This window comes from Winogradskyella psychrotolerans, from assembly GCF_018860545.1.
GTDB lineage: Bacteria > Bacteroidota > Bacteroidia > Flavobacteriales > Flavobacteriaceae > Winogradskyella > Winogradskyella psychrotolerans_A.
The window spans coordinates 57,672-111,838 of the sequence record NZ_JAHKPN010000042.1 but is presented as its reverse complement, the minus strand read 5'-3'; the positions used below and the strand labels follow the sequence as shown (position 1 = coordinate 111,838).

General features: G+C 33.2%; 43 protein-coding genes (1 of these 43 only partly in view). 11 read left to right on the top strand and 32 right to left on the bottom strand.

Annotation, left to right across the window (positions count from 1 at the left end):
• Positions 1-556: 556 nt before the first annotated feature.
• A complete protein-coding gene (locus KO515_RS14530) occupies positions 557-919 on the bottom strand; it encodes a hypothetical protein (RefSeq protein WP_215937064.1) in 363 nt (120 codons plus the stop codon).
• A 294-nt stretch (positions 920-1,213) separates the two neighbouring features.
• Entirely contained in the window at positions 1,214-1,351 is a 138-nt protein-coding gene (locus KO515_RS14525; RefSeq protein ID WP_215937063.1) for a hypothetical protein, read from the bottom strand.
• Between the two features lie 217 nt (positions 1,352-1,568).
• On the opposite strand from KO515_RS14525, the gene KO515_RS14520 reads away from it, so the two are divergent.
• Both KO515_RS14520 and KO515_RS14515 read left to right on the top strand, forming a co-directional pair.
• Positions 1,569-2,612, top strand: coding sequence for a hypothetical protein (locus KO515_RS14520; RefSeq protein WP_215937062.1), 1,044 nt, complete (start codon positions 1,569-1,571; stop codon positions 2,610-2,612).
• The gene (locus KO515_RS14515) at positions 2,609-3,364 is read left to right on the top strand and encodes a LytR/AlgR family response regulator transcription factor (protein WP_215937061.1); all 756 of its coding nucleotides are present in this window, start codon (positions 2,609-2,611) and stop codon (positions 3,362-3,364) included. The genes KO515_RS14520 and KO515_RS14515 overlap by 4 nt, the downstream gene beginning before the upstream one ends.
• 23 nt (positions 3,365-3,387) lie before the next feature.
• Here the strand turns inward: KO515_RS14515 and KO515_RS14510 are convergent, their stop codons facing one another.
• The 15 genes from KO515_RS14510 to KO515_RS14440 form a co-directional block, all read right to left on the bottom strand.
• Positions 3,388-4,746 (bottom strand): McrC family protein, encoded by a 1,359-nt coding sequence (locus KO515_RS14510; protein ID WP_215937060.1) that lies wholly within the window; start codon positions 4,744-4,746, stop codon positions 3,388-3,390.
• Complete coding sequence (locus KO515_RS14505; protein ID WP_215937059.1) at positions 4,739-7,621, bottom strand: McrB family protein; 2,883 nt, start codon at positions 7,619-7,621, stop codon at positions 4,739-4,741. Before KO515_RS14505 ends, KO515_RS14510 begins: the two co-directional genes overlap by 8 nt.
• Before the next feature lie 140 nt (positions 7,622-7,761).
• Positions 7,762-10,749 (bottom strand): DEAD/DEAH box helicase, encoded by a 2,988-nt coding sequence (locus tag KO515_RS14500; RefSeq protein ID WP_215937058.1) that lies wholly within the window; start codon positions 10,747-10,749, stop codon positions 7,762-7,764.
• Positions 10,750-10,798: 49 nt separating this feature from the next.
• Positions 10,799-11,503 (bottom strand): ribonuclease HI, encoded by a 705-nt coding sequence (gene rnhA / locus KO515_RS14495; RefSeq protein WP_252723885.1) that lies wholly within the window; start codon positions 11,501-11,503, stop codon positions 10,799-10,801.
• 35 nt (positions 11,504-11,538) lie between these two features.
• The gene (locus KO515_RS14490; RefSeq protein ID WP_215937057.1) at positions 11,539-11,715 is read right to left on the bottom strand and encodes a hypothetical protein; all 177 of its coding nucleotides are present in this window, start codon (positions 11,713-11,715) and stop codon (positions 11,539-11,541) included.
• A gap of 14 nt (positions 11,716-11,729) precedes the next feature.
• Complete coding sequence (locus KO515_RS14485) at positions 11,730-12,734, bottom strand: hypothetical protein (RefSeq protein WP_215937056.1); 1,005 nt, start codon at positions 12,732-12,734, stop codon at positions 11,730-11,732.
• The gene (locus tag KO515_RS14480) at positions 12,721-14,880 is read right to left on the bottom strand and encodes an AAA family ATPase (protein WP_215937055.1); all 2,160 of its coding nucleotides are present in this window, start codon (positions 14,878-14,880) and stop codon (positions 12,721-12,723) included. Before KO515_RS14480 ends, KO515_RS14485 begins: the two co-directional genes overlap by 14 nt.
• A 127-nt stretch (positions 14,881-15,007) precedes the next feature.
• Positions 15,008-15,637, bottom strand: coding sequence for a hypothetical protein (locus tag KO515_RS14475; protein ID WP_215937054.1), 630 nt, complete (start codon positions 15,635-15,637; stop codon positions 15,008-15,010).
• 61 nt (positions 15,638-15,698) lie between these two features.
• Complete coding sequence (locus tag KO515_RS14470; protein ID WP_215937053.1) at positions 15,699-17,012, bottom strand: restriction endonuclease subunit S; 1,314 nt, start codon at positions 17,010-17,012, stop codon at positions 15,699-15,701.
• Positions 17,005-18,630: an HsdM family class I SAM-dependent methyltransferase gene (locus tag KO515_RS14465; RefSeq protein ID WP_215937052.1), complete on the bottom strand. Its 1,626-nt coding sequence runs from the start codon at positions 18,628-18,630 to the stop codon at positions 17,005-17,007. Before KO515_RS14465 ends, KO515_RS14470 begins: the two co-directional genes overlap by 8 nt.
• Positions 18,631-18,638: 8 nt before the next feature.
• Positions 18,639-21,707 carry a type I restriction endonuclease subunit R gene (locus KO515_RS14460; protein WP_215937051.1) on the bottom strand — a complete coding sequence of 1,023 codons (3,069 nt, stop codon included), beginning with the start codon at positions 21,705-21,707 and terminating at the stop codon, positions 18,639-18,641.
• A 191-nt stretch (positions 21,708-21,898) separates the two neighbouring features.
• Positions 21,899-23,215 (bottom strand): DUF4831 family protein, encoded by a 1,317-nt coding sequence (locus tag KO515_RS14455; protein WP_215937050.1) that lies wholly within the window; start codon positions 23,213-23,215, stop codon positions 21,899-21,901.
• A 6-nt stretch (positions 23,216-23,221) separates the two neighbouring features.
• On the bottom strand, positions 23,222-24,031 hold the full coding sequence (locus tag KO515_RS14450; RefSeq protein WP_215937049.1) for a caspase family protein: 810 nt from the start codon (positions 24,029-24,031) through the stop codon (positions 23,222-23,224).
• A gap of 74 nt (positions 24,032-24,105) precedes the next feature.
• Complete coding sequence (locus tag KO515_RS14445; protein ID WP_215937048.1) at positions 24,106-25,167, bottom strand: hypothetical protein; 1,062 nt, start codon at positions 25,165-25,167, stop codon at positions 24,106-24,108.
• 425 nt (positions 25,168-25,592) lie between these two features.
• Positions 25,593-26,393 (bottom strand): hypothetical protein, encoded by an 801-nt coding sequence (locus KO515_RS14440; protein ID WP_215937047.1) that lies wholly within the window; start codon positions 26,391-26,393, stop codon positions 25,593-25,595.
• 712 nt (positions 26,394-27,105) lie between these two features.
• On the opposite strand from KO515_RS14440, the gene KO515_RS14435 reads away from it, so the two are divergent.
• Positions 27,106-27,276 carry a hypothetical protein gene (locus KO515_RS14435; protein ID WP_215937046.1) on the top strand — a complete coding sequence of 57 codons (171 nt, stop codon included), beginning with the start codon at positions 27,106-27,108 and terminating at the stop codon, positions 27,274-27,276.
• 239 nt (positions 27,277-27,515) lie between these two features.
• On the opposite strand, the gene KO515_RS14430 is transcribed toward KO515_RS14435, so the two are convergent.
• Positions 27,516-29,819 (bottom strand): T9SS type A sorting domain-containing protein, encoded by a 2,304-nt coding sequence (locus tag KO515_RS14430; protein ID WP_215937045.1) that lies wholly within the window; start codon positions 29,817-29,819, stop codon positions 27,516-27,518.
• A 106-nt stretch (positions 29,820-29,925) separates the two neighbouring features.
• On the bottom strand, positions 29,926-31,563 hold the full coding sequence (locus KO515_RS14425) for a tetratricopeptide repeat protein (protein ID WP_215937044.1): 1,638 nt from the start codon (positions 31,561-31,563) through the stop codon (positions 29,926-29,928).
• Between the two features lie 339 nt (positions 31,564-31,902).
• Between KO515_RS14425 and KO515_RS14420 the strand changes: the two genes are divergently transcribed.
• Positions 31,903-32,346 carry a hypothetical protein gene (locus tag KO515_RS14420; protein WP_215937043.1) on the top strand — a complete coding sequence of 148 codons (444 nt, stop codon included), beginning with the start codon at positions 31,903-31,905 and terminating at the stop codon, positions 32,344-32,346.
• A gap of 38 nt (positions 32,347-32,384) precedes the next feature.
• Positions 32,385-32,645 (top strand): SemiSWEET family sugar transporter, encoded by a 261-nt coding sequence (locus KO515_RS14415; protein ID WP_215937042.1) that lies wholly within the window; start codon positions 32,385-32,387, stop codon positions 32,643-32,645.
• Between the two features lie 18 nt (positions 32,646-32,663).
• On the opposite strand, the gene KO515_RS14410 is transcribed toward KO515_RS14415, so the two are convergent.
• Both KO515_RS14410 and KO515_RS14405 read right to left on the bottom strand, forming a co-directional pair.
• Positions 32,664-33,221 (bottom strand): hypothetical protein, encoded by a 558-nt coding sequence (locus KO515_RS14410; RefSeq protein ID WP_215937041.1) that lies wholly within the window; start codon positions 33,219-33,221, stop codon positions 32,664-32,666.
• On the bottom strand, positions 33,214-33,732 hold the full coding sequence (locus tag KO515_RS14405) for a DUF421 domain-containing protein (RefSeq protein ID WP_215937040.1): 519 nt from the start codon (positions 33,730-33,732) through the stop codon (positions 33,214-33,216). The genes KO515_RS14410 and KO515_RS14405 overlap by 8 nt, the downstream gene beginning before the upstream one ends.
• A gap of 209 nt (positions 33,733-33,941) precedes the next feature.
• On the opposite strand from KO515_RS14405, the gene gntA reads away from it, so the two are divergent.
• From gntA to KO515_RS14390, 3 genes are read left to right on the top strand one after another with little or no spacing between them, the layout of a single operon-like run.
• Complete coding sequence (gntA, locus tag KO515_RS14400; RefSeq protein ID WP_215937039.1) at positions 33,942-34,625, top strand: guanitoxin biosynthesis heme-dependent pre-guanitoxin N-hydroxylase GntA; 684 nt, start codon at positions 33,942-33,944, stop codon at positions 34,623-34,625.
• Positions 34,622-35,239 carry a DUF1989 domain-containing protein gene (locus KO515_RS14395; RefSeq protein WP_215937038.1) on the top strand — a complete coding sequence of 206 codons (618 nt, stop codon included), beginning with the start codon at positions 34,622-34,624 and terminating at the stop codon, positions 35,237-35,239. Before gntA ends, KO515_RS14395 begins: the two co-directional genes overlap by 4 nt.
• A 50-nt stretch (positions 35,240-35,289) precedes the next feature.
• On the top strand, positions 35,290-35,451 hold the full coding sequence (locus KO515_RS14390; RefSeq protein WP_215937037.1) for a hypothetical protein: 162 nt from the start codon (positions 35,290-35,292) through the stop codon (positions 35,449-35,451).
• 85 nt (positions 35,452-35,536) lie between these two features.
• Here KO515_RS14390 and KO515_RS14385 read toward each other — a convergent pair whose 3' ends face one another.
• From KO515_RS14385 to KO515_RS14370, 4 genes are all read right to left on the bottom strand, one after another.
• Positions 35,537-35,878 (bottom strand): hypothetical protein, encoded by a 342-nt coding sequence (locus KO515_RS14385; RefSeq protein WP_215937036.1) that lies wholly within the window; start codon positions 35,876-35,878, stop codon positions 35,537-35,539.
• Between the two features lie 150 nt (positions 35,879-36,028).
• The gene (locus KO515_RS14380; protein ID WP_215937035.1) at positions 36,029-36,175 is read right to left on the bottom strand and encodes a hypothetical protein; all 147 of its coding nucleotides are present in this window, start codon (positions 36,173-36,175) and stop codon (positions 36,029-36,031) included.
• A 380-nt stretch (positions 36,176-36,555) separates the two neighbouring features.
• The gene (locus KO515_RS14375; protein WP_215937034.1) at positions 36,556-37,221 is read right to left on the bottom strand and encodes a DNA-binding response regulator; all 666 of its coding nucleotides are present in this window, start codon (positions 37,219-37,221) and stop codon (positions 36,556-36,558) included.
• Between the two features lie 2 nt (positions 37,222-37,223).
• Positions 37,224-38,885, bottom strand: a complete 1,662-nt coding sequence (locus KO515_RS14370) for a tetratricopeptide repeat-containing sensor histidine kinase (protein ID WP_215937033.1) — start codon at positions 38,883-38,885, stop codon at positions 37,224-37,226.
• Between the two features lie 163 nt (positions 38,886-39,048).
• Here KO515_RS14370 and KO515_RS14365 point away from each other — a divergent pair, with 163 nt between their 5' ends.
• Positions 39,049-40,491 carry an SLC13 family permease gene (locus KO515_RS14365; RefSeq protein WP_215937032.1) on the top strand — a complete coding sequence of 481 codons (1,443 nt, stop codon included), beginning with the start codon at positions 39,049-39,051 and terminating at the stop codon, positions 40,489-40,491.
• A 3-nt stretch (positions 40,492-40,494) separates the two neighbouring features.
• Here the strand turns inward: KO515_RS14365 and KO515_RS14360 are convergent, their stop codons facing one another.
• The 5 genes from KO515_RS14360 to KO515_RS14340 all read right to left on the bottom strand — a co-directional run bounded on the left by KO515_RS14360 (position 40,495) and on the right by KO515_RS14340 (position 44,678).
• On the bottom strand, positions 40,495-41,223 hold the full coding sequence (locus tag KO515_RS14360) for a LytR/AlgR family response regulator transcription factor (protein WP_215937031.1): 729 nt from the start codon (positions 41,221-41,223) through the stop codon (positions 40,495-40,497).
• A complete protein-coding gene (locus tag KO515_RS14355; protein WP_215937030.1) occupies positions 41,204-42,256 on the bottom strand; it encodes a sensor histidine kinase in 1,053 nt (350 codons plus the stop codon). The genes KO515_RS14360 and KO515_RS14355 overlap by 20 nt, the downstream gene beginning before the upstream one ends.
• A gap of 20 nt (positions 42,257-42,276) precedes the next feature.
• Positions 42,277-42,630 (bottom strand): DUF4907 domain-containing protein, encoded by a 354-nt coding sequence (locus KO515_RS14350; protein WP_215937029.1) that lies wholly within the window; start codon positions 42,628-42,630, stop codon positions 42,277-42,279.
• 139 nt (positions 42,631-42,769) lie between these two features.
• The gene (locus KO515_RS14345) at positions 42,770-43,768 is read right to left on the bottom strand and encodes a Kelch repeat-containing protein (protein WP_252723884.1); all 999 of its coding nucleotides are present in this window, start codon (positions 43,766-43,768) and stop codon (positions 42,770-42,772) included.
• 10 nt (positions 43,769-43,778) lie between these two features.
• Positions 43,779-44,678, bottom strand: a complete 900-nt coding sequence (locus tag KO515_RS14340) for a DUF6268 family outer membrane beta-barrel protein (protein WP_215937027.1) — start codon at positions 44,676-44,678, stop codon at positions 43,779-43,781.
• Positions 44,679-44,892: 214 nt separating this feature from the next.
• Between KO515_RS14340 and KO515_RS14335 the strand changes: the two genes are divergently transcribed.
• Together KO515_RS14335 and KO515_RS14330 are read left to right on the top strand one after the other, a co-directional pair.
• Positions 44,893-46,191, top strand: coding sequence for a DUF4270 family protein (locus KO515_RS14335; protein ID WP_215937026.1), 1,299 nt, complete (start codon positions 44,893-44,895; stop codon positions 46,189-46,191).
• Positions 46,184-47,419 carry a hypothetical protein gene (locus KO515_RS14330; protein ID WP_215937025.1) on the top strand — a complete coding sequence of 412 codons (1,236 nt, stop codon included), beginning with the start codon at positions 46,184-46,186 and terminating at the stop codon, positions 47,417-47,419. The genes KO515_RS14335 and KO515_RS14330 overlap by 8 nt, the downstream gene beginning before the upstream one ends.
• A 1-nt stretch (position 47,420) precedes the next feature.
• Here the strand turns inward: KO515_RS14330 and KO515_RS14325 are convergent, their stop codons facing one another.
• Positions 47,421-48,422 (bottom strand): PorP/SprF family type IX secretion system membrane protein, encoded by a 1,002-nt coding sequence (locus KO515_RS14325; protein WP_215937024.1) that lies wholly within the window; start codon positions 48,420-48,422, stop codon positions 47,421-47,423.
• Between the two features lie 7 nt (positions 48,423-48,429).
• Positions 48,430-54,167, bottom strand: partial view of a PKD domain-containing protein gene (locus KO515_RS14320; RefSeq protein WP_215937023.1) — the 3' portion only. Its footprint extends 319 nt past the window's final position; 5,738 of the gene's 6,057 nt are visible here — the last part of the coding sequence; the start codon falls outside the window, past its right edge; its stop codon occupies positions 48,430-48,432.

The window sequence follows — 54,167 nt, the reverse complement described above, 5'->3', positions numbered from 1 at the left end:
ATCGTTAAAGCATAAAAAAGTTCAAAACAATGCGCTAGCATTGTGGACGTTTACTAATGTGCAGCTCACCTTGCGAAGATTCAATGAAAGTAAATCATATATAAATAGTTAATGCATAAATTTTGTGCTCTTGTAAGAGGTTGTTTTTCTTCAATGCTCATTTTTATTATGTTTTAACACGTGTAGTTATTCAATTTTGTCATTCCTGCGAAGGCAGGAATCTACTTATTTACCCTTAATAAATTCATTTCAACCTGTGACTTATTGGTAAAAAGTTATCGATACTAACGCATTTGATTAGGAATAACAACGTTAAATTATTACAATTGCCTCCTTGAGCAAATCTTAAGCAATACAATAATTAATTCGGTGTGTTGCTTATTTTATTATGGCGTTCAATTACACTTATATGTTTATTATTTAGGGTTGTCCCCTTCAGGGGACTTGAGGGGTGTTGGCCCTATGATTTTTTTGTAAACGTTTACCTCTCTCACGAAAAATTGTTTCGCTGGACTTGCCATGACCTAAAAAACACCTGAGACCTCAACTGTAGTGGTCAATTAATAAGTTCTTGTTGTTGTGTGTTTACTCTATAGCAACGTTCCTCACCAAGATACAACGGATTCCCATGCTTCTCAGACCAAAAACCATCTAGCAAATCCTTAGTAATACATTTATAAACTGCGACCCCTTTATACATATGAGCATCATCTCCTTTGTAGTTAAAATTAATAACCAAGATATTATCCTTAAAAAACCCAGTACCCAACTGCTCTTGATTAGTATTAATCAGCCACCTCGCCTCTATCCTGTTGTGCGCATCTAAAGCCAATTCTAAGGTACCTTTGTAAGCGATGCCGTTTTCATCTTGGTTGCTGCCTATAATGTTATAGGTGCCTGGTAGTTGGGTTATGGTCATTTTGTTGAGTAATTATTTCTTTAGCTTATAATTATCATTTTAATGTAGAAAAATGATTCTAAAAATACTTAATAAACAAATCTCGTCAAACAAAATTTGCTTAACGAGATTCTAATAAAAAAATTATCATCCTAATTACCCTCTCTGGAATGATGGTACTCATCATTATTAGGATTTAATTGATTTGCATGGTTGTCATTGTTTGCTTGTGTGTGTTCGTCGTCTTTATAAGATTTCATAATAATTGAATTTAAAAATTAATACTAAAATTGTTTTACTATAATAGCTATCACACTATTTTGATTTTGCGGAAGCACTTTGTGCTCTTGCTGCGAAACTTCCTTTTACAACACCTCCTGATTTAGAAGATTTAGCAGATGCACTCATAATTCTTGCTGCTGCTTTACCAGACATTGGTTTTGATTTACTCATAATTTTTGGTTTTAAATTAATATTATAGAAGCTTAGCACTCTGCTAAAATTCCCGTTCTTTCTTCAAAGATGAAGATCAATTCAATAATTTTTTCTAATTTGTGACAGACAGCTTATATTTGGGAAATCAACCTTTATTTTTGGGATATCATAGAAAGTTTCCCTTATACAAAGCCTTAGTCTAAAACTAACAGCTTATAATACTTACGCTCCGTTAATGAATTCATATTCAGAATATGCAGACCTAATTGAACAAATAGAACTATTTAGAATAGCATTTAAAATAGTACTCGGCTTACTGGCATTAGTGATTATTAGAAATTGGTATAATCTTTATAAAAAGCGATCTTTTAGAAAAAAGAATAAAAAGTTAACAGCAAAGTTAGAAGCGAGCCAACTAGGGATTACTAACTTGGATAAGGAATTGCAAAAAATAAAAAAGCTTGAAGATACACTTGCCAACAAACACAGTGAGATTTTTCAATTACAACAAGAAATCGAAGACTATAAAGAAAAATTCTTTGCCACTTTAAGTGAAAAAGATAAGGAAATAGCAAAACAGAAAGAAACGAATAACCACCAACAAAAGGCATACGAACGTTATGTAAATTACAAAAATGTGGAAGCCAATAACACGAGACTTGGTGCGCATTTTATTAAAAATGTAATGACCAGAATTTATAAAGATTTGGAAGATGCAGAAAAAGGATATAAATCAATTTTCGGCATTCATTATAAAAAAGGGGAACCACAAAAGAAAATACTTTCCATTAAGGCTCTAAGAAATATTTTTAAGCTTTTGGACTATAATGTTTCCGCATTAAATAAAGAAAGCACAACTATTGAGGATGAGTTGGCACACATCAATATGTTCTTAGAACTCATCAATTATCTAAAACCCAATGCTAAGACAGAACTTAAGAATTCACTTAATTCAGAACAAAGGACATCTATAAAAATCAAGCCTACACTCTTTTTTCCTTTTGTTGAAAACGCCTTAAAACATGGAAATTTAAACGATGATAATTCCTTCATTAGTATTGATCTTAAGGAAAACGAACAGCACCAATTAAGTTATTGTTTGGTTAATAGTGCAGAACAAGCGTCAGAGGCCAAACTGACAAAAAGTGCTACTAGCAAATTTGGACTACACGCTTTAAAGCAACTTATTGACGCCTATTATCCTGGTAGTAAATTAGAACATAACAATTTGCCAAATAGTCAATACATGGCGCAACTAACTTTAAGATTAAATAAATGATTCGTTATATATTAGTTGATGACGACCCTGAAATTTTAAAATGGGCTAAAGCCGATTTAGATACCATTGCCAAGGATTATGAACTAAAGCACGTTGCGAGCTATTCTAGTTCTAAGAAAGCCTACGAAAACATACAGAAAGATGATTTTGACTTATTAATTGTGGATTTTGAAATGCCTGTTTATAATGGTATTGAGCTAGCCAAAAAAATTGCAGCACATAAAAAAATTGTGTTTTTGACTTCCACTACAAACAATGAAAAAAAAGTAATTAATAATCTTGATATTTCTGGCTTTTTAAGTAAGCCTTTTGATGTTCAAGAGTTCGAAAGTATATTAAAAAACAAAGTTATAAATAAGATAAATACTGTTTCTAAAAACCAAACGAACCTCATAAACTTACTTATTGGCAGTAATAGAGACATACAATTTAACCCTACACTCGCTTATTATATAAGTTCTTCAAAATTTAATAATGAAGCAGCACCTGTTAAAAACTGTGTACATATCTATGGCAAAAATGATAAAATCTTATACAAGAATGTACGCTTAACGATTAATGAACTTTATAAAAAATTAGAATCTTATAATTTCAATAAAGTCAGTCAGAGTACAATCATTAATATGGCTCATCTCAAAGAAAGAGACAACATACATATTAATTTATTTAATACTGAACAAACCTTTGAAGTCACGGCAAAAGAAAAAATGGGTTTAGTTGCTAAACTGAGAAGTAAATTTAAAGGGTTTTAATGCTATACTATTTGTCCAAAGTACTAAATTTCTAACGCCTTTTCTATCTGCTCTACCAGACTCCTTTTCACAGCCTCAAATTCAAAACTCAAAGATTTATCACTTTCATATCCCTCTCTAAACATCTCAAAGTTTATAATGGGTAATTGAAATGAACTGATTATCACTTTCTCATTATCCGCTAATTCATCTACTATCGTAAATTCTGAATTATTTGTTACTTCTGTTTTTATAGTATTAGGATAAAACAATACAATTTCATTAACCTTAAAACGGACTGCATAAGATAACATTTGGTACAAATCGGATTGAGTAATACCGTTTTTAGTATCAGTTTCGTCTGCGTACACAACTTTGTATTTGGTGTCTGCAATGATTCTTTTTTCGTTAAACTCTAACAATAAATCTGGTTTTAACTGAAACCTGTTGCCTTCTGCAAGATATTTTGACATATCCTGTGCTTTTGCTGTTATAGCATCAATTTCTTTATCAATAAAACCAAAGATAAAATCCTCAAACACGTATTCCATTGGTAATAAAAAAGCGAATAACTTTAAGTCGTTTTTATAATTAAATGATACACTATTGTCTAAAAACAAAATACAATAATCCCTAATTGTTTCAAAATCCGAAAACATAGGATTAAACGACATGCGTTTCATTTGGTCTGAAGACATTGAAACATCTTTAACCTCATCTAGGATAAATAAAATATCATTTAAAAATCGTCTACTCTGATTTTCTTTAGTCGTTGATAATAATAATTTAGATACAAACTTTACGCATCTATTAAAATCGTTATCCATTTCAAAAGCATCAAACGAACAACTAATTTTATGATGTCGTCCTCTAGAAAGATTATGGGCTATATAGCTATCAAAATCAATACGTCCTTTTACAAAAGACAACTCTTTATTGACTTCGGTGTATTGCTGATAAATAGAAGAATTTAAAAGTTCTCTTGTGTATTTACTAAACAGGTAAATAAGAATTTCGAAGAAGTCGGCTTTTTCACTGTTTAAACCTGAGAGGTAATTTGGGAATTTTAATTTCCTACAATAACTCAACCACCAAAGGATATGCTTGTTTATGGCATTAACATCTTGTTTTGTGGCGTCTTCATTCTTATAAAATATCTTAGGTAATAAATTGATGGTTTCACCTTCAAAATGAATAACACCTACATATTTATTAGATTTTAAAGTTTTGGTTTTATGCAAAAACTGAATAAAGCGTTGCTGCTCTACCCTATTATCTTCCTCATTAAAATAGTAACTAGATTTCTCTCTTTTAGCCCAAATAGCATCCAAGAAGATTTCCAAATCATCCAAATGATGCTTTGAAAACTCAGCACTATTTTGATATTCGAAGAGATTAGTCATTTGATATATATTGCATTGGCCAACCTTCTACAACCAACTGTGCTGCACCAAGTATTTGTTTCACTTCTTTATCATCGTTCATAAAATACTCCAAGAGCAAAGGAATCACTTTATTATCTATTGTATGTTTTAGGTTGTAATCATCTCCCATAAAATAAGAATGACCAATAGTAAAGTCATAGCCTTTTCTAGAAATAATCTCTTTATTTATAGCCTCTAAAATATCACCATCATGTACAATTTTATCTTCTGTAGATTCAGAATTAGGGTACATAGGTACAAATTCAAAACGACGTCGTAATGCAATATCCAATAAGGCAATGGACTTATCAGCTGTATTCATCGTTCCAATAATAAATAAATTAGAGGGCACTATAAATTGTTCTCCAGAAGGCAATGTTGCCGTTAATGGTATATTACCATGAGAACGTTTATCTTTTTCAATTAAAGTAATCAACTCTCCGAAAACTCGAGAAATATTAGCACGATTAATTTCGTCTATGATAATTACATACCGAGGAACTTTATGTTCTGGGACTGTGCGAATATCATCTAAACTTATAGTAGAAAGTAATTCCTTTTTTCTGTTATAAGTGATATTCTCATAGTCAATACCCTCTTCTTCGTCTTCAAATTCAATTAAGGTGGATTCATATATTTCTAAGAAATCAATAAATTCTCTTAATGCCACATAGTAAATGGTAGCATTGCAACCTCCAATAACATTTACGATATCTTCATGAACACGTCTTATTTTTTTGATATCATTAAAAGAGTCATACAGTTTCAGTAATCTATTGCCAGATACCAAATAGGATTTTATACCATTCATGGGTTTAAATTCAATATTTTGGCGATCCGTAAAATTATCTACTTTTATCTTAGAACCTGTTTTTGTTTCAAATTCCTGACCTTCTTCTAAGGAATTCATAAACTCTATAAAAGCATCATTTAAATCTATTTTAGTCGTCGTGTCGTGTGAAGGATTCTTTTGAGATTTTTGATATACTTTATAATATTCAAACAATGCCTTAGTGACCATTTTAGTGAATACCCCATCGGTTCTATTAAAGCTTAGTTCTTTTTGTTTTACATCTGGCCTCAACCCTTGTATAAAATCTTCGTAACTGTAGTTTTGATGGAAAGTAATAAACTCAATCTGACTCCCTAAGTTTTTATTAAGTACAGCTTGTGCTTCGTTATAACTTAAATCGTCTTGTCGTGTAATAATTTTAGCCGCTTCTAAAATGGTATTATAGGTTTTTCCAGTTCCTGGTGGACCGTAGAAAATTTGGTTGAGTGAAGGTGTATATATATCGTTTGTATAAATATCCTCATCCTTGTTAGTAAATCTCTGTTCTAAAAATTGGTAATAATTCGTTTTCCCTAAAATAGCTCGTGGCCTATGAGAACTTTCGCCAGAACTAAACTTAAAAAAGGCACTAGTTTCATTTTGATAAGCAACCTTATCAATAGTTTCTATTATATGCTTATAATTCGATTTAGACACGTCAAACAAATTAATATCAAAATATGTATCATAATTATCTAGATAACGATTTAATGTCTCTTTATCATTATTAAAGTATTTAGATTTAGGCTTTTTTATTAACCAAGTAATAAATTCAGCTTTCACGTTATCCATATGCTCATTTTTAGATATCATTTGTATTCCTAATTGTCCTAAAACTTTTGCTCTATAATCACTATCAAAAAATGCCTTTCTAAAAGCACTATTGTCATAAAATTTTGCAAGAGCATGATTATCTCGTTCTATTTCGTTTTCTATTGCAGATTTAATATCATCGTAATTATTTAAGACATCTTTATGAGTACGTTCTTTATACAAATAAGTGCTACCAGTACCAGAAAAGGTTTCTCTTTGTCCTGTGTCATCATTAATATCAGCATTTGAAATAAAATCAAAATGCGTTTTATTTAAATTTAAGCAGTAGCGTTTACCAACCTGAAAACTTAAACGATTTTTAGCAATACTAAATACTAATTTCTCTTCATCTTGAATATCTAAATCGGTCTTAAAACGTCCAAGAGTATTAAAATAATCCGATACAGAAGCACGATCGACTTTCTTTAAGGTTTTAATAAATGCTTTTTCATCATTCATAAATATAAAATTGATATCTGCATTTAATTCTAACCACTGAGGGTTAGTTTGCTTCGTATGCTCTAAATAGTCTTCCCAAGAATTAAAGTGTAATTCTTGACTATCAACAGCCTGTTTTTTTAAATTATGACCTTTATATAAGCCCCCAATAATACCATCACTATCTATTCTGAAAAATATTTGATAGGCATACTGAACACTAGGAGCAGATTCTGGAATAATAGCCAACCATATAAAGTCCGTACCATAGTTCTGTGAACCTTGAAAACCAACAATATGCTTTTGAACATCCTTCAATTGATTAGCGCTTATAATCTCATCTGCAAATTGATTTAGGGCAGTGTTCACTTGGTCATTGTCCGCAACGCTATAAATAAAAGGAAACAAAATTTTAAAAGCGTGTCGCCAGTTAGGAAACATCCCAATTCTACTATCCTTATAATTTGCTAAACTCTGTTTTACTATATCATTGAGCTCGTAATAAACAGACACATCTCTAGCTTCAATGGTTTGTTTTAACTCCTCAATTAAACTTTTAGTAATTACCGTTCCTTTTCTAAGCTCATTAGCTATTAAAAATCGTAGGGTATTTACAGGCCTAAATTCATGCTGTGGCTGATATAATTGTAGCACTTCATCTACATTCGATTTAGAACTGTTGATATAATCAAAAAGCGCTTGTTCGTTATTGCTTAAGTCGTTAAGAAAAACGGCTTTTTCCTTTATCTCTTCTATACTTATTTTGGTCATATTTATTGCCCCCTTTTAATTTCTACGGTTTTCACTAAAAAAATCCTCATAGTCTTTTATTCCTTTTAAGATGTGCTCTCGTTTTACTTTATCGAATAACATATATTACTTTTAATAGGTTTAATTAACAGATTATTTTATTAGCCAAATAAAGTTTTTTGATAAATATCTCCTTCGAATTTATTAATTAACTCTCGAATAAATTCATAATGCTTTACATATTGGTTTGGAATAAAGATCAGTTCGATATTTTTAGATTTTAATAAGTCCATCTTAATTTTATCTGACTCGATTCTATTTTTGTTGGTATAATGTTCTTTTCCGTTTAGCTCAAATACAACTTTAGGCTGATTTCTGTGATAAAATACGCCATCAAATTCTTTTTTGTTGACGTATCTATTATCTCTTTCTTTAGGAAATAAATCTATAATTTTCACATTTCTCTTAAACCTGCCACCACGTATTGAACAATGATGACGCATTGTTGTGTAAAACTCATCTTCAAATTTTGAATTATTAGAGAATCCTATTGTTAGTTTATTTACAATACTTTGAGAAACCTCACTGGTTCCGTTTTGTTCAACATAATCAATCAACGCATATAGGTCGTCATCTTTTTTTGATAACATATCAATGGCTTTTCTATCTGCAACAACAATTAAATTCTCCTTGGCTCTAGTCACGCCAACATTTAATAATTGACTGTTATTTTTAATCCAATCGTAGGTTCTTGAAGTTGTATTTCTTGAAATTGCTGTAGACATTATAATGGTTTTATTCTCCTGTCCTTGTACCTTATGAATGGTCCCACAACTCACCGAAGCATCTAATTTACCACTAGCAATTCCAACTTTAATATAACGATTTAGAACCTCTTCCTGATTTCTAAATGGGGTAATAATAAAGACATCTGATAAGCTGTTTTCCTGTATGTAATTAACTATTTCGACAGCTTCTTCTATCTGTGAATTTTTATTTTTATGATTGACATTATTTACATCTATCAATTTTAAATTACCAGGTCTTTTGATTCCTGAAAGATTTAACTTGCTCTCATAAAACCTCTTATTAGAATAATTGATAATCTTTTCACCACAGCGATAATGATATCGTAATAGAATAGCTCTTGAAATCGTATCAACCTGTTTATATACTGATAGAATTGAATTATGAAAATAATTGTACTCTTCATCAATTCCAAACTGCTTCATTAACTCGTCATTTCTCGCCTCATCAAAAACAATAATCGGTTTTAATTGGTTGGTATCTCCTATTAAAACCATGTTTTCACATTTTGAAATGGGTATCAAACTTGTAGCAATATCACATTGGCCAGCTTCATCCATTGTTAATAAATCAAATTTAAACTTGTCTCCTAATCTGCGACTTGAGATATTTGTTGTAAGAATAATAGGAAATACTTTTGTGAATTTTTTTAAATTCTCGTCTTGAGCAATCCATGTATTAAATTGCTTTACTTGTGCTTTTTCTTCTTCGATATAAAGTATTTCAACGAGGTCGCTATATTTTTTTGTTTTTAAGCGTTTTATATATCTTAAAGATTCAAAATAAAAGAATTGCTGTAATTGATAATTTCCTTTAATGATTTCAAATATGCCTTTTACATTATCATCGGTCGTAATTGGAATGTCTTTTAATTGCTCCTCTTGTTTCTTTTTTTCTTCTTCTAATTTCCAGTAACTATCTTTTCCATTTTTTATTAAGCCATTAATAAACTCTAAATTTTGTTCTATATCTATACGCTTTTCATAATTTTCTAATCTACTTTGTAATGTTCTGTTATTTTCTTTAGACTTTGCTTTTAACTTAGCCAATAGGTTCTCGTTAGGCCTATCTCTAGTTTCAAACTCATAAAGTTTTTTTATTTTTTTTAAAGCCTCTACAGTGCGTTTGTTATTTCCTAGTCTAATAACAGGAAACAGAATCTCTTTATTTCTATACGTACCTAGGGACAATTTATCTTTTATCCCATCTATAGGAATATTATTATTTGAAGCAATTAATAAGGTTTTATTGTTAGTTAAACAGTTCACCACAATATTTAAGATGGTTTGCGTTTTCCCAGTTCCTGGCGGTCCCTGTACATAAGTAACCGGATATTTTAATGAATTATAAATAGTGCGAAGTTGGTCTTTATTGATATTATTATCATAAAGGACAATATGAGGTTCTTTTCTGTTCTTCCGATCTCGTAAGGAAAGATTTTGAAATAATGCTTTTAAAGGTTTTGTTAATTCTCCTTTGGTATGTTCTGAGTGTATTTGATCATAAATATTTGAAATATCAATTTGAGCATAACCTAAAACAACAATTTCTGGTCGCGTATTAGGTAATTCCCCAGATCTAAAATTACCCATCAATCGTTCTATGGTGCCATTTTTATCATTTAGGTATAAGGCTTCAAAATCTGTTCGGCTTAAATCTGTGTAATAAGACAATGAAAATTTAGTTCCCTTGATGTAGAAATTGGGATTGAAAAGTATTTTAGAACCTATTTTAAGTTGTTTCTCTACAGGATCAAAAGACAGTATTCTGTATGCGACTACAAATTTTCCTCTGGATTCTAGATCTATAGAAAATTCGCATAAGGCCAGTTCATAATCGTAAAATGTATTATAATCATTATTATAAATTTCTTTTATGATGTGCTGTTGCTGTTTATCTGATAGCTGATAAGGGTTTTGATTTATTAATTCGTGACTATCGACGTTCGGAATTAAGTGCTTTTTGTGTAAGAATGGATCATTATTTGCCTTGTAGCATTCTAAATAATAGTTTAATACATTATGGTTATACCTATCAAATTCATATTTCTGCAAACCCTCATCTTCATCAATCTTTTTTATCAGTTTGTCAGTAACATCGTAGTGTGAAAATTTTAAGATTTCAGCTGTCTGAATGCTCGCTATAAAAATCTTTGCATTTAAAATTGGTTCATCTTTAGTTACATTGAATATGTTAACATAAAGTTCTCCTTTTACGTTAATATCTAATATCGCTATCCAAAATCGGGTATTATCCCCATCTTTGTTTTTATACGTGATATTAAGATACTTACCTTCTCGAATGGCCTTACCTATTGCTAAAGTTATATTTCTGTCATTCATTTAATAGGATATTTGCTCTAATAGGTCATTGAGTTGTTATACAAATTATTTATTCAAATAAATTATTTCCTTCAGGTATAATTCTTTTAGCATCTTCCACCATATACATAGCCCTACAATTAGGACAATACAGATAATACTCAAAATAGAATGATTGGTTTGGTTTAATTTTGCGTTTTTTAGGTGTTTTTTTTATGAGTGATGTATTACACTTTCTGCATAAATCACCTTCTTTTTCTATTGTTTTCTCTTGGTATAATTCTATATGTTCAAGGTATTCCAAGTAACCTTCATCCTTAATTCTATCTTCTGAGTTTATCCCCTTGTTAGCCAAAAAATCACAGCGTTCATTCTCTAGATGGCCAGCATGCCCTTTTACCCAATAAAATGTAACATCATGCTTTTTTACAACCGTTAATAAGCGTTCCCATAAATCCTTATTGAGAACTAGATTACCTTTTTTACGAACCCAATGGTTCTTTTCCCAATTTGCTGCCCAACCTTTTTCAATACCATCTACTACATATTTAGAATCTGAATAAACAGTCACCTTAGCCTTAGTCTTTATTTTTTCTAAACCGTAAATCACCGCCATTAACTCCATGCGGTTATTAGTGGTAAGCTCATAACCTCCAAAAAATTCTTTTTGTCTGCCTTTATATTTTAGTATGGTGCCAAAACCTCCTTTGCCTGGATTGGGTTCTGCGCCACCATCCGTAAACAAGTCTATGTCTGGTATCGCTTTTGTTTCCAATATTATTTAAATATTTTATATAAACATATTAATTTTTAAGCACTCCAATCACTATACTGACCTTCGGCTTGTTGCATAATCTCCTCTATTATAATCACTTTAGCTCTAGCCTCATTATATTTTAAACCAATATGAGGTAAATATGCAGAATGCAATTTTAAATGGTTTAATTTAGATTGTAATTGTTTATCGTAAGTTTTGATAAAGTTCATAAAATTAAACCTCTTTACTTTATAATTTTCAGTTGTCTAGCAATATCTTGAGTATACTTTGCCATTGGACGCTTAAATGTTTCTTCTGGCTTACTATAATTGCCAATTATCATTCTATCAATTAAAGATGGGTCTGGAAAAATTTTATGAAATGACTTATTAAGTAAACTTCTATAGACACTGGGATTAGATTTATATTTCCACACTAACTCTTCCCCTATATCTTTTTGAGCATCATAAATCTTTTGAATTTGAAATAATTCATTATGATTTTGAAGGAGCTCTGCATCCCCATCCAATGTATCTAAATAAATTTTGAGGCCTTTCAAGTCAAGGCTTATCCAATAATCCAAAATAGATTCATCATCAATCCAAAAATGAAAAGGATCTAGATCATTACCTAAAGTGTACAATTCAAATTTAGCATCCTCTTTGCCTTTGGCTAAATTACAATTAGCACAAGTTGGATAAAGATTAAAAAAACTTGTACATAGAAAAGGATACTTTGATTTTGGATAAAAATGATCAAGTTGTAATTTTGACAATATCTTTTTTCTGTCTTTCTTTTTCTTTTTGTTGTAATAAACTGGCTCGATAGTAATGGCTGATTGCGCATTACAATATACACAAGTACGTAAATCTGAATTTATGAGGTACTCAGGAAACTCTTTATCTCTTAAATCTTCATAACGCATTGCTTCTACTACTTTTTCATGAAAACTATATTTCTTACTAGTTATTTTTCTACCTAATTGTGAACTGTGCACAATAGCATCAAATTCATCAATTAATGTTTTCATTTTTGTTGGATCTGCATTTAAAATAGAGTCATATTCATCTATAATTTTCTCTACATATAGCCTATATTCTTTATGTTTTCTAGGTTTTATTTCCAATAAAAGTTTTCCCAATTTATTGATAGGACATACAAACCCATTTGTTCTTGTTTTAGTAAACAAGTTATCATTAAAATCCTTTACGAAATCACGAAGATTCTTTGAAATCTTAATCTTCCTCATTATCAAGTTTTTTTAATTGATTGTTTAATTGCTTAATCTTTAGACGAAGCAATTCTTTATCATAATAAAGCACTTTTTTATTATAAAGAGATTGAACTCGTTCTTTAATTAGAGGTTCATCTATAATATTAATTACTTTTTCGGCTAATTGATTATCCCATTCCTTTTTTGGTCTTTGATTTGATTCTGAAATATTATCGTCTTTATCGTATGTGAGATAATTAATTAGATCAGTGATTAATCCTTCAGCAAATTCACCCATAAAACCATTTTCTAAAAAGAAACTATGAGCCAAAAGGTCATGAACATTTGCTCCAAATGTTGCTAAATCAATATCTTCATTATGATTTACAATGAATGATTTATTTGTATCGGCATTTCTGTCAATGAAAGTGACATTATCAATAGGTATGTCTGATAAAGTCAAAGGGTCATGAGTTGTAAAAATAATCTGTGTTTTTAAATCACTAAACTCTTTTGATTCAGTGTCAAATAAATTTCTATTTGGATTAAGCTTACTAAATAAAACAGGAATTGATTTAGTAATAGCATCAATAAATTTTCTTTTCCAAACTGGATGATATCCTAATTCAGGTTCATCAAGTAAAAGTAAATAATAATTGAAAGTTGGATGGTTTGAGCTATTTTGCTTATTGATTCTATTATTTATTCTTGCAAAAAAATTAAGCAATGCTTTCTCTCCTGAAGATAAAGGATATACTGATCTTATTGTAAGTAAATCTAGAGTGTAAACAAAATTATTAGCCTCACTTAAAACCTTATTATAGAGATCTATTAAATCATAAAAATCTTTCTTATTATGATTTTCTAGTTTGTAAATTAATGAATCTTCTTTTATTTCAAATTTATTCTCTGAAATTAATTTGTTTAGATAAGTGTATAAGTCAAAAAAAGCTTTAAACCTATCTAAATATCTCAACATTAACTCTACAGCATCTGAAGATTTGAATCCTGATTGAGTCCACTTTTTATGCCTATCGTCATTTATAATTTCTTTTATTTTATGATAATCTTTAATCGAAACCCTTTCTAGTTTACTTTCAATTTCATCTCTAACAATTCCATATATACTCAGCATATACAAATCAAAGAAAGCATCAAAAATTGCTTCAAATGAGTCTTTATCAATAATACTTTGAAAATTACCTGTTGTACCTTGGAAAGGCGTTTGTGGAAATGTTGCATCTAAAATGAAATACGTAAATAATGTAACTTCAAAATTTTGCATAAAATCACTAGCTCCATGCAATTTATCATTACCATCATCATGACTATATTTCTTTTGAGCCCAGAGTTGATCAAACATGCTATTCAATCCAGAACTATTAATTATATTGATGTATCTCTCTAAGATATTACCCTTAATAAAGTCACTTCCAATTAACCCTTTCCATTTCCCTTCTTCTAAGTCTCTCAGATCAGATTCGATATAAGTCTTTAATACAGTTACTCTATCTTGACTACCTAAATTTGCAGTTGCATATACATTTTTAAAATCAAACTTACGATGCTGTGTAATTTTTATTGCAAGCTCTGTATATTCAGGAAAATCAGGATAAACAGTTTTTAGTGTGTTTTTTACAGGATCATTTAATAAAATTACATCCTGTAGCAGTTGCTTATTATAAAGCTGACCAAGATTTTCTTCACCAGTAGAGACAATACCTAATTGTGATAGTGCATTAATTTGTTCAATATCAACAATTGGTGTGTAGTATTGCCTAACAGAACTTAGAGCTTCTGAATTAATTTTTTTTATTTCAAATTCTGCTGTTACATTTTTATTTTTTAACTCATTATAGTAATACCAAGATTCTTCAGTTTCTTCAAACAAATAAAAGACGTCCTTCTTTTTTTTATCTCCTATAGAATGTAATGCCCTTAAAATACTTGTTTTACCGATTCCATTTCTACCAACGATTGCTGAGATATTAGATATACCTTCCCCCCAAAAATTAGGAATAAAATTTTCGTTAACTGATGCTACTCTTACTTCAATAGCTTCGCTATTTTCTATGATATCATAATTATTTATTCCACCAAAATTTAAGGTAAGACCTTTATGATTCTCTCCGAACAAATGAGGTAAAACATCCTTTGGTAAGTAAACAGCAGCTAACCTCATGCCTTATCATATTTAGCATTATCCTTTGCAACCATACCCAGCTCACTCTCTACCTCACCAACAGTAACTTGCCCATTTATAAGCATGAGTAACAAACAACCTTGTAAAAAAGTAATTATCATATTTATTACTGAATATTAATTCCATCAAAGTCAAATGTTGTAGTGCCGACATCTATAAGTTCTAACATATTTCTTGTTTTGAAAACAACACTAGAATTTTCCATTCCTATGTAATTCGTTAATGTATTGAAAATAAATACTAATTGGCCATAATTAGGAACTCTGGCTTTGATGTATTCATCGATTGCCTCATGGTAAATCATCCTATAACTTACGCTATCTTCTTCAACATCGACCAATCCTAAAAAATTAGTAATAAATTCATCTGAACGAACAAGTTGAACTAATGTTCTAATGCTATCTGTTAGTTCATTAACCAAATAATAAAATAACATATATGAAATTTCCAAATGTACACCGACATGTGTATCATTAGTTATTGAACAGTTTCCTTCAAGAAAAGGTGAACCAATAGGAAAAGTCTCTCGATGGTTATTAGTAAATATTGAAGCGAAGGGAACGTCACTTAATTGATTAATTACATCTAATACATCTTGCCTAATTTCAAATCTGTCTTTTAAATAAGCCTTGTAATAACGGGGTTCATAATGGCCATAGTCTCTTGGCGCATTTCCGAAGTGATTACTTAAAAAAGTAATTGCATGTTGTATTTTATTAAATAAATTTTCTTCCATTCTAAATTGTTTTTAATTAATATAACTTCAAAACCAAAAAAGTAAATAGTTTATATATAAATTATTTATAATTCGCTCTCTCCTCAGCAACCATACCCAACTCCTGCGCTACCTCACCAAGATTCCCATCTGCTTGGGAATGCGCTACGCGCACCTGCCCATTCATTAACATAGGCAATAACCAATCTCTAAGCTCTGAAAGCTTTTGGTTTTCGTTCATTAAATTCACTTGTTTTTTATACATTGGAATTGTTTTTTCAGAAAACTCCTCCATCAAATTTGAATTTGTTTCAAAAACATGAATGTTATTTAACATCCCAATTGTTAGAAATTTTGTTTGTGAACCATTCCCTCTAGTTTTTAATACTTTCATTTGCCTAAACACAACTTGGTACAAGTAATCGAGATATTTCAGTTCATTTGCTGTAACCACATAAGTTCTTTGGTATGCATTAAATTTGCCTGTAAAGCGATTGACATGAAAGTTACCAGCAGCATTATTACCAGCAATTAAAATCACGGAATCATCAAAAGAGTAACTATCAGTTTTAGTTGGATTTGCTGCGCACGTATAAAAATAATATTCGCCATTCTTAACTTCAGCATTACTATCTAGTCTTCCTGTAGTAATATTAGCAACACTCAAAAAGTCATCAACCTCCCAACCCTCAGGAATCTCACGTTTCAACACCTCATTAAAAACCATTTCACCACCAGACGATTTATAAGGTTTACCATTAGCATCTGGAAAATCGAACTGTACAAACCAATAATCGTAAAGCGTTTTTGCCATCGCTTCTAATTCTTGGTTAATTTTGTTGTTGACTTCTATTTTAGCGTCTAAATCGGAAAGGACTTTGGCTATTTGTTTTTGGCGAAATAGGCTTGGATACTTAATATAAAGATTCTTTTGAGCAGTTATACCAATATAAGCTCTTGTGGAACCAGAACCTGACATCAACTTTATCAGCTCTTGAAATGTGGAATTATCAAAATAATATTTTAAAAACTCATTACTTAATACTTTTTCATCTTTAACTCTATAATAGGTAACCTGAGGTGTTAACATTATATAATCAATACTGAGCTTAGAAACTAATGCTGTCCTACCAATAGTAGCTTTGTGAGTCAAAAGGACGTCTCCTTCAATAGAAAAACCTTTTCTTAATTTTTCTGCTTGTTCTTTAGAAATATATTTACATTTAGAATAATTTATTTTACCATTCTCTATATCTGAGGCCATGACAAAAGGAATACCGCTCTCTATAAAATCATTTCCTTTAGGGTGAGTCTCTCCATGGTTACCATCCATAGGTGGATAGATAATATTTAGATCTACCAATTCTTTAATTGTTTTTCTCCTCCAATTACTCATATTTCAACCCTTTCAAATTATTCTGAATTTCCTTTTCTAAACTTTTAGATTCAGCAAAAAGCGTTTCTAAATTACTTTCAAACCCATTCATTTTAGCAGTAAACTCTTCCGAAGTAATATCTGTATATTCAATCTTTACTTCAAAATACTGTCCTGCACTTAGGCTGTAGTTTTTAGCTTTTATATCCTCATAACTTACCACAACAGATAAATCATCTTTGGCTTCCTTCGCATTAAACACATTTATAATTTGTTGTTCTTCGGCTTCGCTTAAAACTGTTTTTTGGTTTTTACCTTCTTTTACTTTGGTTCCTAAATTAGAAGCATCTACTAACACTACATCTTTAGTATTGGTTTTATCTAAGAACAAAATGCTTACGTTGGTTCCTGTGGTGGCGAAAATATTAGATGGCATAGACACTACACCTGCTAGCATTTTACTTTCAACCAGTTTTTGTCTAATTTTTTTATCAATACCAGATTGTGCGGTTATAAAACCTGTTGGTACTACAATGGCTGCTTTTCCTTTGGCTGTTAAGCTGTGCATAATGTGTTGTATAAACAGCAAGTAAATAGCCATAGAATCTTTCTTTTTTGTTGGCACTTTTGGGATGCCTGCAAAAAAGCGCTCTTTGTTTGCTTTACTGTCTAAATCTGCACTATAATCACTAAAATCGAGCTTAAATGGTGGATTAGATACGATATAATCGAACTGTTCTAATTGTCCATTCTCTTGTTTATGATACGGACTTAAAATGGTATTGCCTTGTATAATGTTTTGTATGGAATGCACCAAATTGTTTAAAATAAGATTTAAACGCAATAAGGCAGACGATTTTTGTGAGATGTCTTGTGAGTAAATGGTACACTTATCTTCGCCAATGGCGTGTGCAATATTCATTAACAAGGTTCCCGATCCTGCACTTGGGTCGTAACAGGTGACGTTGTTTACATCGTCTCCAGTGACCAAACAAGCAGCCATAATTTTAGCTACAGCGTGTGGTGTAAAATACTCAGCATATTTACCTCCAGAATTGGTGTTATAATCTTTTATTAAATACTCGAAAATAGTCGCGAAAAAATCGAATTTCTGAGTGAATATATGTTCAAAACTAAAACCAACTAATTTGTTTACTAAGGCTTTACAGAAGTCATCCTTTTTATCAGTAACGTATTTACTTAGGTTTTCAAACAGGACTACTTTTTCTCCTCCTTGTGTCAATACCGAGAAAATATCGATATTATCTTTGGCTACGCTTACTAAGGTTTCATCAAAAATATCTGCAAATTGATCTTTATTTTGTTGTTCAAATAAACGCGACAATAAGTTTTTAGGTGCAATGCGCGCCGTATTTTCACTTATTTGCATGGTTAGCATTTCTAAATCGTCTTCAGAATACGTTTTAAGTGCCTCGTCAAAGTTTTCGGCCCTTGCTAAATCGGGTTCTAATTGTTTCAACTCGTAAACGTATTTATCGTTTAAGAATTTATATAGAAATACTTGCGTGATTATTTTAAATTCGTTTCCGTCATTTCCTAAACCGTAATTGGCACAAACGCTTTTAAGGTCGTCAATAAGTGCTTTGGTTTGGGTTTCAAATTGTGCTGTGTTGGTCATGTTTTATTTTAAGCAACGTTTCCGTTGTATTCGTTCATATATTCTCTTACTATAAGACTATTAATCCGTCTTACATCCGTAGTATTAATATCAATCTTTTGTTCTTTTTTAAATTGGCTAACAACTAAACGCATCATCATTTTCTCTACATAACTCTCGTTTTCTAATAACTTAGAGTTTTGTAAAATCTCTTTATCTACTGCTGTTTTTAATCCTTTTAAGGCTTCAAACAATTTGCGTTCGCTATCTGTTAAAGGGTCTTTTTCCATTAAGCGTTTATGAATACGTGCATATTTAGCATCATAATCGTATTTCGCTTTCAGCAATTGGTTTTCACGTTCTAGCTTTTTTGCTTTATCATAAATAGCATTTAAGGCTTTTATGTTAGCTTCCATTTCTTCTTTAGTGACTTCACTTAAATTCTTCTTTTTAAATAAACGCTCTAGTTCTTCACGTAATGAAATAAATATAGGGTCTTTCTGGTCGAAGTTACCTGCTAACATTTCTCTTGTTTTACCTAAGGTGTTTTTCAGTTCGTCTGCCAATACCATTTCCTCTTCTTTCACTTTGGTAAAAGCAAAAATGACATCTTCTAAAGCGGTGTTTAAAATGTTATTGGTATCTACATTATTTTCTAAAGCAATTTTTGTATTTATTAAGGCTAATCTATCGTTAGTCAATCGTGCTAAAACCGATAGTTTTCTAAAGTCTAATTTTTCGAGTAATTCAAAATTACCAGACAAACGAATAAGGTTATATAATTCTTTTGAATTGTTTAAGACTTTAGCTATTTGACGAATTTCGGAACGTTCATTTATTTCTGAAATTTGTTCACCAAAAACAGTTGCGTTAGTCGTATCGTATTTAAATAGAACATCTTTAATTTCTTCAATCTCTTCCTTTATCTCTTCTGGTTTTTTAAATAGGTTAGAGTAATGTTGCATCTCATCGCCTAACTCGCTTTGTAACTCATTAAAGTAATCTTGATTGGTTTTATCAAACTCTTTCTGTATATCTGCAAAATCTACTACATAACCATATTTATGGGTTTTATAGGTTCTATTGACACGAGTCAATGTTTGCAGTAAATTATGCGATTTAATCTTTCTACCGATGTATAATTTTTTTAATCGTTTGGCATCAAAACCAGTCAATAACATATTGTAAACAAATAGTAAATCGAGCTTACCAACTTTAAAATCGGACACCCACTCTCTACGATCTTGTTTGGTGCCAATATCATGTAGAATAACCTGAGCTTTGTTTACTTTACTTTCTTCTTTTTTCTTGTAGCCATAACTAGCAGGTTCCTCTGCTGCTTCATTAAAAAGGAATGCCGGGTTTTCAGCATATTTAGTATCGAAAATCTCTTGCATCATTTTAGCCTGATCGGAAGAATCACAAACCACCATTCCTCCAATACTATAATCGTTCATAGAGATTCTAGCTTGTTCCATATCTTTAACAATATAGTCTAACATCGGCTCCACAAAGCGATGGTCTGCATAGAGTTTCTTTTTATCAATATTACCTTGTAATACCTTAATATTTTCCAATGCTTCTTGTAAAACCATCTTGTAATTGGTTTCAATCTCTTCACGAATTAATCGTAAAGTATACCCATCTTTTATAGATAGATTGTAATAATATTTATGAATATAATCGCCAAATAAGGTTTTAGAATTATACTCTGAACCTAACAATGGTGTTCCTGTTAAACCAATTTTAATGGAATGTTTATCTGCTAATTCTAAATTGGCTAAAAAACTACCTTTAGGGTTATAACTACGATGTACTTCGTCTAAAAAGAAAACGCGTTGTACACTTAAATTATAATCGTTGTTTTTTATAACATCAGGATCGTCTTTAAATTTCTGAATATTTACAACTGTAATTTCTGCTTTTCCAGAACTGTTGTGTATTACATTGGTCGATTTAATATCGCGACTAAATGCTTCTCTAGAATCTACTTTATGTACTACCAAACCACGTGCAGTAAACTCCTTTGCAGCTTGGGTTAATAAATCTAAACGATCTACAATAAAATAGAACTTAGGAATGATATTATGCTTCTGGAAATAATGAGTGAGGTGCTTTACATTAAAATACGCCAAAGCCGTTTTACCAGAACCTTGAGTATGCCAAATGATACCTTTTTTAATGCCGTTTTCCAACTTGTTCTCTATCGCTTTAGTTGCAAACAGTTGTGGATAACGCATAATGTGTTTTTCTAAGCCTTTCTCCTCTTCTACATAGGCAAAAGCATAACGTAGAATGAATTTTAAACGCTCTCTCTGAAATAAAGACGTAGAAATAGAATTGGTCGCTGTATTTGGGCTTTTATTAGATTGGTATTCTTTATTACTTTTTATACTGAGAAGATTCGTGTCTTTTAAGACAAAATTTTCACCCTCCTCAGGAAGTGGTTGAAGTAGCTTGTTTAAATCAAAGGTTTCTTCTTCTCTAAAATAATTGAAGATTGGTTTCTTATAATTTGTTGTGCTGTAAAAAGCACCTTCTAACATTTGCGTATCTTCATCACTATACTTCATGTTGTTTGAAAACACCATAAGTTGCGTTAGGTTGATAAACTTTCGGAATTTCTTATTCTGAAAACGGCGTTGCATACGTTTATGTTCATCTTGAACACCATTTCTATTGTTCGGTTTTTTAACTTCAATAAAAACCAAAGGCATTCCGTTTATTAAGAGAATAATATCTGGTCTAAAGCTTTCGTCGTCTTTATTATATGGTAATTCGGTAACAACGTGAAATGAATTATTATCAAAATTTTCAAAGTCAATAAGTTTTACTCCTGATTGATCGATGAGCTTATTATAGAAAGCACGTCCTAAGTCTTCATTTTCTAAGGATATAGAAATATCATCATATACTTTTTGAATGTCCTTTTCGGATAAATTGGAATTTATCTTTTCAATGCGCTCTTTAAAAATAGAAGTAAATATATTCGTATTTTCATCCCAATTACTATCCTTCAAAGAAAGGTATGTGTACCCTAATTGAATTAAATGTAGTATAGAAGGTATTTTAACTCTGGAATCTTCGTTGAATATCATACACAGTAAAGCCTATGTTTCAGACATAAGCAAATTGATTATTAATTTAGCTATCAACTAGGAGGTATTCTTAGGGATCATAAATATAACAAAATGAATCACTATACAAAATGAAAAACACAGTATTTACTAGAAGTTTAAAAAATTAAAAAAGCCCTTAGATTGGTTAGGGCTTTTTTTTAAATAAGATTTTAATTTTCTTCCTCTTCTGCAGGAGTACTTACCGCTCCATTTTCCAATTGTTCTTTTAAATCTCGTATTTTAATTTTGTTCTCTAATTCTTTAATAGTTTTTTCATTTTTATCTGTAAGAAGTGTTTTTCTTAAAGAATCTATAGCACCGAAATTAGCATCTCCTGATTTACCACTAACTGAATAAATACTTCCAAGTCCAGGATGCAGCTTAAATGTCATATTTCTTAAATTTGAAGGTGCTGGTAAAGTTATGCCTTCTTGTGGTATAGGTAAAGTAGCTTCACCAATGTTATTACCGGCAACCATGATCTTAAATTTTGCTCTCGCAGGTATGCGATAATAAAAACTGCCAATCGCATCATTTTTGCTTTTAGGGTTTTGAGAAATTGTATAATCAACAAGTTTGTCCAAGTAAACCAAATGTAATTCAACAGCAGCATCTATAGCACTAACACTATCATCATGAAAAGCCAATTTATCTGTAATAGTGATATCACTATTATGTGGATTAACCGTATAACTCCTTTTAAAACCTTTATCTTTCTTAAAGTTTAATAGTATAATTGGATTTTTTGGTTTAATTGTACTTGGATCCACTTCAAAATTGACAACTACAGCTTTAGAGACCACCGTTTTAGTAAACTTAGAAATGAGTGCATCTCGTGTAGACTTTAATTCTTTTATTCTATACTCTAACTGCGCTTGATTTATACCATCTGGTCCTTTTTCTAAAAGCGTATTAATTGATGTGTGAATATCTTTTATTCGTTTTAAATCAAGTCCTACATAATCAGGTAAATTACTACAAGGCTTTATGGTTCCACCTTTATTATAAGAACCTAAAAAAGAAACATTTCCAGCAATATCTTTTACAATGTTAGCGGTTGTGATAATGGCCGGAATAATTTGATCCTCATGAGTTATATCAGTTGATGATAATTCCCCATTCGCGGCATATTCAATAGAAAATTGACTTCTATTTAAAAACTTTTGATTAACATCTAATCGATAAATCTTTGATTCATCCAAATAAACATTATTGGTAATCACTGCACTTTTCACTTTGTAATTTTTGCCCTCCTTTATTTTATCCATATATGATTGAGGTATTCCCACACATGCTGCAAATTCAGAATAAACTCCTTTAGTAGTAGTTATCCTTTCAAGTGTTATTGCTACATTCAAATAGGTTTTTGGTAAAGCATAATAAAAACCAGCAGATGAAATAGTATTATTATCGACTGGATATGACTTAATTTGAGCACAAGAGGCTACGAAAATTAAAATAAAAAAAGAATAGAATAAATGTTTCATAATATATTAATTTAAAGGTGGTTGGTTAATAAAATCTTGTGATGCCATTGTAAAACCTACTGATATAGCAACTTCTTCTTTCAGCATTTGCTTCGCAAGTTCTTTTAAGAAATCTTTATAAGAGTCGTAAGTCTCTTCTTCAAATGTTTCAATAAAAACTTTATTAAATAGATTTGATGGTACAGATGTTCCATCACTTGTTGCTCCTACATAGATAATATCTAATACTGGCTTTTGCTTAAATTCTAAAACTATATCATGTGTTGTTATAATTCCATCTTCAAAATCTTTAGATAATTTTATCGAACTTCCAGAATTGCAACTTTCTATTATAAACAAAACTCTAGCTTTAACTTTTTGCGACAATAGAATATCATATATTTCGTCATCCAATACGATGTCGTCGTACATAATTAAAGTTTCATCTTCATTATCATTTGGGTTGTCAACTATTTCATCTCCACTGATATCATATAATTGACCTCCATGACCATAAAAATAAAAGACCATAAAATCATTTTCTTTTAAAGATTTTAATTCATTTTCAAATTTTGTAAGAAACTCTACTTTTGTTGGATTACTTATTTTTTTAATATCATTTCTATCAAAATCATTATCAATTAGTAAATCTTCAATGTTATCTATAAAACGATCTCCACCTTGAGTGTCATTACTATCATAATCTGGCACAATAGTGTCTTCAACACTAACTAAAAACGCATTTTTCCTTTCGCTTAAGTCATCATCATTACTTAAACACATAGTAAGGTCTGATAAAAATAAAAATACAGAAAGGTAGCTTATGAAAATTTTCATAATATGGTTGGTTTTGGTTAATACTCAAAATTAACAGTAAAATCCACACCAAACCATACCCAATAAAGGGTATATTACACCACAACAAACTCATTATCAGACAACACCACAGACACAGGCCTATGGTCACTAGAAATCGTCTTACTGTTAGAATCGGCATTCACCCGCTCAAAAATCTCATGTTCTACCTTGCCTGCTTTGGCATTCACTTGTAACGGAAAACTACCATTGCACAAAGGTTGGCTCACTAAAATATGATCGATAAGCAATGGGTTTTTACTGGCTGGAATTTTAAGAATAGGATCTCTATAGCGCGCGGTCCATCTCAGATCTTTAGCCACATCAAACAACACATGGTTAAAATACTTTTCAGCCATCAGGACTTCACCTTGCAGATTCTGTATCAAATCAAAAAACAGATAATTAGACTCAAAATAATCCTGCCCAGGACCATCATTACAATCTCCTAAAATCACTAAAGCAGGAGCTTCTAATTGTCTAAACTTCGCATCTACATAATGCCTAATATTTCGAGCTTCAGTAGCAAGTTTTACGCGGGCTTTTAAAGCAGTGTTCACATAAGCTCCAGTGAGGTTCTGCTCAGCATCGTAAGTAATGGGTTCTTTATTAATCTTAGATTTAAGATGCACTCCGATGCATTCAATTTCTTTACCATTATCTAATTTATAAATCAACACTTGCGGCTGACGGTAATGCTCATGATTATCGCGTTCAAACTGGCCCCAATAATTTACCTGCCAATTATCACCCCCAATAAAAGAGTGCCAAACTGCAGCGGCTTGTATACGGCATTGCGATAATAAAGAAGGCTTTACCAAATACCACACCCATTGCGTACCGCGCATATCGTAACCATAATCCCGATCCCGATCGCCAACCTCATCATCCGACCCCTTTAAAAGCACAGGCACCCAAGTATTATCTAAGACCTTATCGCAAAAGTCAATAATCTTAGCTTCCCCTTTTGGACCTTCAACAACCAATAGGATATCGGCATTAATTAGAGTTATAGTGTCTTTAACACGCCCCATCCGTTCTAAGAGATCTGCAGAGGGATCGTCTTCAATAAGTTGCTGACTGTGTTTAACATTCCAAGTTGAAATTTTTAATGACATAATGTGCTGATATGATGTTAACTAGTGGTAAAAATAATTATTATATATACAGCAAACCATACCCAGTACTGGGTAATCTTGCTAGCGTTTGTCAACAACGAATTATATAAATTCATACGGCTAAGGATACCGTATGTAAGGGATGTAATAAAACTACTAATAATAGTTAAGTCACTAATAATAAACAAGATAAAACACCAAATTCATCTTTATAATGCATTTTTCACATCATAAGAGGAAATAAAAGCCTCAACACCAAATCCCCCAATCCCCTAATCCCTAATCCCTATTCCCTAATCCCTAATCCCTAATCCCTAATCCCTACTTCCCCACAAAAAATCCCGCAAAGGAAACCAATGCGGGATTCAATCAAAACCTAAAGCCTATAAGCCAAAGGCCAAAAGCTAAAGGCGAATAGCCAAAACCTAGCCACCAACAGCGACTTTCATACTATGGCCTTGCGCAAGCTCATAAAGCTCACCATTCACCATCTGAAAAAAGACAATAGCCGTAGCGCCAAATAGAGCGGTCGTTACAGGAACTGGAGCAAACGCCGTTAAATCCGTCGTTAAACTCGTTGCAGCACCAACCATACCGCCAATGGCAATAGCATTGCTGTAAGACACAACACCAACACCATTAGGCTCATCTTCTACAGGCACATAGCCCTTAGTAGCATCATCCCACTCGTAATTACTCATATAACCAGCCGCTAAGGCGAGTTTAAAATGCGTAGCACCTGTGGGCATATTAACATAAGTATCAGTGTTAAAATCAGGAATGTCCCAAGTAACACTATCTCTACTCGCATTAATTATAGGGCCATCAGTAGGGGCGTTAAAATTAGCATCAAAAGGTTTAGAAATATTAAAATCCAGACCAATAAATTGCGTCACGTTATCAACAACATTATAAAGACGCTGACCACGCAAACCAACTCCACTGCCTACGATACCTCTAAACTTTCCTGTAACACGAGAACTGATATAAGAATCAGCAACCAATCGTGAAATAGATGCAAATGCAGATCTAAAAGCTTTACCACACTTGGCAGCTCCTCCAAATTCTTGCATGTTCTCGCGAGTTCTAATGTACTCAGGATCATTCATGATACGATTTCTACTAACACGGTTTTTCGTCTTTACAAAAGACTCACCGTTCTTTCTGTAAAAGGTCAACCCATCCAGGGTACCTTCTAATCTAATAAAAGAATTATTTCGTGCCATATGATTACGATTTATGATAGGTTGAGCTTTATGGCATTTAAGCCCAACCAATCTGGTTAACGCTGTTCAAACCATTTGAACATACGATAGATGAGGGAGTACAGTTGCAAACAATACCGGTAATTATTAGTAAGCAAATCCACAATTCACTAACCAACTGTTTTTCAAACATATATAAAATATTTTAAATCATAACTAACTCATTTTAAAGTATTTACAATAAAATCCTAAATTTTCAGAAAATTATCTAATACAACACCATTTTTTGAAACCTTTTTTGAAAAATTATCACCCACACCCGAATACCCCTTAAAAATATCATAAAAATGCATCCCCACCTTCTCAACCAACCCACAAACCTCTCAATAACAACAACTTAACCATCCCAAAACAGCACGCATCAAACTCCACACTTCACACTTTACACTTCAAACTCCCTCATCCCCACATCACAAGCATATCACAAGCATATCATAAGCGGGTCATAAGCGGGTCATAAGCGGGTAAGCTATAGTTTTTTCCTACAAGCCAAATACAAACGGTCCTTCACATGGCAGCTATTGAAATTACAATACCGCTATAGAATTAAAATTCACCAACCAAATTACAATTAAGGCTGACGTTAATTCTAACGCAAATGAAAGGAGATCAGTTGGGGAACAATGGAAAGGTTCAAAAAGTTTATGAACAAGAAATCACATAATAAATTCAAGTGATTGTCTTAATTTTACAACACAACCATTTTACAGCTATACATAGAGATTTACTGAAAGCCACTTTTCAAAAAGCTAAAACAGAAACACGATCTGATATCGTTACCCACCAATCAAAACACCTTTCAGATTTTATAGTTGAAGATTGTAAAGAACCGTATGGAGAATGAATACGACGAGACAACTACAATAAAACAATGAAATCGTCTGAAGAAAAAATTAAGATAAGAGCACACGTCGCAGATGCACTAAGTCATTATGTGGAATATGAAAATTATTTGGAATTTGTACATAAAAATAAATCCCAAAATCCCGTAAAAGAACTGAAGCCTAAAAACCTAGAAAACCCTCATAAAATAATTATGAGGGCTCTTACTGCGCAATTAATAATAAGGGAATATATTAGTAATTACTGCTTTACAATACGTTTAAAACCTACAACATTGTTAGAGTCTTGTATACGTAACACATAGATTCCTGAGGCTAGATTAGAAAGATCAAGTGTTTCTGTTCCGTTAAAGGTCATTACTTTAGCGCCAGACACATTATATACCGCCACCTGAGTCACTGCCGCATCTTTTAAGTCAACGTGAAGTAATCCTGATGTTGGGTTCGGATAGACAGCCATCGCCTGATCATCTTCTGTATAGTCAGGTGTTCCTAACACTTCAAGATCTATAGTATACTCCATCAATCCTAAGTCATAGGTTCCAACATATACGGTAACAGCATCATCCTCAAATTTGTATGATGCAGACGTAGATCCGATACTTAACAATTGTTCATTGTATATTGTATCCCAAGTCTCCCCATAATCTGTAGACGAAAACAATTCAAAAACAGTGAATTCGCCCGTATACTTCGTAGCCACCATCGCTCCTACGGTTTCTGTTGAAAAGGCTATTTTATGCACTGGCTTCGTTGATTTTTGAGTCCAAGTCACCCCAGAGTCCTCAGACATAAAGATACCTATTGATGTCGCAGCAGTAAATGTTCCTGGAGTCAATGGATCCTCTTGTAGATCGAAAATCATATCAGAATCCCCTAAGACCTCTAAACCTGTAGTTGAAGCTTCCCATGTACTACCATCATCCGTAGAACGGTAAACCTCAGTTCCTATAGGTAGTGTAATTGTCCCACTAGCATCGATAATAATACTATTAATATAATCTAGAGTCGGTAAACTGACATCAGTTATAACGACAGCATCTAAATCACTAAAATCAATTTTTTTAAATTGCGTTTCACCGGGATCATAACCTGCAAAAGCCACAAGTATTGTTTCGGTATTAGAAGGATAAGTTGCTAAAGCTGAGACTCTATTGGAATATACACTTAGTAATTGTGTACTGGTTAAACCATTATCTGTACTAATGTTAAAACTGCTTCCTATAAAACTAGACGAAAAACTATACATTCGGTTGGCGACATAGCTATCAATAAAATAAGAAGTCCCACCAGTAGAAAACGAATTTAAAGGCATTAAATTGATAGGTGTATCGTCTCCTGTAGACAAGTCTCTATGTACCATACCGTGCTGTACACCGTAGTATAAACTAGAATTGGCTCCATCCGAAAAAATAGCATTTGTCCCTGTACTTGCAAAGTAAGGACTAACAATAGCACTGACCGTCTCACCACCATCATTGGAGAACAACGGAATATAATTAGAACTAATCACAATCTCATCAGAGTTATTAGGGTTATAACTAGCATTTAAACCGTAATAATAACTATCGGTGTTATCATATGGATAAACATAGTTGACAAACGTAGTACCTCCATCTTCGGAAATCACGATTTCATTTTCTTCTAACACAATGATTTGCAACGGATTATTTTCGTTAAATTTAATAGCTACAATATTTTCTAATATCCCTGCGGTCCAAGGCATAGGCACGGCACTAAACGTTGCACCTCCATCTGTAGATTTAAATACATTTTCTGGTGTCTCACCAAAACTAATACCGGTACCTACATAGATGGTTTGATCATCTGATGGATCAAAGGCTATAGTACTCAACACATTCCCAGACAAGGCTACGGTATACGTGAGCCCTGCATCTGCAGAGACAAATAAACCACCATCAATATCGGTACTTCCATTACCTCTGACTAAATATACAGTATCGGGATCTGAAGGACTTATAGCGACGTCATTTAAAAAAACAGTATCATAATCATTGGTATAATAGATCATATCCCAAGTGATTCCTCCATCAGCTGTATAGAATACTTTCGATTCTCTATCCCAACCTACAGGAAAATTAGTATCTATAATAAGCACATCCATATTGCCATCATAAAAATCATAAGAAGACACATGTGCGAAGTCATCTTGATTTGGCACAGGAAACATTTTTACTACAGTTTCTGAAGTTAAATCATAAACCAAAACAGCATTTTCTGTCGAGTTTGGCGCATAAAGTAAAAAGGTTAAAGCCGTGCCATCTGCAGACAACTTTAATTGACTTACAAGTGCGTTATCCACTAAATCTAAGGTATAGAAAATAGACCAGGTGGCTCCATTATCTTCCGAAACCACAATATGGTTTCCTATGGTAATGCCGTAAATCTTGTTGGGTATATTGGCATCATAGGTAAGGTCGAATATTCTACCGTAGTCTGTAGACCCTGTAATTTCAACTTGAGCAAAAGTGTACTGCACTGCAACTACGAGTACCAATAATAAGCGTGTAATGTTTTGTATCATAATGAATCGTTTTAGTGAACTTCAATATTCTCCAATACTAATTACAATTACTAAATTTTTCAAACAATTAGTGCGACAGTAAAAATAAAAAGTGTGACATTAATACTTAAATATCTGATAAATAACGATATAAGTCCGAACTCTCTGAGAGTCCCATTTTCTGACTTATGCGCTCTTTGCGCTTTCTAGAAGCGACTGCGGTGATATTAAAGAGCGACGAAATCTCTTTATTGGTAAGATCCATATACAAATAACTGATGTAACGAATATCATTTGCCGTTAATTCTGGGTGGCGTCGTTTGAGTTCGGAAATAAAATTTTGGTTGACCTCTTCAAAATGCTTTAAGAAGCTTTCCCATTCATTATCATTTTTTAATAGACTTTTTAACTCTTTTATTTTGCGGGTAAGAAAGACGTTTTTAGAAATTTCAGTTTGACTAGACAAGGAATTAATCACCTCCTTTAGCAATTCATTTCTACTAGAGATCTGTAAGGCTTTGGCAGCTAATTTTTGATTTTGCGTCTCAATTTCATTTTTAAGCTTTTCTTGTTCTAATAGTAAAAAGGCTTCTTTAGCATGCAATTGCTTTTCTAGCACCAGATTATCACTCTTTTCTTTTTCAAGTTCTAAGGCTATAATTTCCTGACTTCTATCGTGTAGTATTTTGCGTTGTTTGTTTTTAATGAAACTATTCCGTAAGGCCCAAGATATTAACACAATAACCAACGCACAAAAGCCCAACAAGGTATAGAGTCTTGCACGTTCTTCGCGCTGCTCGGCACTGCTTTGCTGCAATTCACGACGGTAGTTAGCAATTTCAAATTTTACTTTATTGGCTTCAAAAACACGGCCATTCTTTATGGTAAACAAGGAGTCATTAAGTGCAATAATAGAGTCTTTGGCCACAAGCGCTGCATCCATTAGTCCTTGCGCTTTATACAATTTGGCCAACTGCTCATAGGTTGAGATTTTAAGGTCTGGATTTAGCGCTGCTTCACGCGCTTCTTCTGCATAGGTAATGGCTGATGTCAGCTCTCCCTTTTCCTGAGACACATCAGACAATACTTTAAGTGTCGAAATCTTTTCTTCTGTAAATTCAATAGCATCTAAACTCGGCAATACTGTTTTAGCCAAGGTTTCGGCCCCCTCTAAATCCCCACGCTTATAATAGTTTTCAGCTAAGGCTATATCTACTAAAAGGATTAAATTGGCACGACCTTTAAGACGTTCTTTGGCCTCTTCCAAATATGCCACAGCTTCATCTAACTTGTTGAGCTCATTTGCCGCAAGCCCTAAATTAACAGCATACAGTCCTATTTTAACCGTATCATCGTGTTCTTTTGCCATGAGATAAGCCTTATAAAAATAAGCTTCCGCTTTTTCAGGCTCTCCCTCTTTACTGTATAGAATGGCAATATTGTTTAAAACGGTCATTTCCTCATTTTCATCGAGGTGCTTAAGAGCAATGGTATAGGCTTCTAAGTAATAGTCTAACGCCTCACCATAATCTAACATGGAATAGTAATTGGCTCCAATATTGTTTAAGGCTAAGAACTGTTGTTTGTACCAATGGTTATCTTCGGCAACGGTACGTACTTCAGTTAATAGTTCAAGAGACGTCCCGTAATCCTTGTTGCTTCGGGCGGCAATACCTTCAATTAACAAACTGTCTAATCGTTCTGTTTGCTGTGCACTGAGCACCATACTAAAAAGAATAACAACTCCCGTTACAATTCGCTTCATACTTTGTATACCTGTAGGTTTTGGGCTTATAGCTAAAGCGATAAATATAGTTTTTTTTTAGTTCAAGAAAAAACGAGACTCTAGCTTCAGCCCCCTTTTTCTATAAGGCAATATAATTGTACCCATTTAAAAAAGTGTTAATTCTACACCTCTTATCCCTTCAGTTTGCATGACGTTCTAATAAATTTTCTTCAGGTTGAGATGGTCACTGAACAACAAGCCAATGCCACACCTAAGTCAACTCACCTCTACACGTAAATGACTAACATTTAAACCTTTTAAGTTAAAGCACTAACAACTAAACGGCTAAATTTATAGTGAACTTTAAAAAACAATCTTATGAAAACGACATATCACATCATAGCTTTAGCGCTTTTGACAGCTTCTTTTTCATGTAAAAATGAAACCTCAAAAGAAAGTACAGAAACTAGAAATCCGATGAATGAAGAACTCACCGATACTCGTAATTACCAGAAAGATGGAAATTTTGAAGAAGACGTTTATACTTACGAGGAAAAAACTGGTGACATAGACCAAAACTGGAATCTTAACGATCCTGAACGCCAAATGCGTTTATTTGCACAATTTGAATTCAGTAACGATCAACAACAACGTTATGAAATGGCACTTGACAATTGGATGACTTCGGATACCGAGAATCCTTATGAAAAACTTTCGGCTAACGATCGTATAGATGCTGAAGCTGATATTCTAAAGGATATTTTAAGTGACGACCAGTTTGATCATTATAAGGAATGGGCTAATGCTAATGATAAGCGTTAATCACTAATCCATAATCGTATTGGGTTTAATAATTAATTATGGATATCGAAAAATTAATAGGCATTTTAGCCGGATTATTTACCACCATTGCTGTTTTACCACAAATCCTGAAAGCCGTAAAAACAAAACAGGTTAATGATGTTAGTCCTTGGATGTTTGTTATTCTTTGTCTGGGAGTTGGTTTGTGGACCGTTTATGGCATTTTAAAAACCGATTGGCCTATTATCATTACCAACGGCTTATCTTTTATTTTAAACGGTATCATGCTCAAAATTGTATGGTTTCAAGAGTCCAAATGAGTTGAAACTATATTTAGATTACATCTCTTCTTTTTCTTTCTCAATCTCTTCATCTAATGCTTCATTAGACAACATAGGGTGGTCTTTACCTAAACCTATAATAGCAATGAGATTAGTAATGGCACGGTATAACATGAGTATAACTGTGATCATCATACCGCTTATGATAGAAGTCGATGCTAAGGTTATCCAGTAAATTACCGAATACCAGTTCATAGGAACATTGTCTGATTCTATAATAGGAATATTAAAAAATTGAAATAATATCAGAGCTGCAATAAATAATATGACATTGAATTTTGCAATATTAAGCACCTGCTGATAATGCAGTTTTTTTAAGGTCATATCAGAACCAAAACTTACACTTAGTAATGTTAGCAATAAAGCCATAATCGTTGCAGAAGCCAATACGATGGTATTACACAACATATTGAGTCCATTTAAAGACTCTTTCAATAAATGTTTCGCTTCGTAGCCAGAGACATTGCCCAACATAAAAATACCAGTACCGGTAAATATCGTAGCGATGAGCCCTCCATAAATGGCATTCTTATTTTCTTTAAAAAAATCAAACATATAATTCTTGGGTATTCACGTCACTCAATAAGCGTGGTTCAACCTCTTTATTACTGTCGTTGTGAATGACAGATACATCTCCTGTGCTTTCAAAAATAACAGCTTTCACTTCCTTAAAATCGTGAACATTTGCCTCTCTTAATTTTGCAATGAGATCGTCTTCACCCACATTACAAGCTTTAAGGCGTTTGTATAATATTTTGCCATTCCACATAATGATTTGTGGCTTATTGGTAAACCAACGTTGAAAAAATGAATTGGTCCGCACCAAGTAAGAAAACAAAGTTTGGAATCCTATAATAGCGGTTAATACGATTCCACCTTTTAATAATGAATAGTCTGAATTTAGAATAATAGACGCCAATACCGAACCGACTGCAATAGTGGAGGCAAAATCGAAACTGGACATTTTCGCAAATGTACGTAGTCCAAAAACACGCGTAATTATAATAATAATTGTGAATATGCCGAGTACTGAGGCAATCAACCATAAAGAGTCTTCAAAAGTCATAATAAAAGTGTTTAGTTAAGTGATAAAATTACATGGATTGCAGCATTTTCATTAATCCTATTCATTTAAAAAATAACTGCATTCCTACTTCTAAAACCATAACGATGTTTGACTTACGAATTGAGGCAATGATTTTTTTTATTGAGGAAAACCGTTCTTATCGTCTCAATTATATTTGAGTCTATTGAAATAATTAATAGCATTTAATTATGAAAACAATCGCAAAACAACTACCATTATTTAAAACCGTAGATGAGGCGTATAAAGATTTTATTTTAACCCAAAAGCACCCTTGTGTGATGGCGAAGACCTTATTTATGACTAATAATTATCACCTAAATGTCTATCGCTCTTCAACTAAGACAGAAGACTTGGGTGACCTATTAAAGGATTTGGAAGCGTTTATTGATCAGTATGACTTTGATTCGAATTCATTTGAATCCTTTTTAGCGGTCTTTCCATCTGAACATTACGACTCTGAGCTGGATTTTGAGAACCAACTATGGCAAACGTTACAACAGTTGCATGAATTAGATGATTGTGAGTGGGATGCGTCGGTGAGCGATGACCCTGAAGATCCTACGTTTAGTTTTAGTTTAAAAGGCCATGCTTTTTACATTGTAGGCCTTCATCCTAATAGTTCTCGACTCGCCCGTCAGAGTCCATATCCCACCATAGTTTTTAATTTGCACACGCAGTTTGAACAATTAAGAGCCATGGGAAGCTATAAAAAAGTTAAAAAACGCATTAGAAAACGGGATAAAAAACTGCAAGGACATATTAATCCTGTGCTTAAAGATTTTGGAAAAGATTCAGAAACCAAACAATATTCGGGCAGAGCTGTTGATAGCCGTTGGAAATGCCCTTTTCATAAAACCACTAAAGTCGTATGACACCAACAATAAATATTATACATAAACAATCTGGAGCCGCTTTTATGCTCAAAAAGAATGACATCCTCACTGTCATAGACCCTATGGGAGGCCAAGTGAGTGATATGGTTGTCTTTAATGCCGAAGATTATAAAGAAAAACTATCGTCAGGAAAATCTTTGGATTTTGAAGAATGTATATTACTGACTAAAGGCCACTTTCTGTGGTCTAATCGTTCACAGAAATTGATGAAAATTTTAGAAGACACTAATGGTCGCAACGACTTCCTCTTAGCCCCGTGTAGTCCTGAAACCTTTAAAATTATGTACAATTATGAAGGAGAGCATCCCAGCTGTCTCGGTAATTTACAGCACCACTTACAACCGTATGGTATTGAAGTTGATGATATACCCACGGCCTTTAATATTTTTATGAATGTGCAGTTTGATTCCGATGGGCAGCTCTTTGTAAAACCACCGACTTCAAAGGCTGGAGATTATATTCAGTTTCAAGCACAAATGGATGTTTTAGTTGGACTTACCGCTTGCTCTGCAGAAGACAGTAATGGTGGCACGTTTAAACCCATTCACTATTATATTGAAACACAACCCAAACACATAAAACGACCACGTTAAAATTTACAGCTCAGGCTTTATAAATCAATTATTAATTTAAATTCTATAAGATGACAAAAGATAAAAAAGACCATCCAGAAACAGAACATGAAAAACGCTTACATCAAAATGCAACAGATGAGAAAGGCGTTTTAAAAGATGACCACTATAACCAGTATGGTAAACAAAATGAAACACGACGCGAACGCGTCGAAAAATTAAAGGATGATTAATCGCATTATTTATGACTATTAAAAAAGTCCAATCTTTTAAGGATTGGACTTTTTCATGCGATTTATACGCTCAATAATGTTGTGATTAATCGTCTAGATTTATGTTGGCTTTATCTGAAATTTGAGTTTCTGGGATGGAATTAAAAAATTCAGATAATTCTAAATTGGCACTTGGACCATAGCCTATAAGCATGGTTCCTTTTTCTCCTTTATTGGTTTCAATAATGTATAAAATTGACATGTCTGATGGATTACTCATCCCTTCGTAGCGGTGTTCGGCTACAATGTGAATATCTTTAGGTGTATAAGTATGTGAGGAATCGTTCCCAATCAATGTACCATCTTTAAAATGAAATCCTGCTGTATACCCTTTAGATTCATAAATGTCTAGATAGTCTTCTTCGTGTTTTGCAAATTCATTTTCCATAATTGTATGATTTTAGGTTTCTTACAAGGTATTTGTAATTTACTTTAAAGACTAACCATATCAATTTTCTTATTGACTGAAATGCATCAAAATCCATTTATAATCACTAAAACGATCTACTTTTGACTTCTGCAGCTATTTCACAACGATTTAAATAAACATAAAGGTATCTTCATCTTTATTAAAGGCTCTAGTAATCATTGTTTTCGGTATCGTATCACTATTTAATTTGTTGGTAGTGAGGTTTTGATTTTTTCTTCGAAAGAATAAATTCTTTAATACTTGTAGTCGTTTCATAGCACATGCAATTTGGTGTTTATAAAGATACGAATCAAATTGCTATTTTAGATGTCTTATTCAAACATAAACCACCGATAACTAAAGATTTAGCACTAGCTTAACATTGTCTTAGAATTAAGTTAAAATTTAGAGGCATAATTTTATTTTAATTCCAAAAGCATCAAATTTTGTTAGCAATAATGCTTTTACCTAAAACGTCTTATACAGTTGCACCTCTATTTGCTGAAATTCTACATGGAAAACCTCACAAAAAAGTATAAGACAGAAAAAAGGCAACTATCCCTAATTGCCTTTATCACCATTGTACCCATTTAATATAATATCCCCTACAATATTACACCTCTATTGGATATCGGTTTCTTAATTATGTCTTTATATTATATAACCCCTAAATCTTTAGTGATAGCTACTAAGTGAATGGCATTATTGGCTTTAAATTGTTCCCGAAGTTTGTTTAAACGTTTCTCAATAGTACTTAAGCTATTAGGATGTATACCATTGGATTTTAGAATGGTACTGATGTCATCTTGAGATTGTCCTTGAGATAACATTTTTAATAAGGTGACATCATAATCGTCTATTTCTAATTGCGACTTTGGACTCAATGCTTTTTCTACCTGTGGTGAAACATAAACTTTTTTATTATAAACAGCTTGTATAGCCTCTGCTAATTCCACAGCTCCTTTTCTGTCTTTACACACATACGCATTAATGTTATACGTCTTAATTAGTGCCCGAATTTTTTGCAACTGATCTTTCATAGAGTACACAATAATGGGTAAGTCTGGAAAGTCGATTCGTATTTTTTCGATTAAGGTTTCACCCGAACCTAAATTAGTCGCTCTATGATCTCTTTTAAAGGAGAGATCAGTTATTATTAAATCAAATTGATTTTTTTCTAATGCTGCTTTCTTTAATTTTAAATACGCCTCATCACAATATTGCGATGTCTCAACAGATTCCACATTCAATTCACCTAATATCTTGGTGATATTAGAAAGAATAGCATCGTGATCTTCATTAATTAAAACGTTCTTAAACATGGTTAAATCGTTATTTTAACTTTAAACCCTTTATTCGGATTTGTTTCAAAAGTAATACTTCCATTTATGGATTGAATACGGTTTTCCGTATTTTGAAGTCCAACCCCTTTTTTTAATTCGCTTCCAACCCCATTGTCACTATAGTTGATACGAATTTTGTTATTTTCTTTTTTAAACATAATCACCACTAAAGAGGCAAAACTGTGCTTTTTCATATTGATTAAAAGCTCTTGTAACACCCTATAAATAGCCACTCTTTTTAATTGAGGCACATGATCCCAAGACACCTCTGACATCCCTTTAATAATCACACTTGTAGCATTATCGTTAAAACTTTCAATCAACTCATCGAGGTGGTCTTTAAAAGGGTATTCTGTACTTAAATCACTATGCTTTTTGGAAATATCTCGTGTTTTATAATACAAATCGTGTAGGTCATTTAGAAGGACCTCATTTTTCACTTCTTGATTTTCAAGTTTAGACATCACTTGAAATACTCCGTTAGCAACTTCATCATGAATTTGTTTAGAAATCCGTGATTCCGTATCAAAAACTTGCTGTAAATTTTCCTTTTTGTGTTTCGCTTTCAGTATGAAGTATATAAATATTGAACCTAATGCTATAAATGAAGCGATTAAAATTGCATAAACAGTTCTAGATTCTTGCTGTTCTTTTTCAAGCTGACTTTGTAATGCTTTTCTTTTGTATTCCGAATTATCATATTTAAGTAATGCGAATGTGTTCAAACTCTCTTTTTCTGAAGCATAGAGACTGTCATTTAACTTTTTGTAAGCTCTAGCATAGGCATCATCACTTACATCAACTAACAAGCCTAGAGCATCATTTTTATAAGCATCTGAATTTATAATCTCTGCAAGTTCGAGTGATTTTAACGCATACTTTTTTGATTCTTCTACATTATTAAGTCTATAATAATATTCTGCTAAATGTGCATAACTCGTATATATTGTGGAGGTATCATTTACAGATTCTCTTAATTCTAAAGCCTTATTCATTGCATTGATGCCATTCGCTGTACTAATTTTAGACTCAATAACCCCATAATTATCTATGATTAAAGCCTGTGTGATTGTATCCGTGATTCTTGGAATTAAGTTATAGGCTTTACGTATTTCCTTTTGGGCATTATCAAGATCATCAAACGCTTTATAAACCACTGAAAGGTTATTGTAAATTTTAGCACTGTCTGAGGGGGATTCTGAGATTTTTAAAGCATTGCTATAAAGCTCTATTGCTTTTTGCTGGTTTTGTTGTTCACTATACATTAAACCCAAAAGGTTATAGAAACTTTTTCGTGTAGAAATCGTATAGTTAGAGCTCTTTAAGGTATCTAAATGATTTAAGGCCTTAACAGCCATTTCCTCACTTTTTATATATTCACCTTTCTTGTAAGCTATACTCGCCATATAATATAAATAACGAATAGCAATATTGATATCCCCTGTCTTTACAACCTTTTCATAATTTTTATTGAAATAGTTTTCTGACTTTATTAAATCAGTGGCATTTTGAGGCTTCAAGGCTAAAGTTTTATAATAGTTTAAACTATCACTTACTTGTTGTCCAAAAGCACTTTCAACATTTGTAAACGCTATGGTAACTGTGATTAAAAAAAAGGCGAATAATGCGTATATTGGTTTCATTCCTCTAAAATAATAACAATATGTTAGTTATCCTCCATTTCAGGTTAGAGGTGATGGTTCTAGTTCACTTTTTTTTAATTTAACAATCTTATTTATCAAGATATTATAATACCTTTCAGCTAGAATCCTAACGCTTGTTGATTTTCTATGTAATTTAACTTTAATGAAATCACTGAAACAAAAAATTGGTCTTGTATTAGGACCTTTATTATTTATACTCATTATCCTTTTCTTTCATCCTGAAGGTTTAAGTGAATCTGCCAATGCTATTTTAGCCTCAACGTCTTGGGTTGCTGTTTGGTGGATAACTGAAGCAATTTCTATACCTGTTACAGCATTATTGCCTATTGTATTGTTTCCGTTGTCTGGTGGACTTTCACTAAGTGAAACCACAGCTTCTTATGGTCACAAATACATATTTCTATTCTTAGGAGGATTTATACTCGCCATTGCCATAGAAAAATGGAATCTACATAAACGTATTGCCTTAAACATCATTAGCATTGTTGGCACTAATGTGAGTCGTATTATCCTTGGATTTATGGTCGCCACAGCGTTATTATCCATGTGGATTTCTAATACCGCTACAGCCGTTATGATCTTACCGGTGGGTATAGCTATTGTTTTACACCTTCAAGATAATCCTAAAACAAAAGCCAATGAAAATTTAATATTTGGTAAGGCCTTAATGTTAGCTATTGCCTATAGTGCCTCTATTGGTGGCATGGCTACTTTAATTGGTACACCACCAAACTTAGTACTCGCTGGTATTGTTGAAAGCACCTATCATACTGAAATTAAATTTTCGCAGTGGTTTATGTTCGGCTTTCCTATAAGTGTCGTTCTATTGATTATTTGTTGGGTGTACTTAACGCGTTTTGCCTTTAAATTTGAACAAAAAGAGTTTCCTGGAGGGCAACAAGAAATTAAAAATCAACTTAAGGCTTTAGGAAAAATATCATATGAGGAAAAAGTGATACTAATCATCTTTACCATTACGGCCATTGCATGGATTTCCAGATCGTTTCTATTAACTTTATGGTTACCTGCAATTGACGATACTATAATTGCTATAATGGCTTCCATTCTGTTATTTATAATTCCAAATAAAGGGAATAATCGTGCTTTAGTCACGTGGGAAGATGCTGTAAAATTACCTTGGGGAATTTTGTTATTGTTTGGTGGTGGTATGGCACTAGCTATAGGATTTGAATCTAGCGGCTTAGCCATCTGGATTGGGAGCCAGCTCACCACCTTAATTGGTGTATCGCTTTTTATACTCTTATTGGTATTAATTGCTTCCGTTAATTTTCTTACCGAAATAACGTCGAATATGGCCACAACAGCAATGCTATTACCCGTTTTAATCTCATTAGCAGCAGTAATTAATGTGCATCCTTATATATTACTAGTAAGCGCTACTTTAGCGGCCTCATGCGCATTTATGCTCCCTGTAGCCACTCCACCGAATGCCGTTGTATTTGGGTCGGGGTATTTAAAAATAGAAGACATGGTGAAGAAAGGGGTTTGGATGAATGTTATTTCAATCCTGCTGGTGACCTTAATCGTTTATTTTATACTGCCCTTAATTTGGGACTTAAGTTAAGTTCTAAATATTTAGTCGACTATACACCATAGATTTATAACTTTCACCAATTGGGATTCTTTCGTCTTTAAGTATGATCCTATTTTTTTGAATCGACGTAATTTTATTGACATTAACTAGGTAAGAGCGATGTACTCTTATAAACATGTTCTCAGGTAATTTAGATTGCATTTCTTTAAAACTCATTAAGGTTAAAATGGGTTTTGTATTGTCGGAATGAATCTTTAAATAATCCTTTAAACCTTGAATATGTTTTATATCTTTAATATCTATTTTTAAGTTCTCGTATTCCGATTTAACAAAAATGAAATCGTCTTCGTGCGTTGGTGTTTCACCACCTGCTGAAGACACGTTAAACGATGACGTTACATCATTTAATTTCATCATTTCTTTTACTCTGTTCACTGCTTTTATAAATCTAGGAAACGGAATTGGTTTCACTAAATAATCAATCGCATTAAGATCAAATCCTTCTAAGGCATATTCGGGATACGCTGTTGTAAAAATAAAATGAGGCACCTTTCCTTCTAGCGATCGAATTAAATCTATACCTGAAATATTAGGCATTTCAATATCCGAAAACACCAAATCAATTTGGTTATTATTTATAAATTCTAAGGCTTCAATAGCATTTGTAAATGTATTAATGACCTCTACTGCACCTAATGCCTGACAGTACGATTCAATAACATCTATTGCCAATGGCTCATCATCAATTATTATGCATTTCATTGTCTTTAAGGTTTAAGGTGAGATGCACTCTGTAATACGCATTATCTTCTTCAATGGTTAAGTCGTGATTATTTTTATACAAATAATTAAGTTGATTTTTAATATTCTCTAATCCGACTCCAGAGTTTTTATCGTCACGTTTATATAAGCCAATTATATTCTCAACATTTAGGCTTAATTTATTATTATCCACGACTATTTTTATATCTATATGTGTATTTCCTTTATAGTCCGTGCCATACTTAAAAGCATTTTCTATAAATGAAATTAACAATAAAGAATAGATTTTTAAATTTCTTGTTTCACCTTTTATGTTAAGTTTAACAGCTTCAGTATTTTTCAGTCGTAATCGTTGTAATGCGATATAATTTTTAATATAATTGATTTCCTTTTCTAGTGTTACCTGATTGTTTCCTGCTTCATAAAGCATGTAACGCATCAGTTCTGAAAGTGTAATAACAGCTTCTGGTGCATCATCTGATTTACTTCTCACTAAAGCATAAATACTGTTAAGGGAATTGAATAAAAAATGAGGATTTAACTGGTTTCTTAAAAATTGTAGCTTAATTTCCTTTTGTTCATTTTCTAGTTCTTTGGACAAACGATCTCGTTTATAAAAATCCACAACCAGACTAAAAATACCTCCTAGGAGAAAAATAGATAACGAAAATACTACTGGTATGGCATGTCGCATTCCAAAAGGTCCTCCTGGTGGTTTTGGTGGTTGCATTCTATTTCGAAAACCTTCTGCAATAGTATTTGTGATTAGCTCTGTACTTATATAATTATAAAGTGCTAAAAACAGAATTGACACAACGATATACAGAATCAACTTGCGTTTTAGCAATATATAAGGCACAAAAACTAAATAGTTGACATAAAACAAAATTGGTCGCATTAATTGCCTTAGGTATAAATCCGAGGGAATTTCACCTAAGTCAATATACGCTGTTAATAAAGGGAATATACTTACACATAACCATACTACAACGTGTACTATTAACTCTTTATAAGAAATATTTTTTGTTAGCATGGCATGGCGTAATAACTGAATTAATTTTTCTTGTAACTTATAGCATAAGCATTTAGATCCATTATACTTATTACTGGCATTTTATCTTCTGAGAGCTTACGTATTACAAGATTGCCTATTTTCTCTGCGTCTTCTTTAGAGGTAAAACCTTGTCTACCTTTTACCGCTGGGATATATTCTTGACGGATAAATAAACTACCTTCATTATACACTTCATATATCCAGGAACTATCTTGCTCTATGACTTGTAGTGAAAATGAATTATTATCATAACTCGTATTGGTCTCCTTACTTCCAAATTGAAAATAAAAAAATACCATAATTAAGATTATAATTCCTAATAAAACAGTTTTATAGTTATAAATCTTTTTCATTTCTTTTCTTGTTTTAAAAAAAAGAGCCAGAATTAATGAAGGATATCAACATAATCCTGACTCTCAGTTGGCTATTAACCATCAATCACAAAAGTAATAGCCTCTCAATCAATCAATCTAAACAATTCTCTTTTATTTTTTAATTATCATCGTCATCTTGTTCTTCAGTAGGGAAAAACTCCATGTTATCATCTAAATATAACGTTCCATTTCTACCTAAAGCGACAAAGGCACGCGCCCCATCACTAAATGCGATAGCATCACGTCTAGCATAAAGTTCAAAAGCTGTTCTTTCTACCCAAGATTCAGTTGAAGGTGTATATTCATACACTGTACTTAAACTACCTGAATATTCACCACAGGCAACATATCCTTTACCGTCAATTGTAAAAGCAACCGCATTAGATCTGTACACATAATCATCATCATCTTCGTCTATATCCTCAAGCTGAGTCCAAACTTCAGTATTTAAATTAAAAGACCAGAAATCTAACTCATATACTCCATTACTTATTCCTGTTCCCAAATATACTTCATCACCAATGGTAAACGTTACACCATCTCTTCTTTTATCACCTCCAAAACCGAAAATTTCTTCCCATGAATCTGACGTAGGGTTGTATCTCCAGAAGTCTTTTTTATCACTTCCGTCATAACCTGTACCTACATAACCATATGAATCTGAACCAAAACCTACAGCTCCATATCGTGCTGAACCGCCAAAATCTGCAATGGATGTCCAACTGTTTGTACCGACATCATATTTATAAAAATCCGATAATTCATCATTAGAATCACCATTGTAACCTGTTCCAATATAACCATCATCACCAATAACAAAAGTTGTTGCAGAGCTTCTTTCTATACCAGGAAAATCTGATAATTGCTGCCAAGAATTGGTATCCATATTATAGCCCCAAAAATCGTTGTAATAATCACTCCCATCATAACCTGTACCCATATAACCAATATTTCCAATGGTAAAGGCGGCAGAACTACTTCTTGCTTCCTCATTAAAGGTAGATTTCTTTACCCAGTTTCCTAAGGTATCGTCATCGTCATCGTCACTATTACAACTAGAAAACAATGCCAACACGGCACCTAAATAAAGCATTCTTATGGCTGATTTACTATTCATTTTTCTCATTTTACTTCTTATTTATATTAAAACTAATTCCTATATTCAATGCTACTGATTCGTTAGAATCAAAATCATAAATTGTATTGTCGTTATCTATTAAACTAAGTTCACTTGCCATAGTATAGCCCATATTGAAATAGGTAGACCAATTGTCATCAAAATGAAACTTGTAGCCCAATCCTAATTTCACGGCTTTAAATTCTAGCTTAGAATTATACACTACACCATCAGTTTCGGTTCTGAACCCTGAGACATTATTAGCGTAAATAGATTCTGGTTCTGCTTTAAAATCTAGACTACTTTGGGCATTTAACTTATAAAAAACACCGGTGACAGGTAGTCCTATTTCGTATCTTAATTTTTCACTGACATTTTGAGAATAAGACACTAAGGGGTAAAAATTAGGTGCTCCAAATAATGATCCATAACCTGCTCCCAATTTTAAAGTCGATTTAAGGCCGTCATTATCCCAAGTTTTGAGAAAATTTACGGCATAATTCAATACAAAATCATCAGTAGAAATAGCCTCATTAAATGTTGATGATACATAAGGAGCCACTGTCAGATTTAAATCCCAATTATTAACCAAATTAGTCTTATACCTAGCATACAGCTCAACACTGTGCAATTCATTAAACGCACTATAATCATGAAACCTATCATAATCCTCAAAATCTAAACTATGATTTGTATAATCCACACCAAACCCAAATGTTGAACTATTTAATAGAGACGTAAAATCCATGGCTACAGATTTATGTTCTAATTGAATATCATTCAAATTCAAGTAATTCCCATAATCGAGAGCCAATAAATCTCCTGAATCCGTCGTAGTGAACATTTTTTGCCCATAAGACACCATAGAGACTAAGCTAAAGGTTAAATAATATAATGTGTTTTTTCTCATCGGGTGCTAACTTACTACCACAATCTTTTACATCAATTACAAAATATACCTAGACACTTTTTTTATAGACAAACACCAATTTTTAATCTATAAAACTAAGTATAAACCTTTATAGTATAAATCAGCCTTTCTGTAGATAAATTTGCACTGTAGGTATATTTCACTTTTTATTACATCAATTGGGTAGTTGATTTGTACAAATTCTATAATACAAATGTTGAAATCATTTCTAAAATTATTTACAGCGATTACTATTTTAATGGTAATTATATCCTGTTCTGCAGATGCTGATAGCGAAAGCTTAGTTGCTGGTGAAGACTTCACTGGCACAAACATTAGAGTTCTATCTATAGACACATTTGAGGTACGATTATCTACCATGAAATTCGACTCTATTACGACCTCAACTAGTGGTAGACTCCTCATAGGACAATACAATGATGACGATATGGGACTCATAACTACGTCTACTAATGTTCAACTTAGTCCATCCGCCTATTATCTAGATAATGATGCTGTTTTAGACAGTGTAGGTTTAGTTCTTGGCTATGACACTTATTATTACAATGACACTACCCAAGTGGCTACATTAAATATTCATAAGCTTACAGATAAGATGACTACTGATGACACGTATTTTTATAATACAACAGAGACATCTTATGAAGAAACCCCTTTACTTACTAAATCCTATTATCCCTCTCCAAGTAAAGATTCACTTTTTATAACCTTACCGTACAGTTTTGGCGAAGAACTCTTTAATGACATACGAGAAAATATTATTACAGATCAAGAGTCTTTGTATCAAATGCTTAAAGGCTTTACTATTATGCCAAGTAATGCGGATGACGGTTCAATTATTGGTTTTTCTACAGATAGTGACTCCTCTTACCTTCGCTTCTATTATACTATTCCTGATGAATTAGAAACCGACGAATACACTTACGACATGACTATAAACACCTATTATAATCATATAGAAAGTGATGTCACAGGCTTACCTTTAGAAGACATTACTGATCAAGAATTTAACCTCACCTCCACAGAAAGTGGCAATATAAGCTACAACCAAGCTGGTACGGGTTATGTAACTAGAATTGAATTCCCTACAATTAAAGATTTGTACAATATAGGTAGTGAAGGCACCATATTAGATGCCACACTATATATAGAACCTAACACGCTATCACATTCAGATATTCAACCCTTAAGCGAAACCCTATTACTTTATACTATAGATCAAAACAATGATTTAGCGAGTCAAATTAGTAATAGTGTAGATGTGGTTACAGCAACAACAACAAATGAAGATTCGGAATTTAATCAAGTTGCCTTTACGGTACCTGTAATAGATTTTATAGATCTAAAATTAAATGAGAGTCCTATAACGGAAGATGCCCTTATTATGATTCCAACGGATTATAATTCTACCGTTAATAAAATTATTTTTAATGACAGTCAGCGGTCTAACTTTAACACCAAACTAGTTATAACATATGCAGTATATGAATAAATCTCAATCTTTAATATTTTTTGCATTACTGTTTGGATTATATAGCCACTCACAATCTAGTAACCTCACAGGCTCTCCGTATTCACTTTTTGGCTTGGGAGTAGAAAGTAATTCAGGAACAGGTAGAAATAGTGGACTTGGTAATACAGGTATTTCCTTAGATGCCAACTACGGAATTAACCTCTACAATCCCGCGGCCTTTGCGACCTTAAAGAAAAATGAAGTCACTTTTGACTTTGGTGGTTCTGCCGAACTTACCAATCTTACAGGTGGTGATGCTAATGAGCAAAGATCTAATTACAACTTCACCAATATATCCATCGCATTTAACCATAATGACGACTACGGTATTGGCTTAACATTAAAACCATCGACAAATGTAGGCTATTCATTAATTGGTATCGAAAACAATATTGAAGGAAGTGATGAACAATTTACAACTAACATTGGAGGTACTGGTGGTATAAGTGAATTGCGATTAGACTACGCGCGAACATTTTTTAACAATTTAAATGTTGGTGTAAAAGCCTCTTACTTATTTGGTAACATTGAAGAAAGTGAGTCTATTGTAACATCGAATAGTTATTTAGAAATAATTGAAAATAATTATTATAACGGAGCACAATTGGGGTTAGGAGCACAGTATTCTTTAAAAGACAAACATAATTTTGGATTCACTTTAGACTTTCCTACCGTATTAAAAGGAACAAAGGACGTATATGTTGGTAAATATTCAAATTCTGCCTATTCAACTTTGGAAGAAACTGAGGGAGAGTCAATAGATAATTTTTACCTACCATTAAAACTTGGATTTGGATATAGCACCTCTTTTAAAAATCTGCTCCTAACTGCTGATTACACTAAAAAGTTCTGGTCTGCTACGAATCAGTCCGATGCTATCGGTGACTATGTTGATCAAGATATTTTTGGACTCGGAGCGTCTTTTGCTGTTGACCGAACAAGTTATAAATACTGGAAACGCGTAGATTTCAGAATGGGACTTAATTATAATTCAGGTTATCTAAAAGTTGAAGATACCAACATTGATACTTATTCAGCATCCTTCGGAATTGGTTTACCGATTGGCAAACGCTCTCTTCTAAACATTTCATATACTTTAGGTAAAAAAGGAACCACAGAGAGCATTCTAATAGAGGAATATGTAAATACCTTAAATATAAATATTTCACTATCTGATTTATGGTTTCAAAAACGTAAGTTTAATTAAATTAACGTTTTCTACTGCGGTCGGTTTTACAACGTCTACAACCTGATAAATACGTTACGGACAACTCGTAGACGCCATTGGTACGTCCTATTTTGGAGGTGTTCATGTCATAAGATAAACCGAATCGAAACTCAGTATATTCTAAACCAAAAAAAGCATTCACTGAAGTGAGTAGATGACTGTTAGAATCATTCTTAGCAGGATTAGTCGTCGCAGTAACACCTATTAAGAATTGATTCACCATCAGTAAAGAACCAACATCTAAGCGATTATATTCTCCTTGTTGCATATAATTAGTAGTCATCATAATACTATAATCGTTCATAAAAGGAAATCTGAAATTCCCGTGTAAGGCATAGAAAATATCCAAGGGCAATTCATCTCCATCAACAAACGAAATATTTGGACGATTAAGATGTTTGGCTGAAGCACCAAACCAATAAGTTATACCATTAAACTCCTGTTTCTCAAAAACAACTCCTGCAGAAATATCTCCAAAAAACACATTATCTACAGTATTACTCAACGGGTCTACGGATACAGGACTTACAATTCCTGAGTTAATATTTATTTGATCTGCCAACGTGAGGTTATTAAACCCAACGTCTTTAAACCCTAAACCAACCTCTAAAGCCGGTCTAAAATACCAACCTCCATCTAAGTTTACGCGATGGGCATAATTGACATTCAATTGATAATAATTGTAATCGCTAAATGCTTCGTGCTGTCTTAGAAAATTTACTCCCACTCCAAAACCTAAACTTGGTCCATAATCAAACGATTTATTGAGATAAGCATATTGCGTATCTACTCTTAAGTCTAAATTTGGCCACTGGGTTCTGGTTACTACTCCGGCTGCAAGTCTATCACTATCCTCAAAACCTGAGAATCCAGGATTCATGGTTTCTTGAATATAGTTTGACTGCGTAAAAATCGGGTCCTGAGCATGAACTCTTAAACCAATTAAAACCACTATTATAATTATAAATCTTTTCAATGTCATTTCGGTTTTATCTGATAAATACAAAAGCTCCTTGTTTCTTAATTTCGTTGCCATAAAATGTCTTGGCTGTAAATGTGTAGTAGTAATTTCCGTTTTCGGCTTCTTCGTCCTTTACTTTACCATCCCATCCTCTAATCGCATCTCCGGTTTCATTATAGATAAGACTTCCCCATGTATCGTACACATTCATTTCTAAACTATTTAATCCTATAAAAACAGGTCCAAAGAAATCATTAACACCATCACCATTTGGTGTAAATGCATCTGGCATTATGAGTTTATAACCTTCCTCAATACTAAGCGTTATTGATTTTTCATATACACAACCATACGGATACGTTACCGTTTGTTTTACCTCATAACTACCAGGAGTGAAATACGTATGTATTGGATTTTCTTCACCCGAAAAACTACCATCTCCAAAATCCCACAGTATGGTTTCGTAATGTCCTGTGGCTTCGTTTATAAATTCAATAGGATCTTGAATGGCGTAAATGCCATAATTTAAATATCCATAAGATGTGGTATCAAAATCAGCATCTCCCAAAGTGGTAAGCTCAACGTTAAATGTGTAATTAATTGAACATCCAAAACTATCGGTAACTTCTAAAATAACTAAGCCATTTGCGTCCGTGGTCATGAACTCATTATTAACACCACTAACCGTTCCACTAGACCAATTATATTGAAATGGTGGCACTCCTCCACTTGCCATGGCAATAAACGTTTGATTTATCGTTTTGGTGTCACAATTTACATCCACCTCTTCTTCAACATGTAACACTAAAGGTTCAAATCTAGTCACCTCCCAACTCCCTTCTATCGTACAGCCATTGGCATCTGTAACTGCAGCGACATAAGTATTTGGAGGAATAGCACTTAAATCTTCTGTAACTTCCCCATTAGACCAAAGCACGTCAAATGGTGGAGTTCCACCTTGAATAAGTAAGTTAATCGCTCCACTATTAGGATCCTCACAATCCAAAGCATTGGTAAGGGTTGCAGATAACTCTAATGGTAAAATATCGAATATGGTAAAACTTTCTTGAATCTCACAAGGCACACCATCTGTAATAGTTACAGTATACATACCTGGAGCTAAATTATTTCGTTCTGTTCCGGCTGTAGCATCATCATCCCAAACAAGGTTTACGGGATCAACACCACCTACAAAATTTAAGGTGATGCTGCCATCATTTTCACCTGCACAAGTCATTTGTGTCACTACGGGATCAATCAGAAAAACAGGAGGTTCATCTATAACTACTGGGAATTGACGCTCACAATTTTCCGCATCAGTTATGGTAATAGTATATGTACCACCAGATAAATTTGTCTGACTATTTCCTGTACCTAAATTACTCCAAGCTATGGTATACGGTGCTACACCTCCAGAAATTGAATTAATAACTATAGAGCCGTCATTGTCTCCATAACAGACCATTTGTGTCACTGTAAGATCGATTTCTATTTGATCATTTTCAAGAATCTCTACCTCTAGAGTATCAATACAACCTGAACGATCTGTAACCGTAAGATTATAAGTCCCTGCGATTAACGTATCAATATTCTGATTGGTGCTAGAAAACCCATTAGGACCAGACCATACATAATTATAATCGGTTCGCCCACCTATAACATTCACAGCAATTATTCCTGTGGCATCTCCGTAACATAACACATCCGTTTTAGCATCTAAAGTCACTTCTAATTCTGCTGGTTCTTCAAATGTAAAATCATACTCAATCGGACCACACGAATTCGCATCGGTTACTGAAATATTATAATCTCCTGGTCCAATATTGGACACATCTTCGTCTGTTGAAAATGGCGATCCATTTAAAGTCCAAGTATAAACATATGGCGGAGTTCCTCCTGAGACATCAATTCCAATCTCTCCATCATTGGCACCAAAACATGAAATGGTTTCTACATCAAAATCAATAGCGCTAAATACGAGTTCATCTGGTTCCGTTATGGTTATAATTTCCGAATAAGGACAACCTCCATCATCTTCAATATCCAAAGTATAATCGCCAGCTTCCAAATTAAAGATATCTTGATCTGTACTCGAAAATCCATTTGGCCCTGTCCAAGTGATATTATAATCACTTCCTGTTGAGAAAGGAATACCACCAACAATTACAATTTCTATAGAACCAGTATTCACTTGATAACATAAATTATGAGTCTCGGTAGACATGACGGAAATAGAAGGATTAACTATCACCTCAACTTCAAATGGTAAACCAGGACAATTTCCTGAAACGGGAGTCACCGTATAGGTTACTGTTGCAGGAGTAGTCGTTGTATTTTCTAAAAATTGAGATACCGTTGCGATAGGAGTTAACTGTTCAGTAGCACCGGTAATACTTCCGATTGGACTAACGACAGGAGTTGTCCAAGTATATACTGTATTTAAAGGCACCGTATCACTTGTATCTGGTAAAAACACAAATGTATTTCCACTACAAATTAAGACTTCTGAATTAGCAATAAGCGGTGTTTCGTTCACTATAATTTCGGCTGTTTCAGATATAATTTCGGTACAACCTCCTGAACTAAATGTAATTATAGCATAATAATGCATAGAACCGACAGTATCTACATTTGGATTATACGTGTTAGTCGTTGCACCAGGAATAGCAGTACCTGTTAAAGTATTATCATCTATATTTTGATACCATTGATATGTAGCTGTTCCCGTACCATTTGTATACGCAACCGTTAACGCTGGTGTGGTTTCACCTAAACAAAGCTCATCCAAAATCGGTTGTGCACTAAACTGTGCTCCTGCGCTAATTTCGACCTCAGCAATAGCACTAATCACCTCACAACCAGAAACATCTTGCGTAATGATACAATAATAGAAAAGGGTACCGACTGCAGATCCTGGAGGTGTATATATATTTGAAGTCGCTCCTGCTATTACTGTTCCCGATGTGGTATTATTCGCCGTATTGACATACCATTGGTACGATAGGTTACCTAAACCACCAGAAACTACCACTTCCAAATCCTCAACGGCAGAATTCTGACATAAACTTTGAAAATCTAAAGGTTCAATGGTGATTTCAGGATCATCAACAACTTCAATTTCTGAAACGTCGCTAATTAGCATTGAACAGCCATTAGATACAAATGAAACTTCTACGTAATAATAAAAAGTTCCAATCGTATTAAAGACAGGCGGTGTATATGTTGATGCGGTAGCTCCTGAAATTAAGGTACCACCAGAATTACTATTTATAGTATTACTAAACCATTGGTAAGTCGCCGTACCTGATCCGCCTGAAATAATCACCTCAAGTTCTTCCGAATTACCTCCAATACAAATGGATTGTGTACTTATTGGCTGTGTATCAATTTGCGGAGCATTGGCAACTTCAATTTCTGCAGTATCAGAAATGATTTCATTACAACCACCTGAAGAAAATGTAATAATAACGTAGTAATAAGTTATGCCTACAGTATCTGTTGGTGGAGAAAATGTTGCAGATGTGGCTCCAGCAATAGCAGTTCCTGATGAGGTATCATTAACCGTATTTTCATACCATTGGTAAACCGGAGTTCCTGTGCCTTGATACGCCACCGATAAATCATCCGTTGTACCATTTTGGCAAACTCCATTTGATATAGGCTGCACAGTAATTAAAGGGGCCGGCTCAACAATGATTTCAAAATCGAATGGTAATCCTTCACAACCATCAATTTCTGGTGTTACCGTATATATTAAAGTAATTGGAGACGTTGTCGTATTAATAATCGTTTGCACAGGAATAGTGCTACCTATTCCGCTTGGAGCGTAACCAGACAGCCCAACTGGATTATTAGAGGTCCAGTTAAAAGTTGTACTCGGATCATCCGATGTTATGAGTATTGCTGCTGTTGAAGCTCCAGAACAAATGGTTTGAACCAAATCTGTATTTGTGATTGTCGGAGAATCATTAATAGAAAAGGTTTCTGTTTCAGTCGTAGTGCCACAACTATTTGTAATGCTAAAGGTAACCGTATAATCACCAACTGTTGTATAACTAATAGTACCTGGATCTAATTGGTCTGAAGTTGCAGGTGAACCCCCAGGAAACAACCAGCTATACGTTATAGTATCTGAAGCAGGTGCACATGTCTCCACTGTAGCAACCGGATTAAAAGTTAGCGAACCACAAGCATCCTCAATAGGATCTAAAGTAACTGTTGGTGGACGTTTAACCTCAATAAACTGAGATGTTTGAAAATCTCCACAAGAATTTGTAGCCGTCATTACAATTTCATACGTTCCTGCAGTATCGAATTGAATAGATGGATTTTCAGAATTTTCATCTGTACCACCTGTGAAATTATATGATTCTGAAGTTCCACAGAATTCAGACGTGTAAATGACTTCCCATAGATAGGTGTCAGAACCGCAGGACTGAGAAAGATCTGTTGTATTTGAAATATTCAAATCAAAAGGAATACAACCTGAAGTATCACTTAATGAAAAGCTAGGCACTAATTCTGGTTCGATGCAAATTGTTTTACTCACAGGTGGTGTAGCTCCACAAAAATTCTCTTCAGTCAAGGTTACAGTATAGGTTCCTGGAGACGTATATGTATGTGTTGGACTTTCTAAATCTGACGTATTACCATCACCAAAGTCCCACACATGATTGGCTTGTTCTGTACAATTTGGACCATATCCATTTTCTGTAGTATTTGTAAATTGTATTTCGGTATTGAGACAGCCTGGTGTTTCAAATTCAAAATCAACTTCAGGTAATGATAATAGCGTAATAGGACCTGCTGTGGATATTGTATTTCCACATGAGGTGGATATATTTAAAGATATTATGTAACCAGGATTAGGACAACTTGATTCTGTATAAATATGATTTAAAGGAAATGGACTGGCTGCAGAAGGATTTGCAGGATCATAATCTAAAGAAGCAGCAATTAAATTTCCTTGGGTAAATGTTTCTTGGGTACCATCTCCATAATCGACGAAATAAGTGGTGTCTTGAGGATTTTCTCCCCAATCGGCAATTGTAAAGCCTAAATCGTCAACCGGCAAGCATAAATTGGTGGTATTACCTGGATTTGACACGTTACCACCAGGATTACTAGAATTCTTTACAAGGTAAGTATCATTAGTAATACAACCATTAGTTCCGTAGCCCGTGATGACCATATCAAAAGAACCTAATACGTTATAGGTATGTGTAATGGGAAACGTAATATTAGTTTCAGACGATCCATCTCCCCAATTTATATCATAAGATGTAACACAACTATCAGAAGGTGATACATTACCAACATCAACGGTATAAGTCGGATCTACAGTATTATTACCACAATTATCAAATGGTAGAAATTGAGCATTTAAATCTTCGAAACTAAGATTTGGTCGTTGTTTTATACTTATTGGTTTTGTTCTAGTTTTTGTACAGCCATTACTATCAGTGACCGTTAACGTTACTGAGAAGTTGGAAAACCCACATCCAAAGGCATCATAACTATGCGAAGGATTTTCATTTGTAGAACTACTAGAGTCTCCAAATTCCCAATCGTAAGTAAAAGGACCATTACCTGTTACTGTTGACGAAAAATTAACTGGAGTACCAGAACAAGTATCGTCATTAAATGTAAAATTAACCGTAGGTGGAGCAGCAACGGTTACCGTAGCGCTTCCATTTGCTGGAGACGTGGTATTAGAGCTATCGCGAACAGAAACGAGTTCATACACAAAACTACCAATCACATTGG

Coding starts and splice junctions, on each gene's coding strand:
- KO515_RS14530 (WP_215937064.1), bottom strand. CDS start 919: ATGACCATAACCCAACTACCAGGCACCTATAACATTATAGGCAGCAAC.
- KO515_RS14525 (WP_215937063.1), bottom strand. CDS start 1,351: ATGAGTAAATCAAAACCAATGTCTGGTAAAGCAGCAGCAAGAATTATG.
- KO515_RS14520 (WP_215937062.1), top strand. CDS start 1,569: ATGAATTCATATTCAGAATATGCAGACCTAATTGAACAAATAGAACTA.
- KO515_RS14515 (WP_215937061.1), top strand. CDS start 2,609: ATGATTCGTTATATATTAGTTGATGACGACCCTGAAATTTTAAAATGG.
- KO515_RS14510 (WP_215937060.1), bottom strand. CDS start 4,746: ATGACTAATCTCTTCGAATATCAAAATAGTGCTGAGTTTTCAAAGCAT.
- KO515_RS14505 (WP_215937059.1), bottom strand. CDS start 7,621: ATGACCAAAATAAGTATAGAAGAGATAAAGGAAAAAGCCGTTTTTCTT.
- KO515_RS14500 (WP_215937058.1), bottom strand. CDS start 10,749: ATGAATGACAGAAATATAACTTTAGCAATAGGTAAGGCCATTCGAGAA.
- KO515_RS14490 (WP_215937057.1), bottom strand. CDS start 11,715: ATGAACTTTATCAAAACTTACGATAAACAATTACAATCTAAATTAAAC.
- KO515_RS14485 (WP_215937056.1), bottom strand. CDS start 12,734: ATGAGGAAGATTAAGATTTCAAAGAATCTTCGTGATTTCGTAAAGGAT.
- KO515_RS14480 (WP_215937055.1), bottom strand. CDS start 14,880: ATGAGGTTAGCTGCTGTTTACTTACCAAAGGATGTTTTACCTCATTTG.
- KO515_RS14475 (WP_215937054.1), bottom strand. CDS start 15,637: ATGGAAGAAAATTTATTTAATAAAATACAACATGCAATTACTTTTTTA.
- KO515_RS14470 (WP_215937053.1), bottom strand. CDS start 17,012: ATGAGTAATTGGAGGAGAAAAACAATTAAAGAATTGGTAGATCTAAAT.
- KO515_RS14465 (WP_215937052.1), bottom strand. CDS start 18,630: ATGACCAACACAGCACAATTTGAAACCCAAACCAAAGCACTTATTGAC.
- KO515_RS14460 (WP_215937051.1), bottom strand. CDS start 21,707: ATGATATTCAACGAAGATTCCAGAGTTAAAATACCTTCTATACTACAT.
- KO515_RS14455 (WP_215937050.1), bottom strand. CDS start 23,215: ATGAAACATTTATTCTATTCTTTTTTTATTTTAATTTTCGTAGCCTCT.
- KO515_RS14450 (WP_215937049.1), bottom strand. CDS start 24,031: ATGAAAATTTTCATAAGCTACCTTTCTGTATTTTTATTTTTATCAGAC.
- KO515_RS14445 (WP_215937048.1), bottom strand. CDS start 25,167: ATGTCATTAAAAATTTCAACTTGGAATGTTAAACACAGTCAGCAACTT.
- KO515_RS14440 (WP_215937047.1), bottom strand. CDS start 26,393: ATGGCACGAAATAATTCTTTTATTAGATTAGAAGGTACCCTGGATGGG.
- KO515_RS14430 (WP_215937045.1), bottom strand. CDS start 29,819: ATGATACAAAACATTACACGCTTATTATTGGTACTCGTAGTTGCAGTG.
- KO515_RS14425 (WP_215937044.1), bottom strand. CDS start 31,563: ATGAAGCGAATTGTAACGGGAGTTGTTATTCTTTTTAGTATGGTGCTC.
- KO515_RS14420 (WP_215937043.1), top strand. CDS start 31,903: ATGAAAACGACATATCACATCATAGCTTTAGCGCTTTTGACAGCTTCT.
- KO515_RS14415 (WP_215937042.1), top strand. CDS start 32,385: ATGGATATCGAAAAATTAATAGGCATTTTAGCCGGATTATTTACCACC.
- KO515_RS14410 (WP_215937041.1), bottom strand. CDS start 33,221: ATGTTTGATTTTTTTAAAGAAAATAAGAATGCCATTTATGGAGGGCTC.
- KO515_RS14405 (WP_215937040.1), bottom strand. CDS start 33,732: ATGACTTTTGAAGACTCTTTATGGTTGATTGCCTCAGTACTCGGCATA.
- gntA (WP_215937039.1), top strand. CDS start 33,942: ATGAAAACAATCGCAAAACAACTACCATTATTTAAAACCGTAGATGAG.
- KO515_RS14395 (WP_215937038.1), top strand. CDS start 34,622: ATGACACCAACAATAAATATTATACATAAACAATCTGGAGCCGCTTTT.
- KO515_RS14390 (WP_215937037.1), top strand. CDS start 35,290: ATGACAAAAGATAAAAAAGACCATCCAGAAACAGAACATGAAAAACGC.
- KO515_RS14385 (WP_215937036.1), bottom strand. CDS start 35,878: ATGGAAAATGAATTTGCAAAACACGAAGAAGACTATCTAGACATTTAT.
- KO515_RS14380 (WP_215937035.1), bottom strand. CDS start 36,175: ATGAAACGACTACAAGTATTAAAGAATTTATTCTTTCGAAGAAAAAAT.
- KO515_RS14375 (WP_215937034.1), bottom strand. CDS start 37,221: ATGTTTAAGAACGTTTTAATTAATGAAGATCACGATGCTATTCTTTCT.
- KO515_RS14370 (WP_215937033.1), bottom strand. CDS start 38,885: ATGAAACCAATATACGCATTATTCGCCTTTTTTTTAATCACAGTTACC.
- KO515_RS14365 (WP_215937032.1), top strand. CDS start 39,049: ATGAAATCACTGAAACAAAAAATTGGTCTTGTATTAGGACCTTTATTA.
- KO515_RS14360 (WP_215937031.1), bottom strand. CDS start 41,223: ATGAAATGCATAATAATTGATGATGAGCCATTGGCAATAGATGTTATT.
- KO515_RS14355 (WP_215937030.1), bottom strand. CDS start 42,256: ATGCTAACAAAAAATATTTCTTATAAAGAGTTAATAGTACACGTTGTA.
- KO515_RS14350 (WP_215937029.1), bottom strand. CDS start 42,630: ATGAAAAAGATTTATAACTATAAAACTGTTTTATTAGGAATTATAATC.
- KO515_RS14345 (WP_252723884.1), bottom strand. CDS start 43,768: ATGAATAGTAAATCAGCCATAAGAATGCTTTATTTAGGTGCCGTGTTG.
- KO515_RS14340 (WP_215937027.1), bottom strand. CDS start 44,678: ATGAGAAAAAACACATTATATTATTTAACCTTTAGCTTAGTCTCTATG.
- KO515_RS14335 (WP_215937026.1), top strand. CDS start 44,893: ATGTTGAAATCATTTCTAAAATTATTTACAGCGATTACTATTTTAATG.
- KO515_RS14330 (WP_215937025.1), top strand. CDS start 46,184: ATGAATAAATCTCAATCTTTAATATTTTTTGCATTACTGTTTGGATTA.
- KO515_RS14325 (WP_215937024.1), bottom strand. CDS start 48,422: ATGACATTGAAAAGATTTATAATTATAATAGTGGTTTTAATTGGTTTA.